The sequence below is a fragment of the Halorhodospira halophila genome, assembly GCF_016653405.1.
Taxonomy (GTDB): domain Bacteria; phylum Pseudomonadota; class Gammaproteobacteria; order Nitrococcales; family Halorhodospiraceae; genus Halorhodospira; species Halorhodospira halophila_A.
Genome location: NZ_NHSN01000005.1, coordinates 1 through 41,267, shown reverse-complemented (window position 1 = coordinate 41,267; position 41,267 = coordinate 1). Strand labels below are relative to the sequence as shown.

The 41,267-nt window shown below is 70.3% G+C and carries 42 protein-coding genes; 24 read left to right on the top strand and 18 right to left on the bottom strand.

Annotated features, from left to right (window positions below; translation table 11 throughout):
* From CCR79_RS01895 to CCR79_RS01880, 4 genes are all read right to left on the bottom strand, one after another.
* Positions 1-284, bottom strand: a 284-nt coding sequence (locus tag CCR79_RS01895; RefSeq protein WP_201168118.1) for a LysM peptidoglycan-binding domain-containing protein, incomplete at its 3' end; no start/stop codon positions are given.
* Positions 285-383: 99 nt separating this feature from the next.
* Positions 384-2,396 carry a CHASE2 domain-containing protein gene (locus tag CCR79_RS01890; protein ID WP_201168116.1) on the bottom strand — a complete coding sequence of 671 codons (2,013 nt, stop codon included), beginning with the start codon at positions 2,394-2,396 and terminating at the stop codon, positions 384-386.
* 2 nt (positions 2,397-2,398) lie between these two features.
* A complete protein-coding gene (locus CCR79_RS01885) occupies positions 2,399-4,015 on the bottom strand; it encodes an HD domain-containing phosphohydrolase (RefSeq protein WP_201168114.1) in 1,617 nt (538 codons plus the stop codon).
* 43 nt (positions 4,016-4,058) lie between these two features.
* On the bottom strand, positions 4,059-4,253 hold the full coding sequence (locus CCR79_RS01880; RefSeq protein WP_201168112.1) for a hypothetical protein: 195 nt from the start codon (positions 4,251-4,253) through the stop codon (positions 4,059-4,061).
* 162 nt (positions 4,254-4,415) lie between these two features.
* Here CCR79_RS01880 and CCR79_RS01875 point away from each other — a divergent pair, with 162 nt between their 5' ends.
* The 3 genes from CCR79_RS01875 to CCR79_RS01865 all read left to right on the top strand — a co-directional run bounded on the left by CCR79_RS01875 (position 4,416) and on the right by CCR79_RS01865 (position 6,815).
* On the top strand, positions 4,416-5,177 hold the full coding sequence (locus tag CCR79_RS01875; RefSeq protein ID WP_201168110.1) for a class I SAM-dependent methyltransferase: 762 nt from the start codon (positions 4,416-4,418) through the stop codon (positions 5,175-5,177).
* A 49-nt stretch (positions 5,178-5,226) separates the two neighbouring features.
* Positions 5,227-6,003: an MBL fold metallo-hydrolase gene (locus tag CCR79_RS01870; protein ID WP_201168109.1), complete on the top strand. Its 777-nt coding sequence runs from the start codon at positions 5,227-5,229 to the stop codon at positions 6,001-6,003.
* 71 nt (positions 6,004-6,074) lie between these two features.
* Positions 6,075-6,815 (top strand): outer membrane beta-barrel protein, encoded by a 741-nt coding sequence (locus CCR79_RS01865; RefSeq protein WP_201168108.1) that lies wholly within the window; start codon positions 6,075-6,077, stop codon positions 6,813-6,815.
* Here the strand turns inward: CCR79_RS01865 and CCR79_RS01860 are convergent.
* Genes CCR79_RS01860 through rsxA form a run of 8 tightly spaced genes read right to left on the bottom strand, consistent with a single transcriptional unit; the run spans position 6,812 to position 12,609 of the window.
* On the bottom strand, positions 6,812-7,249 hold the full coding sequence (locus CCR79_RS01860; protein WP_201168106.1) for a SoxR reducing system RseC family protein: 438 nt from the start codon (positions 7,247-7,249) through the stop codon (positions 6,812-6,814). The two genes, CCR79_RS01865 and CCR79_RS01860, sit on opposite strands and share 4 nt — an antisense overlap.
* Positions 7,246-7,542, bottom strand: coding sequence for an RnfH family protein (locus tag CCR79_RS01855; protein ID WP_201168104.1), 297 nt, complete (start codon positions 7,540-7,542; stop codon positions 7,246-7,248). Before CCR79_RS01855 ends, CCR79_RS01860 begins: the two co-directional genes overlap by 4 nt.
* Positions 7,539-8,234 carry an electron transport complex subunit E gene (locus tag CCR79_RS01850; protein ID WP_207190267.1) on the bottom strand — a complete coding sequence of 232 codons (696 nt, stop codon included), beginning with the start codon at positions 8,232-8,234 and terminating at the stop codon, positions 7,539-7,541. Before CCR79_RS01850 ends, CCR79_RS01855 begins: the two co-directional genes overlap by 4 nt.
* Positions 8,227-8,898: an RnfABCDGE type electron transport complex subunit G gene (locus CCR79_RS01845; RefSeq protein ID WP_201168102.1), complete on the bottom strand. Its 672-nt coding sequence runs from the start codon at positions 8,896-8,898 to the stop codon at positions 8,227-8,229. Before CCR79_RS01845 ends, CCR79_RS01850 begins: the two co-directional genes overlap by 8 nt.
* Positions 8,895-9,968, bottom strand: coding sequence for an RnfABCDGE type electron transport complex subunit D (locus CCR79_RS01840; RefSeq protein WP_201168099.1), 1,074 nt, complete (start codon positions 9,966-9,968; stop codon positions 8,895-8,897). Before CCR79_RS01840 ends, CCR79_RS01845 begins: the two co-directional genes overlap by 4 nt.
* The gene (rsxC, locus tag CCR79_RS01835) at positions 9,965-11,485 is read right to left on the bottom strand and encodes an electron transport complex subunit RsxC (RefSeq protein WP_201168097.1); all 1,521 of its coding nucleotides are present in this window, start codon (positions 11,483-11,485) and stop codon (positions 9,965-9,967) included. The genes CCR79_RS01840 and rsxC overlap by 4 nt, the downstream gene beginning before the upstream one ends.
* Positions 11,475-12,020: an RnfABCDGE type electron transport complex subunit B gene (locus CCR79_RS01830; RefSeq protein WP_201168096.1), complete on the bottom strand. Its 546-nt coding sequence runs from the start codon at positions 12,018-12,020 to the stop codon at positions 11,475-11,477. The genes rsxC and CCR79_RS01830 overlap by 11 nt, the downstream gene beginning before the upstream one ends.
* A gap of 4 nt (positions 12,021-12,024) precedes the next feature.
* Positions 12,025-12,609, bottom strand: coding sequence for an electron transport complex subunit RsxA (gene rsxA, locus CCR79_RS01825; RefSeq protein WP_201168095.1), 585 nt, complete (start codon positions 12,607-12,609; stop codon positions 12,025-12,027).
* Positions 12,610-13,125: 516 nt separating this feature from the next.
* On the opposite strand from rsxA, the gene nifA reads away from it, so the two are divergent.
* The 13 genes from nifA (at position 13,126) to CCR79_RS01760 (ending at position 25,669) form a co-directional block, all read left to right on the top strand.
* Positions 13,126-14,703 carry a nif-specific transcriptional activator NifA gene (gene nifA, locus CCR79_RS01820; RefSeq protein WP_201168092.1) on the top strand — a complete coding sequence of 526 codons (1,578 nt, stop codon included), beginning with the start codon at positions 13,126-13,128 and terminating at the stop codon, positions 14,701-14,703.
* 187 nt (positions 14,704-14,890) lie between these two features.
* Positions 14,891-15,946 (top strand): nitrogenase cofactor biosynthesis protein NifB, encoded by a 1,056-nt coding sequence (nifB, locus tag CCR79_RS01815; RefSeq protein ID WP_201168090.1) that lies wholly within the window; start codon positions 14,891-14,893, stop codon positions 15,944-15,946.
* A complete protein-coding gene (locus tag CCR79_RS01810) occupies positions 15,943-16,536 on the top strand; it encodes a nitrogen fixation protein NifQ (protein WP_201168087.1) in 594 nt (197 codons plus the stop codon). Before nifB ends, CCR79_RS01810 begins: the two co-directional genes overlap by 4 nt.
* On the top strand, positions 16,536-17,681 hold the full coding sequence (gene nifV, locus CCR79_RS01805; protein ID WP_201168084.1) for a homocitrate synthase: 1,146 nt from the start codon (positions 16,536-16,538) through the stop codon (positions 17,679-17,681). The genes CCR79_RS01810 and nifV overlap by 1 nt, the downstream gene beginning before the upstream one ends.
* 11 nt (positions 17,682-17,692) lie before the next feature.
* On the top strand, positions 17,693-18,028 hold the full coding sequence (gene nifW / locus CCR79_RS01800) for a nitrogenase-stabilizing/protective protein NifW (protein ID WP_201168080.1): 336 nt from the start codon (positions 17,693-17,695) through the stop codon (positions 18,026-18,028).
* Entirely contained in the window at positions 18,028-18,993 is a 966-nt protein-coding gene (locus tag CCR79_RS13865) for a nitrogen fixation protein NifZ (protein WP_201168077.1), read from the top strand. Before nifW ends, CCR79_RS13865 begins: the two co-directional genes overlap by 1 nt.
* Positions 18,971-19,858 carry an SIR2 family protein gene (locus tag CCR79_RS01790; RefSeq protein WP_201168074.1) on the top strand — a complete coding sequence of 296 codons (888 nt, stop codon included), beginning with the start codon at positions 18,971-18,973 and terminating at the stop codon, positions 19,856-19,858. The genes CCR79_RS13865 and CCR79_RS01790 overlap by 23 nt, the downstream gene beginning before the upstream one ends.
* Before the next feature lie 511 nt (positions 19,859-20,369).
* Entirely contained in the window at positions 20,370-21,245 is an 876-nt protein-coding gene (gene nifH, locus CCR79_RS01785; RefSeq protein WP_201168071.1) for a nitrogenase iron protein, read from the top strand.
* Between the two features lie 13 nt (positions 21,246-21,258).
* The gene (gene nifD / locus CCR79_RS01780) at positions 21,259-22,725 is read left to right on the top strand and encodes a nitrogenase molybdenum-iron protein alpha chain (protein WP_201168069.1); all 1,467 of its coding nucleotides are present in this window, start codon (positions 21,259-21,261) and stop codon (positions 22,723-22,725) included.
* 90 nt (positions 22,726-22,815) lie between these two features.
* Positions 22,816-24,387, top strand: coding sequence for a nitrogenase molybdenum-iron protein subunit beta (gene nifK, locus CCR79_RS01775; protein ID WP_201168066.1), 1,572 nt, complete (start codon positions 22,816-22,818; stop codon positions 24,385-24,387).
* 16 nt (positions 24,388-24,403) lie between these two features.
* Complete coding sequence (locus tag CCR79_RS01770) at positions 24,404-24,604, top strand: 4Fe-4S binding protein (RefSeq protein WP_201168064.1); 201 nt, start codon at positions 24,404-24,406, stop codon at positions 24,602-24,604.
* Positions 24,605-24,618: 14 nt separating this feature from the next.
* Positions 24,619-25,323 (top strand): dinitrogenase iron-molybdenum cofactor biosynthesis protein, encoded by a 705-nt coding sequence (locus CCR79_RS01765; protein WP_201168062.1) that lies wholly within the window; start codon positions 24,619-24,621, stop codon positions 25,321-25,323.
* Positions 25,324-25,384: 61 nt separating this feature from the next.
* Positions 25,385-25,669, top strand: coding sequence for a 2Fe-2S iron-sulfur cluster-binding protein (locus CCR79_RS01760; protein WP_201168061.1), 285 nt, complete (start codon positions 25,385-25,387; stop codon positions 25,667-25,669).
* A 73-nt stretch (positions 25,670-25,742) separates the two neighbouring features.
* Here CCR79_RS01760 and CCR79_RS01755 read toward each other — a convergent pair whose 3' ends face one another.
* Positions 25,743-26,108 (bottom strand): hypothetical protein, encoded by a 366-nt coding sequence (locus tag CCR79_RS01755; RefSeq protein ID WP_201168060.1) that lies wholly within the window; start codon positions 26,106-26,108, stop codon positions 25,743-25,745.
* A gap of 184 nt (positions 26,109-26,292) precedes the next feature.
* On the opposite strand from CCR79_RS01755, the gene CCR79_RS01750 reads away from it, so the two are divergent.
* Positions 26,293-27,177, top strand: coding sequence for a universal stress protein (locus CCR79_RS01750; RefSeq protein WP_201168059.1), 885 nt, complete (start codon positions 26,293-26,295; stop codon positions 27,175-27,177).
* A 58-nt stretch (positions 27,178-27,235) separates the two neighbouring features.
* Here the strand turns inward: CCR79_RS01750 and CCR79_RS01745 are convergent, their stop codons facing one another.
* From CCR79_RS01745 to nifE, 5 genes are all read right to left on the bottom strand, one after another.
* The gene (locus tag CCR79_RS01745; protein ID WP_201168058.1) at positions 27,236-28,099 is read right to left on the bottom strand and encodes a glycine betaine ABC transporter substrate-binding protein; all 864 of its coding nucleotides are present in this window, start codon (positions 28,097-28,099) and stop codon (positions 27,236-27,238) included.
* Positions 28,100-28,168: 69 nt separating this feature from the next.
* On the bottom strand, positions 28,169-28,678 hold the full coding sequence (locus CCR79_RS01740) for a NifX-associated nitrogen fixation protein (protein WP_201168057.1): 510 nt from the start codon (positions 28,676-28,678) through the stop codon (positions 28,169-28,171).
* 30 nt (positions 28,679-28,708) lie between these two features.
* Complete coding sequence (locus tag CCR79_RS01735; protein ID WP_201168056.1) at positions 28,709-29,194, bottom strand: NifB/NifX family molybdenum-iron cluster-binding protein; 486 nt, start codon at positions 29,192-29,194, stop codon at positions 28,709-28,711.
* A 9-nt stretch (positions 29,195-29,203) separates the two neighbouring features.
* Complete coding sequence (gene nifN / locus CCR79_RS01730) at positions 29,204-30,571, bottom strand: nitrogenase iron-molybdenum cofactor biosynthesis protein NifN (RefSeq protein ID WP_201168055.1); 1,368 nt, start codon at positions 30,569-30,571, stop codon at positions 29,204-29,206.
* Positions 30,568-31,965 carry a nitrogenase iron-molybdenum cofactor biosynthesis protein NifE gene (gene nifE / locus CCR79_RS01725; RefSeq protein ID WP_201168054.1) on the bottom strand — a complete coding sequence of 466 codons (1,398 nt, stop codon included), beginning with the start codon at positions 31,963-31,965 and terminating at the stop codon, positions 30,568-30,570. The genes nifN and nifE overlap by 4 nt, the downstream gene beginning before the upstream one ends.
* Before the next feature lie 238 nt (positions 31,966-32,203).
* Here nifE and dnaQ point away from each other — a divergent pair, with 238 nt between their 5' ends.
* The 7 genes from dnaQ to nadA are packed head-to-tail and all read left to right on the top strand — an operon-like array spanning position 32,204 to position 41,068.
* Positions 32,204-32,935: a DNA polymerase III subunit epsilon gene (gene dnaQ / locus CCR79_RS01720; protein ID WP_201168053.1), complete on the top strand. Its 732-nt coding sequence runs from the start codon at positions 32,204-32,206 to the stop codon at positions 32,933-32,935.
* The gene (locus tag CCR79_RS01715) at positions 32,932-33,669 is read left to right on the top strand and encodes an HAD family hydrolase (RefSeq protein WP_201168052.1); all 738 of its coding nucleotides are present in this window, start codon (positions 32,932-32,934) and stop codon (positions 33,667-33,669) included. The genes dnaQ and CCR79_RS01715 overlap by 4 nt, the downstream gene beginning before the upstream one ends.
* 15 nt (positions 33,670-33,684) lie before the next feature.
* Entirely contained in the window at positions 33,685-34,704 is a 1,020-nt protein-coding gene (locus CCR79_RS01710) for a YbgA family protein (protein WP_242510783.1), read from the top strand.
* Positions 34,705-34,755: 51 nt separating this feature from the next.
* A complete protein-coding gene (locus CCR79_RS01705) occupies positions 34,756-36,033 on the top strand; it encodes a biotin/lipoyl-binding protein (protein WP_201168050.1) in 1,278 nt (425 codons plus the stop codon).
* A gap of 3 nt (positions 36,034-36,036) precedes the next feature.
* On the top strand, positions 36,037-39,159 hold the full coding sequence (locus tag CCR79_RS01700) for an efflux RND transporter permease subunit (protein ID WP_201168049.1): 3,123 nt from the start codon (positions 36,037-36,039) through the stop codon (positions 39,157-39,159).
* Entirely contained in the window at positions 39,156-39,962 is an 807-nt protein-coding gene (locus tag CCR79_RS01695) for a competence/damage-inducible protein A (RefSeq protein ID WP_201168048.1), read from the top strand. The genes CCR79_RS01700 and CCR79_RS01695 overlap by 4 nt, the downstream gene beginning before the upstream one ends.
* A gap of 32 nt (positions 39,963-39,994) precedes the next feature.
* On the top strand, positions 39,995-41,068 hold the full coding sequence (gene nadA, locus CCR79_RS01690; protein WP_201168045.1) for a quinolinate synthase NadA: 1,074 nt from the start codon (positions 39,995-39,997) through the stop codon (positions 41,066-41,068).
* Positions 41,069-41,267 lie beyond the last annotated feature (199 nt).

Here is a 41,267-nt window from a genome sequence, read left to right as displayed (position 1 = left end):
CCCGGACTCGATTTCGATCCCCGTATCCGGGGGATCGGGCTCTGCCTGGACGAGGTTGGAACCGAACGGTCGCCGGAGCGGATACGGGCCGGATCCGCGATGGTCGGGTTGGCCTGCCAGATCCACGGGTAGAGCAGTGGGTTGCCGAGGTGTTCGGCGGCCAGGTCCCACAGGGTATCCCCGGACTCGATTTCGATCCCCGTATCCGGGGGATCGGGCTCTGCCTGGACGAGGTTGGAACCGAACAGAAGGGAGAGGGCGCAGAGCCCGGTGCGTTTGATCATGCCCAGCCATCCCGTCGCAGCATTGGAGGAAGGGGTTAACCTTGGCGCCCTTACGGTTAAGCTAAGCGAGCCGGACTGAAATTGGAAGAATAAAAAGTTTCAGGTTTTTGCAGGTGGTTGGGGCGCGTCAATTGGCTCGTAGAGGGTGACCGGCTCCTCGCGCCCCTTGACCTGCACCCGATCGACCTCACGGAACCGGTACACCGCCTCCAGCCCGGTGCGGGTGTGCTCGGTGACGAGTACGCCAACGCCGTATGTCTTGGTCTGCCCCTCCACCCGGGAGGCCAGGTTGACGGTGTCGCCCAGGGCCGTGTACGCCCGACGGTAGGCCGAGCCCATGTCGCCGACGGCCGCCGGCCCGGAGTTCAGGCCGACGCCGATCTCGATCGCCGGCAGCCCCTCGCGGGCCAGTTCCTCGCGCAGCCGGGTCGCCTCGCGCTGCATGGCCAGCGCCGCGGCGACCGCATTGCGGCGGTGCTCCGGGTCGTCGAGCGGGGCGCCCCAGAAGGCCATGATGAGATCCCCCACGTACTTGTCGATGGTCCCGCCGTGCTCGAAGATGACCCGGGTCATGGGCGTGAAGAAGCGGTTGAGCAGTTCGCGCAGCGCCGCGGCGTCGAGTTGTTCGGAGAGCGTGGTGAAGCCGCGGATGTCGGCGAAGAGCACCGTGATCTCCCGCGTCTCGCCCGTCTGGGTATAGGAGCCCGGGGCTTCGGCCATGCGGGCGACCAGTTCCGGCGGGACGTACTCGCCGAAGCGCTGGCGCAGCTGTTGACGACGCCGGTACTCGAAGAGGAACCCCCAGGAGAGGTTGCCGGCACCGATGAGCAGCACGGCAGCCAGCGGGGCGGTGGCGCCCAGGGCCAGGTCCCACTGGGCCCAGGCCCACAGGTTCGCGCCCAGGATTGCGGCCAGCAGGGCGGCGGTGACCGCCAGCGTGGCGAGCGGCCCGAGAAAGGGCAGCAGGCCGGCGGCGAGTAGCCCGGCTACCAGGGTGGCCAGCAGGTCGGCGCCCTCGACCCAGGCCGGCTCCCGGGGCAGGTCGTCGGTGAGGATGCCGGCGAGCAAGTTGGCGTGGATCTCGACGCCCGGAAAGGCTGCCTGCATCGGGGTGGCGCGCATGTCGTAGAGGCCCATGGCGCTGGTACCCACCAGGACGATGGCGCCCTCCAGGATTCCATCGTCCACATCGCCGGTCAGCAGGTCTGCGGCACTGATCGAGGGGAAGCTGCCCTGCGGACCGCGATAGGGGATCAGGGCCTGGCCCCGGGCATCCGTGGGCAGGCGGGCAGCGCCGAGCCCCACCGCCGCCACGGCGTTGTAGTCGCCGATACGCGTTGTCTCGACTCGCAGACTGTCCAGGAGCTGGTAGACCCGTGCCGTCTCCAGCGCGAGGCTCGGGTACGCCTTCTCGCCGTGGCCGAGCAGCAGTGGCGCCCGGCGCACCACACCGTCGCTGTCGGGGACAATGCTGAAGGCGCCGCCGCTTGTGGCGGCCTGCTGGAGGGCGGGGCGGTTGCCGGTGTAGGCGTCGAAGCGGTGGATGACCGTGGAGTCGCCAGTCGCCGGATCCAGCCCCGGTGCCGGATCGGGGAGCCTGCCGGTATGGCTGGTGGTCTCGTCGTGGTGCAGGAAGAAGCCGAGCACCGAGTCGCCGCGCTCCAGCTGCTCGGCCAGGCGGCGATCGCCGTCGAATCGCGGAGCGAGTTCACCGACGCGTTCACGCAGCGCCGGGTCGTCCACCCCGCGGGCCACCTGCTCCGCCGGATTGTGCTCGGGTTCGGCAAAGACGATGTCGAAGGCGACCACCACGGCCCCGGCGGCCCAAAGCGCCTCGAGCAGCTCGGCCACGGTGCTCCGCGGCCACGGCCAGCGGCCGACGCGCCCGAGGCTGCGCTCATCGATATCGACGATGACGATCTCGACCTCGTCGTGGGCGTCCAGCCCGGTGCGCTGCGACCAGATCAGTCGTTGGTCGTAGATCAGCTGCTCGGCGGCCTCCACCGTCGCGCGCACCGGCGGCCAGTCGCCGCGGGTGGCGGTCACCACCAGGGCCAGGAGCAGCACGCCGATCGTTAGCGGGGCGAGGCGGCTGCGCAGGGTGTGCGGCACGGCTACGGCCGGTAGCCGGGGATGGCGGCCTCGTCGACCTCGTCGATGGCCTCGGGGTGCATGAAGTGCCGGGCGTAGTCGCGGTAGACGCCCTCGCGGATGAACACGTCGAAGAGCTCCGGGTCGAAGTGGCCGTCCTGGGTCATGAAGCCCATGATGCGCACCGCCTCGCTGAGCTTTTTGCCTGGCTTGTAGGGGCGGTCGGCGGCGGTCAGGGCCTCGAAGACGTCGGCCAGCGCCATCATCCGGGCCCGTCGGCTCATCTGTGCCCCGGTGATGCCCTCGGGGTAACCGCCGCCATCCATGCGCTCGTGGTGCTGCGAGGCGATCTCCGGCACCCGCTGCAAATGGCGCGGGTAGGTCAGCTGATCGAGCATCTCGCGGCTGACGCGGACGTGGTCGCGCATCTGTTCCATCTCGGCGTCACTGAGCGTGCCGCGACGGATCTGCAGGTGTTCAATCTCCCCGGCGGTGAGCAGAGGCTGTCGATGGCCTGCGGCGTCCGTCCAGCTGTAGGCGTCGGCGATGGCCGCCACCCGCTCGCGCGCGGCGTCGTCCATGGCCTCGCCGCCGATGTTGGCACTGCGCAGGAAGGTCAGGTCGTCGTCCAGGCGCTGGCAGAGCGTCCGGTAATCGGTGTCCGCTTGGTTCGCCTCTTGGCTGCCGCCGCTCAGATGCCGGCGCAGCCGCGTGGCCTCCGCTTCCTGGCGGACGACGGCGGCTCGGGTGGCCACCTCCTCGATGGTGTCCGTCTGGCGTTCGAGCTTGGTCGCCTTGTTCACCACCGCCTCGGGGGTGGTGACCTTGCCGCAGTCGTGGAGCCAGGCGGCCAGGCGCAGCTCCTCGTGCTCCTCGGCACTGAGCCGGTAATCCGCCAATGGGCCCTGCGCGGTCCGGCAGGCGGCGTCGGCGATCATCAGCGTCAGCTGCGGGACGCGCTCGCAGTGGCGGCCGGTGGTCGGATTCTTGCGGTCGATGGCCCGCGCCAGGACTTCGGTGAACGATTCGAACAGCTGGCGCTGGGCATCGATCAGACCCTGCTTGGTCAGGGCGATGGCGGCCTGGGAGGCCAGCGATTCGGCAATGCGCGCATCGCGCGGCGAGAAGGGCACGGTCTGGCCGTCGCGCACGGCGTTGATGAGCTGCAGCACGCCGATCACGGTCTGCTCGTGGTCCCGCAGCGGTACGGTCAGGAACGACTGCGACCGGTAGCCGGTGCGTGCGTCCACCGCCCGGGTGCCGGAGAAGTCGAACCCCTGCGCGTCATAGGCGTCGTCGATGCGCACGGTTTGCCCGTGGACCGCGGCGTACGCCGCCACATTGCGGGTGTTCGGGGTGCCGTCTTCGAGGTACAGCGGCAGGGGCGAAAAGTCGATCGGGCGTCCCGATGTGCCGCCGAGGTGGAGTTCGAGGGTGTCGTTGTGGACGGTGTTGAAGTGAAGCTGCCCGTCGCGTACCCGGTAGACGGTTCCGGCGTCGGCTGAGGTGAGCGCCCGGGCACCGCTGAGGATGCGCTCGAGCAGTCGGTCGGTATCCTGTTCTGCAGACAGGGCTACACCGATTTCCAGGAGCTGCGCCAGGCGCTGCTCGGTCAGCGGCGGCTCGTACGCATCGCTCACGGCAACGCTCCGGCGCAGTCGATCCGGACGGCCCCGGTGCGCTCTATTTGATGATGCCTTTGTACTGGTAGATCAGGTAGCTGCATCCGGCACCCGCCAGAACCGAGACCACCAGCCAGTCCATCGAGATCAGCCGCGGATCGACGGCGATCGCGATGAACAGCATGTAGAGAACGGCGAAGGCCACACCGGTCAGGCCAACCAGCGCCAGCTTGCCACCGAGCGTGTCGAATTCCATCGTCCCTCCTGAGCATTCTGTCGGACTCTCCCTGTGGGAAAGGTACGCGCGCAGGCTCCTGAACACAATGGTCCGCGGTGTCGTGCCGGGCGGTGTCCGGCTTGACCCGCGGGGGCCTCAGCGGGAGGATACGCCGCAAATCAGCGAAAGGGAGAAGCCCGCATGAGCGACACCGGTGTCAAGACCGACGAAAAGAAACAGCACTTCGACGATATCTACATCGCCGACTCCCCGGTTCCTTTCAAGGAACAGATCCTCGACGCCCTCGATTACGTCTCCGATAACTTCAATCGCCAGACCTTCGATCGCCTGATCCTGCCCTGGGTCGAGAAGCAGACCGCCGGTGGCCAGCCGGTGAACTTCGTGGACCTGTGCGCCTGCTTCGGCAACACCACCATGGCCACCCTGTACGGCATGGACTTCGAGGCCATCCGCCACAACTGGCGCGATCGCGACGCCGCGCTGAACATCGAGGCCGAGCGCCGCTTCCCCGCGCGCGTCACCGGGATCGACATCTCCGGCAGTGCGCTCGCCTACGGCAAGCAGGCCGGTATCTACGACGAGACCATCGAGGCCGACCTTAACGCCCCGCCGGCCGAGACGCAGCAGGCCGTGGAGCGCACCATGGCCGAGGCCGATGTGGTCATCTCCACCGCCGCGCTGGTCTACTTGGAGCCGGAGGCCATCAAGAAGATCCTCGACGCCTTTGCCAGCAAGCAGGGGGAGGGGTACATGCTGGTCAACTTCCTCAATCCCTTCGCCCTGGAGAAGGCCGACGCCACCAAGCGCATGCTCCTCGAGCGCTTCGAGTTCGTCGGCAGCATGGCCTCGCGCCACCGGCGCATGTCGCAGCTCGAGCAGGAGAACTATCCTGGCGAGGAGTGGTCGCTGCTGGAGATCTGGGTCCTGCGCCGCAAAGGCTGAGTGACCCTCGGGTCGTCCCGGGCGGCGACCCGAAACCACCGGAGGGGCGATGGAGCTGCGCGCGCTGGGCACGAGTGGCGGAATCGGCCAGGGGCTGCGCACCACCGCCTTTCTGGTGGACGGCTGGCTGCTCGTCGACGCCGGCAGCGGCGTCGGCGACCTGACCGCCGCGGAGCTCGGCGGCATCCGCGATGTGCTGCTGACCCACGCCCATCTGGATCACACCGCCTACCTGGGGCTGATGGCCGACGCCCGTATCGGTGACGGCACCCCGCCCATCCGGGTCCATGCGCCGGCGCCGACACTCGACGTATTGCGCGAGCACCTGTTCAACGGCGTCCTATGGCCGGATTTCACCGCCATCCCCACCCCGCAGGAGCCGGTGCTTGTCTTCGAGCCGCTGCCCTCCGCTCAGGCTTTGATCCTCGGTGCGTTCCACATCACGCCGCTGCCGGCGCGGCACAGCGTCCCGGCTGTGGGCTATCGCATCGAGGATGGCAGCGGCAGCCTTGTCTTCAGCGGCGATACCGGTGCCTCGCCGGCGCTGCGTGAGCGGCTTGAAGAGCTGGGGATGCCGGATGCCCTGATCATCGAGTGCGCCTTCCCCGATGCTCTGGAGTCGCTGGCCCGCCAGGTGGGCCACTACACCCCGGCGCAGCTCGTTGAAGAACTACGGCATTGGCCCGCAGGCGTGCGGGTGTGGGTCACGCACCTCAAACCCGGTGCGGCGGCGCATATCGAGGAGGAGCTGCGCGAGCAGGCCGCTGCCGCCGGGGTGCACTGCGAACTGCTGCGTGGCGGCGACGTCCTGCAGATCGGCCGCTGAGGCAGGCGTTGAATCGCCGCGGACGAGCGGTTAGGTTCCGTACTCACCCCGACGCGTGGGCCGGTTCCCGGATGCGAGCAAGCGACAACCCGCAATCACGCCCGAGCCGGGCTCGGGCAGGCATCGCCTGGGCGCTGCTCCTCGTCCTCGGGGTGGCGCCGGCCGCCGCCGAGGAGCAACGACCGCAGAGCTACGTCCAGCTGGCCTTTGCCCAGGTCGTCTTCGACGGCTCGCTGAGCGTCCGCCCGGAGGGGGATCCGGACGCTGAGGCCATCGACTACCGCCGGGCCATCGGCGGCCACCTGCGCGCCTCCTGGCAGTCCGCCGCGGGCGGTTTTCTTTACTTCGACTATCTGGGCACGGATGCCTGCGTCGGCGACTGCCTGGGGGGCGGGGACGCCGAAGATACCCGCGCCGCCCTGGAGCACTACGCCTTCGGCCTGGGCTGGCATCGGAGCGACGTGGTGGCCGGAACGGACGTGTACGCTGCGGCCGCCCGCGAGCGGCGCAACCTCGAAAAGTGTGAGGAAGACGACGACGACGCCTGCCGGGAGGACCGCCGGGCCGGTGCCACCGTGGGGCTGGGTGTGCAGCGACCGCTCTCCAGGCGCTGGAGCGTGGACGCCCACTACGCCTACTACCTGGGCATGGACGACCCGGACGATCCCGAGGAGCGTCTGCTGCGCATCGGCAATGGTCGCCTGACCCTGAGCGCCCGTGTCGAGCTGGTGGAGGGACTCTTTGACGGCGTCTTCGAGTACGAGGAGTCGCGCAATCGCGGCGGGCGTGTCGGCGTCCGCCTGCGCTTCTAGGCGCTGCCGGGGCGGCGCAGGCTCAGTTGCCCGGTTGGGCTGCGGCGACGCTGCAGCAGACGCCGTGCGGCCAGTAGTCCAGCCACCAGACCCGCCGCCGCGCTGGCCACGGTGCCCGGGGTGCCGGCGCCGAGTCCGGCGTCGGCGAGCAGGGCGCCGCCGAGCAGGCCGGCCAGCGGCAGCAGGTAAACGGCCAGGGCGCCGCCGAGCAGGGCGCCGGTAGGCACCGAGACCACCACCGCCTCGCCGGCGTGGGCGCCGATGGCGTTGCGCACCCACACGCCCCGCGCCCCGCGGTGGCGGTCCAGCAGCTGCGCGCCGCAGGCCCCGCGCGCCTTGCAGGCGCCACAGGCCGCCGGCCGGTCGGCGTGGACCCGGGCCTGATCGCCGCGGGTCTCGATGACCACCGCCTCGCGCTCCAGGCAGCCGCTCATGAATCCGCCTCTTCGCCGGCCAGGGCCTCCGGGTCGGCGGTGATCGGCCGGTAGACCTCCACGCGGTCGCCGTTCTCGAGAACCCGATCAGCCTTGACCGGCTTGGCGAAGACGCCGAGCTTGAGCGCGCTCAGCTCCAGGTGCGGGAAGCGCTGCTGCAGGCCGCTCTGTGCCACGGCCTGCGCGGCGGTGGTCCCCGCCGGCACCTGCAGGCAGCGCCAGAAGTGCTCACTGCCCTCGACGTAGGCCACCGAGACCTGCAGGGGGTCGTTCTGCGCCTCGTGCTCGCTCATGTCGTCTGTGCCTCCCGGCGTCGATCCAGCAGCCGCTTGCCGGCCATCAGAAATCCTAACGCGATAAAGCCCCCCGGCGGCAGCACCATGAGCAGGAAGCCGGGGTAATCAGGGAAGACGGTGATCTCCAGGAAAGCGAAGGCATCCCCGAGCATCAGCCCGGCCTGGTCGAACAGGGTGCCGGCGCCGAGCAGCTCGCGCACGCCGCCGAGAACGACCAGGATGGCGGTGAAGCCCAGGCCCATCATCAGTCCGTCAAAGGCGGCCTCGGCGGGCGGATGGCGCGAGGCGAAGACTTCGGCCCGGGCCAGGATGGCGCAGTTGGTCACGATCAGCGGGATGAACAGCCCCAGCGCCTGGTAGAGGGGGTTGAGGTGGGCCTCCATGAACAGATCCACCACGGTGACCAGGGTGGCGATGAGCAGGATAAACACCGGGATGCGCACCGGGTCGGTGATCAGCCCGCGCAGGGTGGAGACCAGCACCGCTGCGAGCACCATCACGAACAGCGTGGCCAGACCCAACCCCAGACCGTTGGTGGCGGTAGAGGTCACCGCCAGCAGCGGGCAGAGGGCCAGCAGCTGAGCGAAGACCACGTTGTTGTCCCAAAGCCCCTCACGGGCGATGCGCCGCCAGCGGCCCTCGGGGGCGGGTGCTTCCCGGTCGGCGAGTCCGGCATCGGTGTCAGCCATCGTCGGTCTCCTCGGTTGCGCCATCGGCGGTCCGCTGGCGGCCGGCGCGGGGGTCGAGCAGCCGGTCCTGGTGGGCCTCGAAGGCGTGCAGGGCGGCGTGGACGGCCTCGACCACCGCCCGCGGGGTGATGGTCGCACCCGTGAACTGGTCGAACTCGCCGCCGTCCTTCTCCACGGCCCAAGCCTCTTCGGGGGGATCGCCGAGGGAGCGCCCCTCGAAGGCGTCGATCCAGTCGGAGCGTTCGGCCTCGATGTCGTCGCCGAGCCCCGGGGTCTCCCGGTGCTCGGTGACGCGTGCGGCCAGGATTTCGCCGTCGCGGTCGATGCCGACGATCACCCGGATGGTGCCGCCGTAGCCCTGGGCCTGACTCTCCAGCGCCACCGCCGTTACTGCATCGCCCTCCACGTGCTGCCAGCCGGTGTGTCGGCGGCCGTCGTGCTCGACGGTGACGGTGCGCTCCAGCGGGGCGTCGGCGGCGCTGTGTACCGGCGTGACCTGGGCGATGCGCTCGCCGAGCTGGCGCTCGCGGGCCGCCTCGATCGGCTCGCGGGTCTGCAGGTCGGCAATGACCAGCGCGGCGCTGCTGAGCAGGGCCACCATGCCGAGCAGGGTGACGTGGTAGGCGGTGCGCTGCTGGTAGCTGGGGCGCTCCGGCGTGCTCATGGGCCCTCCCGGTCCGTGCTCAGCGGCGCGCCCAGCCGGGTCCGGCCGTAGACCCGGGGGCGGATCCAGTGGTCGATCAGCGGGGTGAAGGCGTTCATCAGCAGCACCGCGAAGGCGGTGGCCTCCGGGTAGCCGCCGTAGGTGCGCACCACCCAGACGATCAGCGCACAGCCGGCGGCGAAGACCGCACGGCCGAGGGTGGTGGCCGGCGAGGTGGTCGGGTCGGTGGCGATGAAAAAGGCCGCCAGCAGGGTCGAACCGGCCAGGATATGGACGCCGGCATCGGCGTAGCGATCCGGGTCGATCAGGTGGAAGGCGCTGGCGAGCAGCGCCAGGGTGGCGAGCATGACCACCGGGATCTCCCAGGCGATCACCCGCCGGTAGATCAGGTAGAGCCCGCCCAGGGCGAGCAGCAGTGCCGAGCCCTCCGCCAGGCTGCCCGGCGCGTAGCCGAGCAGGGCCAGCGCCGGCTGGTAGGCTTCGGGCAGGGCGGTCTCGATGCTCTGCCCCTCGGTGACGGCGGTGCGCGCCGTGTCGAGGGTGGTGGCGCCGGTGACCGCGTCCCAGTCAGCAGCGCCGGCGAAGGTGATCCCGAGCGATTCCAGGAAGCCGGGGGCGGTTGCCGAGCCCAGGGGGGCCGGCTCCACCCAGCGGGTCATTTCCACCGGGAAGGCGATGAGCAGGGCAACGCGGGCGACCATGGCGGGATTGAAGAGGTTCTGCCCGGTGCCGCCGAAGACCCCCTTGCCCAGGATCACCGCCAGCAGTCCGCCGATCACACCGATCCACCACGGCGCCCAGGGCGGCAGGCTCATGGCCAGGATCCAGCCGGCGACCAGCGCGGAGCTGTCACCCACGCCGCTGCGTACCGGGCGTCCGGCCGCGCGCAGGCAGGCGGCCTCGGCGGCCACCACGGTGACCAGGGTGATCAGCAGCAGATTGAGGGCCGGCCAGCCGTAGAGCCACACCCCGAAGGCGGTGGCGGGTGCTGCGGCGAGCAGCACCTGGCGCATCAGGGTGGGCAGGCTCAGCGGGGCCCGGGTGTGGGGGCCGGCAACCAGCTCGCTCACGTCTGAGTCTCCTTCTCCTCGTTTTGCGGCTGCTCCTGGGCTGGACTTTCCGAATCGCCGCCGGCGGCCTTCTGCTGCGCCCGCTGGCGGCGGCGGGCCGCGGCGGCGGCCTTCTTGCGTTCCTGCTCGCGTCGCTGGCGCTCCGCCCGCTGCTCGGCCATGCGCCGCTGCAGTTCGCTGCGCTCCTTGGCGGCGGCTTGCTCGGCGCGCTGACCCCGGGCGTGGTGGAAGAGCTGGACCAGCGGCCGCGCCGAGGGACAGACGTAGGCGCAGGAACCGCAGGTCAGGCAGTCCATCAGGCCGCTGGCCGCGGCGCCGTCGACGTCGCCGGCGGCGGCGCGGTTGGCGATCTCGAAGGGCATCAGCCCCATCGGGCAGGCATCGACACAGCGCCCGCAACGGATGCAGGGGCGCCCTTCGGCCTCGCGGATCTCCGCGGCGGTCAGGGCGATGACGCCGTTGGTGCCCTTGGCCACGCCGGCCTCCAGCGGGGCCACCTGGCCCATCATCGGACCGCCGGCGAGCACCCGGGCCGGGTCCTCGCGCAGCCCGCCGGCCGCCTCGAGCAGGGCCTGCAGCGGCAGACCCAGGGGCACCTCGAAGTTCGTCGGCTCGGCCACGGCGCCGCCGCCGACGGTGATCGGACGGCTGATCAGCGGCCGGCCGTGGCGGGCGGCGCGGTGGACGGCGTAGGCGGTGCCGACGTTGTGCACCACCACGCCGATATCCGCCGCCCGCGCCCCGGCGGGCACCTCGCGGCCGGTCAGCGTGTAGATCAGGTGTTTTTCCGAGCCCTGGGGCCAGAGGCTCGGTACCGGCACCACGTCGGGGCCGCCCAGGGCGTCGGTGGCGCGGCGCAGGGCGTGGATGGCCTCCGGCTTGTTGTCCTCGACCCCGATGGCGGTGCGCTCGGCTCCCAGGGCGCGGGCCATCAGCTGGGCGCCGTCGATGATCCCGGCGGCGCGCTCGCGCATCAGGCGGTCGTCGCAGGTCAGGTACGGCTCGCACTCACCGCCGTTGAGGATCAGGGTGGCCACCGGCTGCCCGGCGCCGAGCTTGACCGCCGCCGGGAAGGCGGCGCCCCCCATGCCGACGATGCCCGCCTCGGCCACCCGGGTGGCGATGGCCGTAGGGTCGAGCTGCCCGGCCGGCGCGGTCATCGGGTCCGGCAGCTGCGGCGCCCAGCGCTCCTCGCCGTCGGGTTCGATGATCACGGTGGGGACGGTCAGCCCCGAGGGGTGCGGCGCCGGATGGCGGTCAATGGCCACCACCCGGCCCGAGGTGGGGGCGTGGACGGCGGCCGAGAGGCCGGCTTCCGGCGTGCCGATGCACTGCCCCTTGGCGACGTCCTGGCCCGGTGCGACCGCCGGCAGGGCGGGCGCGCCGATGTGCTGGGCCAGCGAGACGTAGAGCCGCTGCCCGGCCCGCAGGGGTTCCAGCGGGGCCTCTGCGGTGGATTGCTTGCGCGACTCGGTGCGTACGCCGCCGCGGATGATCTTTGGTTTGCTAAGCAGCACGGTCGCAGGCCTCCGTCGGTCGCGGCCAGCGCCAATTGGCCAGGGTGACCGGCTCCGGGACCATCTCCAGCGCGCCGGTGGCGCAGACGTCGATGCACGCCGTGCAGCCGGAACACGCCTCGGGCAATACCCCGTGGATCTGCTTGGGTGCGCCGATGACCGCATCGGTGGGGCAGGCCTTGATGCACTTCAGGCAGCCGGTGCACAGGTCCTCGCGGGTGACCCGCGCCACCCGGCGGACGCCGTCGTCGCCGTCTTCCAGGACCAGCGGCTGCCCGGTGATCCGGGCAATCTCCTCGGCCACGGCGCGACCGCCGGGCGGGCAGAAGTTCACCGGCAGCTCGCCGGCGGCCACGGCCCGGGCGCCGACGCTGCAGCCGGGCAGGCCGCACTGGCCGCAGTTGGTACCGGGCAGGACGCGCTCCACCTCCTCGGCGGTCTCGTCCGGCGGCGGCTTTAGATACTGCGCGGCCACGGCCAGCAGGAACCCGATCACCAGCGCCATCCCGGTCAGAACCAGCATCGCTGCATACATCGCCTCACCCTCCTTCGGGCAGTCCGGTCAGTCCCATGAACGCCAGCGACAGCAGCCCGGCGACCACGAAGCCGATGGGGGCACCGGCAAAGGCGGCCGGTACCGCCGCCGTGGCCAGCCGCTCGCGCAGGCCGGCGAACAGGACCAGAACCAGCGTGAAACCGAGCGCCGCTCCGACGCCGAAGACCAGGCTCTCGGCGAACGTGTGCGCTTCCTGGATGTTGAGCAGGGCCACGCCGAGCACGGCGCAGTTGGTGGTGATCAGCGGCAGGAAGACGCCCAGAACCTGGTGCAGGGCGGGGCTGACCCGGGCGACGGCCATCTCGGTGAACTGCACGGTCCCGGCGATGACGAGGATGAAGCTGAGGATGCGCAGGAACTCCAGGTCCAGGGGGATGAGCAGGGCGTGCTCGATCACCCACCCGGCCGCCGCCGCCAACGTGAGTACGAAGGTGGTGGCCAGGCCCATGCCCAGGGCGGTATCCAGTCGGTTCGACACACCCATGAACGGGCACAGCCCCAGGAACTGGGTCAGGACCACATTGTTCACTAGGGCGACGCCGAGCAGCAGTAGCAGGTATTCCGTCATCCTCTTTCCCTTTCCCGGCCCGTCGGCGGCGTTCGCTACGGGTCAAGCATCAGCCGTGCCAGCCGGTACCCTTTGAGCACCACGGTCCCGCAACCCCGCGTCATCCCGTCCGAACCTCGCCCATTTGCACCAAAGAGGTGCCGTTGCACCGATGTGGCACAGACGACAAAAGCATCACCTTCCGTGAACCACTGTGAGAAACGCGACAAACGGGGGTCGACGGTTCGCCGGCTGTCTGGAACGGGAGTTGCAACGGTTTTGGCTGGCCCAGATGGGGTCAGGGGCCCCAAGGCGTCTGACGAACGCGCCCTGCGGGTCTCCTGCGCTTCTCACCCCGGCAGGGCCGCGCGCAGAACACGCTTCGCTGTGGCTGCGCGCTGATCGGCGCGAACCCGTAAAGGTTCGCGCCGAACCCCTGCCGGGGCTGCGATGCTCGGCGCGTTCAATGACGCCTTGGGGCCCCCTGACCCCATCTGGGCCAGCCAAAACCGATGCACCTAGCGGAGGGGAGTATTCATGGAGAACCCCACGTCCGTCGGCCCCCGAGAACGCGCCCGGGCCGAACTGGTCGAGGCCCAGCTCGAGGCGCTGTACCAGGTCAGCCGGGTGCTCTCGCGCAGTCTCGACCTGCGCGAGAGCCTTCAGGCCGTCCTGGAGGTGCTCCACGAGCACGCCGATATGCACTCCGGGATGGTCGCCCTGCGCGACCCCGTCCGCCGCGAGACCATCGTGCGCGCGCTGTATGGGCAGAGCCCCGCCAATGAGGTCGCCTACCGGCCGGGCGAGGGGATCGTTGGCGAGATCCTCAATCACGCCGAGCCGCTGATCGTGCGGCGCATCTCCGAGGAGCCGCGCTTCCTCGATCGGCTCGGCCTCTACGATCCGGATCTGCCGTTCATCGGTGTACCCATCAACGGCCCCGGCGAGCAGGACCCGCCGGTGGGCGTACTCGCCGCCCAGCCCGCCGCCGACGAGGGCGCGCTGCTGGCCGAGCGCTCTCGGTTCATGCAGATGGTCGCCAACCTGGTCGCACAGACGGTCCGCCTGGCCACCGAGGTTGACCGTGAGCAGGCGGCCATCGTCGATGAGCGCGACCGCCTGCGCCGGGAGGTGCAGGAGAGCTACGGCTTCGAGAACGTCATCGGCCGGACCCCGGCTATCCGCCGGGTCTTCGAGCAGGTGCGTCGGGTGGCGCAGTGGAGCACTACGGTGCTGCTGCGCGGTGAGTCCGGCACCGGCAAGGAGCTGTTGGCCAACGCCATCCACTACAACTCGCCCCGGGCCGACGCGCCCTTTGTCAAGCTCAACTGCGCGGCGCTGCCCGACAGCCTGCTCGAGAGCGAGCTCTTCGGCCACGAGAAAGGCGCCTTCACCGGCGCTGTGCAGAGCCGGGTGGGGCGCTTCGAGCAGGCCGACGGCGGCACCATCTTCCTCGATGAGATGGGCGAGATCTCCCCGGCCTTCCAGGCGAAGCTGCTGCGGGTCCTGCAGGAGGGGGAGTTCGAGCGGGTGGGCAGCACCCGGACCCGGCGGGTGGACGTGCGCGTGCTCGCCGCCACCAACCGCGATCTGGAGGCGGCGGTGGCCGCCGGGGAGTTCCGCGAGGACCTCTACTACCGGCTCAACGTGATGACCATCACCATGCCGGCGCTGCGCGAGCGCCTCGAGGACATCCCGGAGCTGGTCCGGTTCCTCGTCGGGCGCATCGCCAGCAACCAGGAGCGGGCGCTGGAGATCTCCGACGACGCCATCCGCACGCTGATGCGCTACCACTGGCCGGGCAATGTTCGCGAACTGGAGAACGCCCTGGAGCGGGCGGCGATCATGAGCGAGGACGGCCGCATCGACCAGGAGGCCGTGATCCTGGCTGGGATCCCCGAGGACGGCTCGCCGGCCGTCGAGGGCGGGGTGCTGCCCGCCGGGCCGGCGGCCCCGGACCCGAACGACCCGAACCTGGACGAGCGCGAGCGGGTCATCGCCGCGCTGGAGCGCACCGGTTGGGTGCAGGCCAAGGCGGCGCGGTTGCTGGGCATGACGCCGCGGCAGATCGCCTACCGGATCAAGACCCTCGACATCCCGGTCAAGAGCCTATGAGCCGTTGCTGGCGGCGTGGCGGACGCGACACGCGGCTGTGTGGGGTTTGCGACACGCGCGGCGAATGCCGCGGCGGGAGGCACGGCGAGACGGGCGGTTGGCCGCTCCCGTGATCCGGCACGAGGTTTGCAGAAGAGCGGGCAGGCCCGACCGGAGCGCGGCTCCGGTCCCGACGGAGGGAGAGACAATGGACGCATCCGGCTCCACCACCTGCGACCCCGCCGCCGGCTGCCCCGGCGTCGGTGGCGAGGGGGCGCCCGGCGACGGGCTCGAGCACCTGCCCGAGGCGCTGCGCGCCAAGGTCCGGGACCACCCCTGCTACTCCGAGCGTGCCCACCACCACTTCGCGCGGCTGCACGTGGCCGTTGCCCCGGGGTGCAACCTCTCGTGCAACTACTGCAATCGCAAGTACGACTGCGCCAACGAGTCCCGCCCCGGCGTGGTTTCCGAGGTGCTCACTCCGGAGGAGGCCGCGGCCAAGACCCTGGCGGTGGCCCATGAAATCCCGCAGCTGTCGGTGGTGGGCATCGCCGGACCGGGCGACGCCCTGGCCAACCCGCGCCGCACCTTCGAGACCTTCGAGCGCATCCGCGAGGTGGCTCCCCAGCTGCGCCTGTGCCTGTCCACCAACGGCCTGGCGCTGCCCGACTACGTGGACGATCTGGTGGCCCTCGAGGTGGAGCACGTCACGGTGACGGTCAACGCCATCGACCCGGAGATCGGCGCGCGCATCCACCCCTCGATCCTCTTTGAGCACCGGCGCCGGCGTGGCCTGGAAGCCGCCCGGATCCTCGTGCAGCGCCAGCTCGCCGGCATCGAGGCGCTGGCCGCCCGCGGCGTGCTGGTCAAGGTCAACTCGGTGGCCATCCCCGGGATCAACCATCAGCATCTACCTGTCGTTTCCCGGGCGGTCCGCCAGCGCGGGGCGTTCCTGCACAACGTCATGCCCCTGATCTCCGACCCCAGCCACGGCACCTACTTCGGCGAAATCGGCCAGCGCGGCCCGAGCGACGCCGAGCTGCTCGGCCTGCGGGCCGCCTGCGCCAGTGATATCGCCGTGATGAGCCACTGCCAGCAGTGCCGTGCCGATGCCGCCGGGCTGATCGGCGAGGACCGCGGGGCGGAGTTCAGCCGGGCCCGGGTAGCGGGCCGGTCGCTGGATCCGGAGGCCGTGCGCCGACGCCAGCAGGCCACCTGGCAGGAGTTGGAGGAGCAGCTGCGGGAAGAGGAGGGTACGCCATGAACCGCACCCATTCGCTGCCGCCCGAGCCCGATGGGCGGGTCTTTGCCCCCTACACCTGCGGCGGGCTGTTGGCCGAGGCCACCGGCCTGCCCAATGATCGCGCGCTGGGCCGGCTGGTGGCCGCCTGGCTCAGCGGCGAGAGCGTCCTGCCGGCGTGGATGGGTCTGGAGCCGGGCGAGTACGTGGCCATGATGGGCCGCCACTTTCCCAGTGTGGGCGCGGTGACCCCGTTCCCCGAGCCGACGACGCTCTCGCAACCGCTGGCCGACGAGCAGGCGGATGTCGCCGACCTGCTGCTTCGCTACCGCCGCGGCGCCGATCGCTCGGAGCGCTGGCTGGCGCGCATCGTCGCCGCCGGCTGTCTGGGCCGGGATCATCTCTGGCAGGACCTGGGGTTGCGCTCCCGTGGGGAGCTCACGGCGTTGATGGAAGACGCCTTCCCCGCGCTCTGTGCGTTGAACGACCGCGACATGAAGTGGAAGAAGTTCCTGTACAAGCGGTTGTGTGAAGAGACCGGAATCTATACGTGCCGGGCGCCGTCCTGCGACGCCTGCAGCGATTTCGCCGAGTGCTTCGGGCCGGAGGAGTGATGGGCGCGGTGGTGATCGACGATACGACCTTGCGCGACGGCGAACAGTCCGCCGGCGTGGCCTTCACCCGCGCGGAGAAGTGTGCCATCGCCGCGGCGCTCGACGGGATCGGCGTGCCCGAGCTGGAGGTGGGCATCCCGGCCATGGGGCCCGAGGAGCGGGCCGACATCCGGGCCCTGGTGTCCGCCGGGCTGTCGGCGCGGTTGCTGGTTTGGGCGCGCATGCGCGAGGCGGACCTGCGGGCGTGTGTCGGGCTGGGGGTCTGGGGGGTGGACGGCTCTATCCCGGTCTCGGATCAGCAGATTGCGCACAAGCTCGGCCGCGACCGCCGCTGGGTGCTGGGTCGGATCGATGCATGGGTGCGGCGGGCGCGGGCCGAAGGGCTGGCGGTGAGTGTCGGCGGCGAGGACGCCACCCGCGCCGATCCCGATTTCCTCGTCGAGGTCGCGCACTGTGCGGAGGCGGCCGGGGCGCGCCGGCTGCGCATCGCGGATACGGTCGGCATCGCCGAGCCGTTCGCGGTCCACCAGCTCTTCCAGCGCCTGCGCGCGGTCACCGGCCTGGAGCTGGAGATGCACGCCCACGACGACTTCGGTCTGGCCACGGCCAACACCCTGGCCGCCGTCCGCGGCGGCGCCACCCACGTCAACACCACCGTCTGCGGGCTGGGCGAGCGTGCCGGCAACGCCGCGCTCGAGGAGGTGACCCTGGCGCTTCATCGGCTCTGTGACCGGACCACCGGGGTCGACGCCGCCGGCCTGACCGGTGTCGCGGCACTGGTGGAGGCCGCCTCGGGCCGGCCGGTGCCCTGGGGCAAGAGCGTGGTCGGCGCCGGTGTCTTTAGCCACGAGGCCGGGATCCACGTGGACGGGCTGCTCAAGGACGCCCGCAATTACCAGGGTCTGGATCCGGACGAGGTCGGGCGGTGCCACGAGCTCGTCCTCGGCAAGCACTCCGGCACCCGCGGGGTCCAGGCGGCGTGCCGCGAGGCCGGGGTGAGCCTGGACCGCGAGCAGGCCCGGGCGCTGCTGCCGCTGATCCGCCGCTGGAGTGTCACTCACAAGCGTGCCCCCAGTGCCGCGGAGCTGCGTGCGCTGGTGGCGCAAGGGGCGGCCGCGGCCGCCGAGGATGCCGTCGAGGTGTAGAGGAGGTTGCCATGAAGTGGTTGGAGCCACTGGAACCGGAAAACGAGGAGGGCCTGGAGGGCGCGGAGGCGTGGTTCGAGGGCCTCGGCGTGGCCTACGATCCACAGCTGCTGCGGGTCTACCGCTTGCATATCCTGCAGCGCTTCCACGACTACGCCAGCGCCGAGCCGCCGGCGACACCCGATGAGGCCGAGGGGCAGGCCCGGGCACTGCTGCAACGCGCCCACGACGACTTCGTCGGCTCCGACGCCCGCAGCCAGGCCGCGCTGCGCATCCACCGGCAGGTGGCCCGGGGGGCGAGCGGCGAGGTCCCGGTGGCTCGAATCGGCCGTGGAGGATTCGGCTGATGCTGCCGCGGTTCCGGATCGGCGCGGCGGTGCGGGTGGCGCGCAACATCCGCAACGACGGCACCTACCCCGGCGTGGCCCGCGGTGAGCTGCTCGTCCCCCGGGGGAGCGTGGGTTACGTCCGTGATGTGGGGACCTTCCTGCAGGATCAGATCGTCTACAGCGTCTTCTTTCTGGATCAGGACCGCATGGTCGGCTGTCGCGAGGAGGAGCTCATGGATGCAGCCAGCCACTGGGTGGAGACCCGCTTCGAGTTTCGCGACCGTGTCACGCCCACGCGGCGGCTCGCCGTCCATGGCGAGGTGGTGGCCGAGCCGGGTGCGGTGGGCGAGATCATCCGCGTCCTGCGCGATGCACGCACCGGGCCGGCCTACCAGGTCCGCTTCCCGGGGCGTACGCTGCAGGTTCCGGAGCACGCCCTGGCGCCGCTGGCCGCCGAGGTGCCGGAGGTCACCGACGAGGACGTGGAGCGCTTCTACCGCGAGCATCCGGAGCGCTTCCAGCGGGACGAGACGCGCACCGTGCGCCATCTTCTGATCACCATCAACGACGAGTTCCCGGAGAATACCCGGCAGCGGGCCTGGGCGCGGGCGGAGAAGCTGGCCGGGAAGCTGGCGGACGACCCGCGGGGCTTTGCCGCCGCCGCCGAGCGCCACTCCGAGTGCCCCAGCGCCCTGCACGGCGGGCTGGTGGGCCGGGTGGCGCGGGGGCAGCTGCATGAGGAGCTGGACGCGGCCCTGTTCGAGATGGCCGCCGGCGAGGTGCGCGGCCCGGTGGAAACGGCGATGGGTCTGCACGTGCTCCTCTGCGAGACCGTGCACCCGCCCGACGTTGCCCCGCTGGATGACGAGCTGCGCGAGCGGATCCGCGGGGCCCTGCAGGAAAAGCGGGCCCGCCAGGTCCAACGGGATCGGGCGCGGGCCGGCCAGGGAGGGGAGAACCATGAGCCATCCGGGACTGGATGACGAGCGTATCCGCCGCTGGACCCACGGCTTCGCCGACGGCAGCGTCGTCCCGGTGCTCGGGCCGGGCGCGCTGGACGGGGCGTGTCACCCGGAGACCGGCGATGCCATGCCGGCAGACAACGAGCGGCTGATCCTCGCGCTGAATCAGGGCAAGCCGATGTCGCCGGTGCTGATGCACGAGTTCTCGCGGGCGGCGATGAAGGTCGAGCAGGATCACGGACGCCCCTATCTGGAGCGTTTTCTGCGGACCTGCTTCGGCGAGGTCCCCTGGACCCGGGCGCCGGTGATCGACTGGCTGGCGCAGCAGCGGCCGGCCTGGGTGGTGGATCTCAACCGGGATACCCAGCTCCAGGACGCCTGGGCCGGCACCCCGCACCTGCTGGTTCAGGGCGTCGCACGGGTCACTGGCGGGCGACGCTATCGGGTCTTCCGGCACGACAGCATCGGCTACCACGAGCTCCACGACGAGGCGGCCGAGTCGCCGCCGTCGCCGGCGGGTCCGATCCTGTTCAAGCCCCTGGGGTCGCCCCGGCCCGAGCCGAGCTTCGTTGCCTCGGACGCCGATTTTGTGGACTACCTCACCGAACTGATGGGCGGCTTTGCCCTGCCGCGGTTCCTCAAGGAGCGGCGGCGGGGCGTGCGCTACCTGAGTCTCGGGGTTCGCTTCACCCGGGATACCGAGCGCATGCTCTTCACCGAGATCACCCAGGAGGCCGGCGAGCCCAAGGGCTGGGCGTTGTTGCCCGCCACGGCCGGCAAGGAGCGGCGCTATCTCGCCCGACACGGCGTGACCGTGATCGAGGCCTGCGCCCGCGATCTGGCGGCGCGGGCCGTCGGCGTCGCCTCGTCACCCCAACGCGCCTGAGCGTCGCTCGTCCCGTCGGAGGGGGTGGCATCCGGATTGCGTTCGATCAATAATGACGACCGGTGCCACACAACCTGTCGATGAGGAGCAGGGGCGATGCGACGCAAGTGAATCCCCGGCCAGCCGGATGAGCCCTACCAGGTCCTCGCCTTCAGCGACCGCGGTCACACCGCCGTCTTCAGCGAGCACTGAAGCATCTCTCCTGTCGGTCGGGGAGCGGTTCTTCCCCTTGTCCGCTCCCCGACAACCCCCCGCCGATCATGTCGGACTTGCCACGGGCCTGCGGGCCGTCCCGGATCGTCGGGCCGGGCCCCCGGGGGTGTTCGCCCTTTCTTTGCTGATCGTTCTTGGTCTTCCTATAAGTCTTTTGGATCAACGGGTTGCGTAAACGCGGCGGGTCACCTTCGGCGCAGCGGGTCCGTCGTTGCCCCCTGCTGGCACGCCGGTTGCAAAACCCGGGTGCGAGCCGCTGAGGCGGCCGACGTAACCATCGGTCAGGAGGGATTAACCCATGAGACAGGCAGCAATCTACGGCAAGGGCGGCATCGGCAAGTCCACCACCACGCAGAACCTGGTGGCGGCGCTCGCCGAGAAAGGCAAGAAGGTGATGATCGTCGGCTGCGATCCGAAGGCCGACTCCACCCGCCTGATGCTCCATGCCAAGGCGCAGAACACGGTCATGCACCTGGCCGCCGAGGCGGGCAGCGTCGAAGACCTTGAGCTCGAGGACGTCCTGCAGGTCGGCTACGGCGACACCAAGTGCGTCGAGTCCGGTGGCCCGGAGCCGGGGGTCGGCTGCGCCGGCCGCGGCGTGATCACCGCCATCAACTTCCTCGAGGAGGAGGGCGCCTACGAGGACGACCTGGACTTCGTCTTCTACGACGTCCTTGGCGACGTGGTCTGCGGCGGCTTCGCCATGCCCATCCGCGAGAACAAGGCCCAGGAGATCTACATCGTCGTCTCCGGCGAGATGATGGCCATGTACGCGGCGAACAACATCGCCAAGGGCATCGTGAAGTACGCCAGCTCCGGCGGCGTGCGCATGGCCGGGCTGATCTGCAACTCCCGCAACACCGACCGCGAGGACGAGCTCATCGAGAACCTCGCCAGCCGGCTGGGTACCCAGATGATCGGCTTCATCCCGCGGGACAACATGGTCCAGCACGCCGAGATCCGGCGTATGACGGTCATCGAGTACAACCCGGAGTGCAAGCAGGCCGACGTCTACCGCGAACTGGCGGACAACGTCATCAACAACACCCAAATGGTCGTGCCCACGCCGCTGGGCATGGATGACCTCGAGGACCTGCTCATGGAGTTCGGCATCCTCGAGGAGGAGGACGAGTCCATCGTGGGGCAGAAGGCCGACGAGACCGCCTCGGCGTAAAGGGGGAGAGCCAATGAGCAGCATGACGCAGGACGAGGCCCAGGCGCTGATCGAGGAGGTCCTCGAGGTCTATCCCGAGGCTACCCGCGAGGAGCGCGCCAAGCACCTGGCCGCCGTCGGGGCCGACCAGCAGCCGAGCAAGTGCGTGACCTCCAACCGCAAGTCGGTGCCCGGGGTCATGACCCAGCGCGGCTGCGCCTACGCCGGCTCCAAGGGCGTGGTCTGGGGGCCGATCAAGGACATGGTGCACATCTCCCACGGCCCGGTGGGCTGCGGCCAGCTCTCGCGGGCCGGCCGTCGCAATTACTACACCGGCCACACCGGCGTGGATACCTTCGGCACCATCAACTTCACCTCCGACTTCCAGGAGCGGGACATCGTCTTCGGCGGTGACCCGAAGCTCGAGAAGATCATCGACGAAGTCGAGATGCTCTTCCCGCTCAACAAGGGCATCACCGTGCAGTCGGAGTGCCCCGTCGGGTTGATCGGCGACGACATCGACTCGGTGGGCCGTCAGGCCACCGAGCGCCTCGGTAAGCCGGTTATCCCGGTGCGCTGTGAGGGCTTCCGCGGGGTCTCGCAGTCCCTCGGCCACCACATCGCCAACGACACCATCCGCGACCACGTCCTGGAGAACCGCGACGGCGACGGCCACCAGGCCGGGCCCTACGACGTGGCCATCGTCGGTGACTACAACATCGGCGGCGATTGCTGGGCCTCGCGCATCCTGCTCGAGGAGATGGGCCTGAACGTGGTTGCCCAGTGGTCCGGCGACGGCACCCTGGCCGAGATGGAGAACACGCCCAAGGTGCAGCTCAACCTCCTGCACTGCTACCGCTCCATGAACTACATCTGCGAGCACATGGAGAAGACCCACGGCATCCCGTGGATGGAGTTCAACTTCTTCGGTCCGACGCGCATCGCCCAGAGCCTGCGCGAGATCGCTGCCCGGTTCGACGAGACCATCCAGGCCAACGCCGAGGCCGTCATCGCCAAGTACCAGCCGATGATGGACGCGGTGATCGCCAAGTACCGGCCGCGGCTGGAGGGCAAGAAGGTGATGCTCTACGTCGGCGGTCTGCGCTCGCGCCACGTCATCGGCGCCTACGAGGACCTGGGCATGGAGGTGCTCGGCACCGGCTACGAGTTCGCCCACGACGACGACTACGACCGCACCTACCCCGAGCTCAAGGAGGGGACGCTGGTCTACGACGACGCCAACGCCTTCGAGCTGGAGCGCTTCATCGAGCGGGTCCAGCCGGACCTGGTGGCCGCCGGGATCAAGGAGAAGTACGTGTTCCAGAAGATGGGTCTGCCGTTTAGGCAGATGCACTCCTGGGACTACTCCGGGCCGTATCACGGCTACGACGGCTTCGCGATCTTTGCCCGGGATATGGACATGACCCTCAACAACCCGGTCTGGGACCGCATGACCCCGCCGTGGAAGGCCACCGGCGAGCCGGCCTCCAAGGCGGCCTGACCATCTCAGCCAGGGGCGGGCCGCTCAGCCGGCCCGCCCGAACAGGGCAAGGCGCCGTGCCCGCAGCGCGGCGCAGCTGGAGGAAGCGCAATGAACGAAGACACCGAAGCCATCAAGCCGTGCTACCCGCTGTTCCGGGATGACGACTACCAACAGGTCCTCAGCCGCAAGCGCCGGGAGCAGGAGGAGGGCGTCGACGCGGCGAAGATCGACGAGACCTTCGAGTGGACCACCACCGAGGAGTACCAGCAGCTGAACTTCTCGCGCGAGGCGCTGACCGTCGATCCGGGTAAGGTCTGTCAGCCCCTCGGGGCGGTGCTCTGCTCGCTGGGGTTCGAGAAGACGCTGCCCTACGTCCACGGTTCCCAGGGGTGTGTGGCCTACTTCCGGACCTACTTCAACCGCCACTTCAAGGAGCCGGTGGCCTGTGTCTCCGACTCCATGACCGAGGATGCCGCGGTCTTTGGCGGGCACAAGAACATGAACCAGGGGCTGCAGAACGCCTACCAGATCTACCAGCCCGAGGTGATCGCCGTCTCCACCACCTGCATGGCCGAGGTCATCGGCGACGACCTCAACGCCTTCATCGGCAACGCCAAGGACGAGGGGTATCTGCCGCAGGAAGTGCCCACGCCTTTTGCGCACACGCCGAGCTTCGTCGGCAGCCACGTCACCGGCTGGGACGGCATGTTCGAGGGCATTGCCCGCTACTTCACCATCAACGAGATGGAGGACAAGCAGCCGGGCAGCAACGGCAAGGTCAACCTGGTGCCTGGCTTCGAGACCTACCTGGGCAGCTACCGCTGGCTCAAGCGCGCCCTGGGCGAGATGGGCGTGGAGGCCTCGCTGCTCTGCGATCCCACCGAGGTGCTCGACACCCCGGCCGACGGTGAATACCGGATGTACGCCGGTGGGACGCCGATTGACGAGGTCCGTGACGCCCCCAATGCGCTGGACACCCTGCTGCTCCAGCCGTGGATGCTGACCAAGACCAAGAAGTACATCAAGCAGACCTGGAAGCACGATTGCCCCGAGGTTCAGGTGCCCATCGGCCTCGAGGGAACCGACAACTTCCTGATGAAGGTCTCGCAGATCACCGGCAAGCCGATCCCCGAGTCCCTGGAGCTCGAGCGCGGGCGGCTGGTGGATATGATGACCGACTCCCACCAGTGGCTGCACGGCAAGCGCTTCGCCCTGTGGGGGGATCCGGACTTCGTCATGGGCATGACCCGGTTCCTCACCGAACTCGGCGCCGAGCCGCGCCACGTGCTCTGCCACAACGCCAATAAGCGCTGGGGCAAGGCCATGCGCGCCATGCTCGAGCAGACCCCGTACGGCGAGAGCGCCCAGGTCTACGTCGGCAAGGATCTCTGGCACATGCGCTCGCTGTGCTTCACCGACAAGCCGGATTTCATGATCGGCAACTCCTACGGGAAGTTCATCCAGCGCGACACCCTCTACAAGGGCAAGGAGTTCGAGGTGCCGCTGATCCGCCTCGGCTTCCCGATCTTCGACCGGCATCACCTGCACCGCAACAGCATCTGGGGCTACGAGGGGGCGATGTACATCCTCACCACCATCGTCAACGAGGTGCTCGCCCGGCTCGACGAGGAGACCCGTCACATGGGGGTCACCGACTTCAACTACGACCTGGTCCGGTGATCGAGGAGGAAAGAGCATGGCCATGAAGATCGATCCGGAACTGTGCACCAGCTGCGGCGACTGCGAGCCGGAGTGCCCGGAGGCGGCCATCAAGCGCAACAAGATGGGCCTCTACGAGATCATCGCGGACCGCTGCACCGAGTGCGAGGGGCATTTCGAGATGCCCCGCTGCGAGGAGGTCTGCGAGGTGGACGAGTGCATCGTCCCCGCCGACTGAAGGGAGGAGACGGCATGCAGGATGCGTCACTGCAACCGGAACTGGCCCTGCGCATCGGGCTGGCGGCGCGCGAGCTCCCGGAGCTCGACGTATCGCAGCTGGTGCGGGTGCTGACCGGGCTGCTCGGGGCACCGTTGAGCGCCGAGAAGCTCGCCGGGGTGACCCCCCGGGGGCTGCGCGACGCCGGCGGGGCCCACCACCTGGAGGCCGTTCAGCAGGCCCCGGCGGAGCGGCTGGAGGCCGCCTGCCGGGCCCTGCACGGCGAAGAGGCGGCACCAGAGCCGGTCCCCGAGCCGGAGACGGGTCCGTCGCCAGAGGGGACCATCCGGGTCGCCTGCGCCTCGAACAGCGGCGGTGAGCTGGATGGTCACTTCGGCGCCTGCGCCCGGTTCCTCATCTACGAAGTCGGTGCCGCCGGCTGCCGGCTTGCCGAGGTCCGGCCGGTGGCCGAGGCGGTCACTGGCAGCGGCACCCGGCGCGACGACCGCATCGCGGCCCGGGTGGCGCTGATCGCCGACTGCCACGTGCTGTACTGCTGCTCGATCGGCGGCCCGGCGGCGGCCAAGGTGGTCAACGCCGGGGTCTTTCCCATGAGGCGCGACGCCGGGGGAGCGGCCGCGGCGCACATGGACGAGCTTCGCGCCGCCCTGGCCGAGCGCCCGCCGCCGTGGCTGGCCCGGCTGATGGCCGGAGAAGGTGCGGCGCGGGTCGCGCCGTGAGGCCGGTTACCGGACGGGGCCAGCAATAGAATCCAACCATAAGCCACAAGGAGTTCACGGGATGCCAAGAGCCCAGGTAACGTTCAAGGATATCGATCTGACCGTCAGCGCGCCGGCGGGAACCCGGATCATCGAGCTGTCCGAGAAGGTCGGCTCGGGGATTGTCTACGGCTGCCGCGAGGGGGACTGCGGCACCTGTCTGTGCAAGGTGCTCGACGGAGAAGAGAACCTGAGCGCGCCCTCGGAGGTGGAGCAGAAGCTGCTACGCGAGCACTTTGCGGGCAAGCAGCAGCGCATCGCCTGCCAGGCGCAGATCCTCGGGGATGTCACGCTGAAACCGGCCTGATCCGCGCAGGGCGGGTCGGATACCCCGCGGGGCGGCGGCAGGGGGGGACGCCGTCCCGCGGGGTCGTTGACATTCAGCGCTGCTGCTTGAGGTGGAAGGCCCGCCCGCCGAGGGCGATCAGGTAGAAGGGCATGAGCACGGTGCCCACGGCTACCACCATGGCGATGAAGCCGAGGAAGCTTAGCCCCTCGCCCACCGTCGCCATCATCCACAGGCCGAGGATCAGCAGAAGGGCTGCGGGCAGGGCCTGCCCGGCCGGCGGCAGCTTGGCGGCGATGCCGGGGATGACGAAAATGAACAGGGCCAGGGCCATGATCGCCATCAGGATCCCGCCGAACCAGTAGGCGCCGGCCGAGGCCGCGACGGCGCCGGGCACGCCGGTGGCCACCGCCACCAGGAAGGTGACGAGCTCGAGGCGCGTGTGTTCCTTCTGAAGCATGGGTAAAGGCTCCTCTCGGATACCGGGTTCCGCGGGAGCTGCGGCGTGTTGCCCCGCTGTGGCTCCCGCACTCGCGTGTCATGGTGCCACAATCTAAGGATGAGACCGGTGCGCGGGCAAGCGCCGAGGCCCGCTGCACCGGACCTTTGGCCGGATTCTGCCGGATGCGATCGAGGGAGCCGTCATGAGCATGCAGAAAATCGTCTTCGCCAGCGACCTGTCGGAACGCGCCGGGCGGGCCGGGCGCCGCGCCGTACAGTTGGCCGAGGCCTGGGACGCCACGCTGGAGGCGGTCCACGTCATCGAAAGCGACGCGCCGGGGCTGCGCGCGCTCAGCGGCTCGCCGGATCGGGAAGGGGTGTTCCAGGCCGCCGCCGAGCAGCAGCTCCAGTCCGGGACCCCGGGCCACCGCGCGCAGCCCCGGGTCCTGATCGGGGATGTGATCGGCGAGGTGGTCTACGCCGCGGACGAGGGCGGCGCCGACCTGCTGGTCGTCGGTGCCCACGGCCGGCAGTACGTGCGCGACTGGATCCTGGGCACCACCGCCGAGCAGCTGGTTTGCCACGCACGGACGCCGACGCTGGTGGTCCGGCGCGACTCCGATGCGCCGTATCGGCGCGTTGCTGTGGGCGTCGATTTCTCGGATTGCTCGCGGGCGGCGCTTCAGTACGCGCGGCGCTGTTTCCCGGCGGCCGAGCTGCACCTGCTCTATGTGGTGGATACCGCCGAGCTGGATCGCATGCGCGCTGCCGGCATCGGCGATAGCTACATCCAGGAGCAGCAGACGCGCTGGATGGACGAGGCGCGGGCCGACCTGGAATCGTTCGCCCGGGACGAGGGGCTGGGCGCCGACGAGGTGCACCTGGAGGTGCACGCCGGCTATCCGGCCACGATCCTGCTCGAGGCCCTGGGCGGGCTGGGCGCCGATGTGGTGGTGATGGGCAACCACGGGCGTGGCCGCTGGGCGAACATGCTGCTCGGCAGCGTTGCCGCACGGCTGCTGCGGGAGGTGTCCACGGATCTGCTGCTGGTCCGCGACGACGCCCCCGGGTTCGAGGACGGGGACTGAGCGCTGCTCCGGAGCCCTGCCGGAGGGATCCGGCAGGGGCAGGGTCGGTGGGGCGGGTTTACTGCTCGGTGGCGCAGGCGGCCCAGGCGCTGATGAGCTCGGTCTCCTGCTCGAAGAAGCGGTCGACGGCGGCCTCGGTGGACTCGTCCCGACCGATGAACAGGTAGTCGTTGAGCATCTCCAGGTCGTAGTCCATGCAGCCGATGAAGGCGGCGATCTGCGGATGGTCCTCGTCGAAGCCGAGGCGGGCGAGGGCGTGGATGGTCTCCGCGCCGCCAAGCGCGCCCCTCGGATCGTCGAGGAACGCCAGCTGGTAGGCGCCGAACTTCCAGTGCGGGCTCCAGCCGGTGACCACGATGGGCTCGTCGCGGCGCGCGGCCCGGTCCAGCGAGGCCGTCATGCCGGCGTCGCTGGCCTCGATCAGCGTATAATCCAGCCCGTAGGTCTCGATGGCCTCGTGGGACAGGCGCATCAGCCCGGCGCCCGGGTCGATGCCCTGGATGGTCCCGTCGAGCGCGTCCTGCCAGCGCTCCTCATTGAGCTGATCGATGCTGGTCAGTCCGTCCTCGTACAGCCAGCGCGGCACCACCCAGCCCAGGCGGGCGTCGCCGTAGAGCACGCCCAGGTCGAGCAGGTCGTCACTGTAGCGCTCGATGTAGTCCTCGTGGGTGATCGGCTGCCACGACATCAGCATCAAGTCCAGGTCGCCGCGGGCGATGCCGGTGTACTGCGGCGCGATGTCGGTCTGGACCAGTTCGACGTCGACGTCGTAGCGCTCCTCGAGCAGCCGTTCGGCGATCCGGGTGACGAACTCCGCGTCGGCCCAGGCCGTCCAGCCGATGCGGATCTCCTGGCCGGCGGTGGCCGCCAGCGGGGCAATGAGCAGCGCAGCACCGGCGGTGCGCAACCATGAATGAGCCATCGGGCTATCCTCCATTACGGGGTCGAACCCCCCAGCGGAGTATAGTCCGTCGGTCCGGCCGCGCGGGATTCAGGCTCGGGCCACCTCCGGGAAGCGCTCGATCAGGGCCACCGCCCCGTCGACCAGGCGCTCGCCGCGGCTGACCAGCTTCTCGGTGCTGGCGAAGCCGAAGCGGTGGACGTCGCGCAGCGGCTTGTCGACGACCACCAGCTTGCCGGCAAGCACGAAGGCGCGGCCGAAGCCTTCGTGGCTGAGGTTGATCACCGGCACCGCCATCACCCCGCTGCGCGCCTCGATCCGCGCGGACACGGCGTTGTAGAAGGTGCGCACCCGGTTGACCGTTTCGCCGTCGGGGTCGGCGACCACGGGGATGGCGCGCTTGCGCTCGGGGGTGAGGATGAACGGATCGATGACCGCCGCATCGCTGTAGTGTTCCCACGCCCCGAAGGTGTCCGTGGCACGGACCTGGCGGAGCAGCTCACGGATGAACGGTGTCTCGAGGGCGGGATCCTGATCGTCCAGGACCTGCGCGGTGGCGGTGGTTTCGGGTTGCTCGTCCTGCGGGTTCCAGGTCCACATGGGGGTTCCTCCCTGGTTGGCTGCAGCTGGTCAGTCGGCCCACCAGCCGGTGGCCTCCATGGCGTCGAAACGGGCCTCGCCGGCCGGTTCGCCGCGCAGGGCCCGGCTCAGCCAGGCCGGCGGGCGCTCGCGCAACTGCGCGATCAGGGTGCCCAGCACGGTGTCGATGGCGGTGCCGTGGGAGACCTTGCGCGGCTGGCACCCCTGTGTGAGCAGCCGTCGCACGGCCGGGGCGCCGATGGCGTTGCAGTAGAGCGCGGCGCAGCCCTCGACGACCTGCAGGCGCGGTGCCAGGCGGTCGCAGTCCGGCGCCGCGTCGGCCGGCTCCTCGATGTCGGCCACCTCCAGCAGCCGGGTGCCCGAACACCCCACCTGGTAGATGGCGAAGCCGCTGGCCAGCCCGAAGTGCTGGTCCACGGTGTGCCGGTCGGCGGTGGCGAAGGCGATGCGCACCGAGCCCTGGTGGGCGGGTTCCAGCCCCTCCCCGTCGGCGATCCTTAAGTGACGGACAGTCATCACGGCTCCTCAGGCGATATCGGCGCTGCGGTAGATCGAGCGGTAGGGGCGCACGTCGCCGTGCACCTCGCGATGCTCGAGGAGGGTGTTGGCCAGCTCGAAGAGGGTGTCGCGGCTGCCGCGGTAGCCCACCCGGGGGCGGGTGTGCAGCCCGACCCGCTCCCAGATGGGGTAGCCGCACTGCACGATGGGCACCCCCAGCCGGCCGGCGGTGGCGGCGGCGTGGCCGCTGCCGAGGATCAGCTCCACGCCGTCCTCGCGGCCGTGGTGCTCCAGCGCCTCCAGGTCGCCGATATGCACCCGGCGCGCCGGTATGGCGTCGAGCACCGGCGAGCGCTCCGGGGCCACGGCGGTGGTCACCTCGGCGCCGGCGTCGTGGAGCAGGGTGGTCAGCCCGGCGAGCAGGTCCGCCTCGGTGGCCACGCCCACCGGCGTGGTGCCGAGCACCGAGTGGGTGTCGAGCAGGGCGTCCTGCAGCTGCCGACGCTGGCGCTGGATGCGTGGTGGCGGGGCGGTGCGGTCGGCGATGGCGCACAGGACCATAACCAGTCGGTCCGTGGCGTGCAGGCCCATCAGGTGCTCGAAGCGGTAGTCGGGGACCCCGGTGCGCTCGCGCAGCCGGTCCGCCGCGCGGTTCAGCGAGGCGCCCACGACCACCGTGGCGGCGGCGTCGCCGCAGCCACGCAGCGCCTCCAGCGGCGTCCCGTCGGTGGTGATCGGGCTGAAATCGTCGTCGTCCAGGTGGCCGTCCATGGAGGCCCCCAGGTCGGGGATGGCCACCGGCTCCAGGCCGAAGGCCTCGAGCAACTCGCACAGCGCCTCGGCATCCCCGGGCGAGACGGCGTCGGAGAGCAGCAGGTTGACCCGCCGCGGTGCCCGGCCGGGGCGGGTGCCCTCGGCGGGGACCAGGTGTTCGATGACCGCCTCCACCGTGGCCGCGTAGCCACTGGCCAAGCTGCCGACGAAATCCGGCGTGTTCACCGGCACCACGGCGGTGGTGGCGTGCTCCGGGTGCTCGCTGCGGAAGGTGCGCACCAGTCGTTCGATGTCCGTACCCTCGGCCTCCGAGAGCCCGGTGGTCAGCAGCGTGATCAGCGCCGGCGCGGACTTGCTGCACAGGGTATCCAGGGCGCCGAGGACGTTATCGTCGGCGCCGAGCACCGCGCTGATCGGGTCGATGGCCGTGGTCTGCAACGGGATCGGCTCGTTGAAGTGGCGCACGAAGTAGACCTTGCCGAAGGCCGTGCAGCCCTGGGCGCCGTGGAGCAGCGGCACGGCGCCGCGGAAGCCGAGGGTGGCGAGGGTGCCACCCACCGGTTGGCTGGCCTTCAGCGGGTTGACGCTCAGCGGGCTGGTGGATCGTTCGATGCGGGTCATGGCCCGGTCCTCCCTTCCTGCCGTTCCCAGGGCGCCGGTTCACGCACCTGGGGCCAGATGGGGCTCTCGATGCTGCGGCACAGCTGGCGGGCCAGCTCCACCATGCCGGTGTAGCCGGCGTAGGCGTGGGGGCGCTCCTGGTTGATGTCCAGAAACGGGATGCGCGCCTTCAGCGCGGTGTACATGTTCCGTCCGCCGGCGATGAGCACGTCGGCCTCGTGGGCGCGGACGGTGTCGATCAGCGTCCGCGGCGCGCCGCTATCGAGCATCTGCGCCTGCTCGCCCATCAGCTCGCGGATACGCGCCTTGTCCGCCTCGGTGGATTTGCGCGTTCCGGTGGCGACCACCTCCATGCCCAGATCCTGCAGCGCCGAGACCACCGACCAGCTCTTCACGCCGCCGGTATAGAGCAGGGCGCGGCGCCCGCGCAGGCGCTCGCGGTAGGGCTCCAGCGCGGCATCGGCGCGGGCCTCCTCGCGGGCGATGACCTGCTCGGTGCGCTCGGTCAGTGCCGGGTCGTCGATCAGCCGGGCGAAGCCGCGCAGGGCGGCGGAGGTGTCGGCGACGCCGTAGAAGCTGCCCTCGAAATACGGGATGCCGTAGCGCTCCTCCAGGGTGCGCGCCACATTCAGCAAAGCCTTGGAGCAGACCAGCATGTTGGCCTCGGCCCGGTGGAGGGTCTGCAGCTCGTGGTAGCGGGCGTCGCCGGATAGGCTGCCGAGCAGGCGCAGGCCGAGCTCGTCGAGCAGCGGCAGGACGTTCCAGAATTCGCCGGCGATGTTGAACTCGCCGATCAGGCCTACGTCGTGGATCTGGCGGTCCGCCGGTTGGTCCTCTGCCGGCACCGGTTCCGGCTCGCGGGTGCCGACGATGTGCCGGACCACCGCCTCGCCAGCGATGCGGTTGCCCAGGTTTTTGCTGCCGTAGAATCCGGCGCAGTCCACCGGGATGACTGGCGTGCCCCAGCGGCGCTCGGCGCTGCCGCACACCGCCTCGAGGTCGTCGCCGGTGAGTGCCGGTACGCAGGTGTTGTAGACGAACACCGCCGCCGGGGCGTGTTCGTCCACGGCCTGCTTGATGGCGTGGAACAGCCGCGCCTCGCCCCGGCCCATGATCACGTCCTGCTCGCTGAGGTCGGTGGTCATGCCGATGCGCCACAGGGTGGGCCCGGTGGAGCGGGTGCCGCGGTTATCCCAGGAACTGCCGGCGCAGCCGATGGGGCCGTGGACGATGTGGGCGGCGTCGGCCACCGGCAGCAGGGTGATCTGGGCGCCGTCGAAGGCGCAGCCGCCGGCGGCGGCCCCGGGGGTGGGACGTGCGCAGCCGGACTTCGACCCCTGGTTGTGGGCGCAGCCCGGCTCGTCGAGCAGAGCGGCGATCTCCTGGTTGCGCATGGGCGGGCAGCTCCGGTCGTGGGTGGCTTGCCCGCAGTGCAGCAAGGCGCGTGCCACGCCCGGTCCGCGGTCGCCGCCGCCCTGTGCCGGGCGGTGACCGGGCGGCGAGCGGCGCGCGCGTGTCGCAAATCCGACGGGCGGGCGTTATCGTGTGCCCTTTCGCACAACCTGCGTTGACCCGGGATAGGGCGCACCGCAGACTATTTGGAATCGTTGCAAAGTACCCGGGACCCGAGCCATGCGGCAGATCCTGCTCGACACCGAGACCACTGGCATGGACCCCGCCGAGGGGCACCGCATCATCGAGATCGGCTGCGTGGAACTCGAGCGCCGGCGGCTGACCGGCAACAACTTCCACGAGTACCTCAATCCCGATCGGGCGGTGGACGAGGGCGCGGAGAACGTTCACGGCCTGTCGAACCGCTTCCTGGCGGACAAGCCGCGTTTCGCCGACATCGCCCGGCGCTTCGTCGACTATGTCCGGGATGCCGAGCTGATCATCCACAACGCCCCCTTCGACGTCGGCTTCATCGACGCCGAGTTGGCCCGTCTGGGGCCGGCGTGGGGGCAACTCGAGGACTACTGCACCGTCACCGATTCGCTGCAGCTGGCGCGGCGCATGCATCCGGGGCAGCGCTGCAGCCTCGACGCGCTGTGCAAGCGCTACGGCGTGGACGGCTCGCGGCGCGAACTCCACGGCGCGCTGCTCGACTCCGAGCTGCTCGCCGAGGTCTACCTGGCCATGACCGGTGGCCAGGGCAAGCTCTCCCTGGACGGCGAGGGCCTGGAGCCGGGCGGCGCCGAGCCGATCCAGCGGCTGTCCCCGGAGCGGCCGCGACTGCGCGTCCCGGAATCGGGCGAGCTGGAGCGCGAGGCCCACGAGCAGTTGCTCCAGCGGATCGAGGCGACCTGCGGTGGCCCGGCGCTGTGGCGCCGGGCGGGCGGCGGCGAAGAGGCGGCCGGCTCATGATCCGGGCACCGCTGCGGGCGCTGACCTTCGATCTCGACGACACCCTGTGGTCCGTCGAGGACGTGCTCGCGGCGGCCGAGCAGACCCTGCACGACTACCTGCGCGAAGCCTACCCGGTGGTGGCCGAGCGCTTCGATCCCGATCGCATGCGCCAGCTCCGCCGCGAACTCGCCGCCGCGCGGCCTGAGCTGACGCGTAACGCGACCACCCTGCGCCGTGCCACCATGGCCGAGATCGCCCGCTGCTGCGGGATCGATGGGACGGCCGCGGAGCGCTTTGTGGAGCAGACCTTTGCCGTCTTTCTCGAGGCGCGGCAGGCCCGGGTGGCCCCGTTCCCCGAGGTGTTGCCGGCGCTGCGCGAGCTCTCGGCGCGCTTTCGGATCGGCGTGATCACCAACGGCAACGCCGATGTCTACCGTACGGCGCTGGGGCCCTGCGTCGACTTCGTGGTGCGCGGCGTGGATATTGACATCCCCAAGCCGGAGCCGGCGATCTTCGCCCTGGCCTGTGAGCGTGCCGGGGTACCGCCGGGGGAGGTCCTGCACGTCGGTGATGATCCGCACACCGACGCCGCCGGCGCCCTGGCCGCGGGTATGCAGGCGGCGCTGATGTGCCGTCACGGCCCGCCGGAGCCGCCGGACGGCGTGCCCGACTGCCTCATGGTCCCGGACATGGAGGCGCTGCGCCGTGCCATCGAGCGCAGTGTGGGTGCGGGGCCGGCACAGGACGTTTAGAATGCTGTACAAAAGATGTACAAACCCAGGGAGATCATGAGTCGGGAGAGTGAGCAGAACCGGGAGGATGGTGCCCAAGAGCCAGAGCCACGCATACCGGTCGGCGTGAGCAGCTGCCTGCTCGGCGAGGAGGTGCGCTACGACGGCGGCCACAAGCGCAATCCCTTCGTGACCGAGGCGCTCTCGCGCTACTTCCGCTACGTGCCCGTCTGCCCCGAGGTGGCCATCGGGCTGCCCACCCCGCGGCCGCCCATCCGCCTGGAGCAGGCCGAGGACGAGCGGGTGCGGGTGAGTGGTGTGCGTGACCGGCAGACCGACGTCACCGAGGCCATGGAGGCCTACGGCCGCGAGAAGGGGCGTGAGCTGCACTGGCTCAGCGGCTATATCCTCAAGTCCAAGTCGCCGAGTTGCGGCATGGAGCGGGTCAAGGTGTATAAGCCCGACGGCCATCCGGCCGGGTTCTCAAGCCGTGGCGCCTACGCGCGGACACTGATGGAGACGAATCCGCTGCTGCCGGTCGAGGAGGAGGGCCGGCTCAATGATCCGGCCCTGCGCGAGGGCTTTGTCTGTCGGGTCTTCTGCTACTACCGTTGGCAGCGCCTGGTCGAGGCGGGTCTGACGCGCAAGGCCCTGGTGGACTTCCACGCCGAGCACAAGCTGTTGCTCATGGCCCACGACGACCAGCGCATGCGCGCGCTCGGGCGGTTGGTCTCGACGCTGGGCGAGCGGCCGCTGGAGGCCGTGGCCGAGGCCTACATCGAGGCGTTCATGGCGGCGCTGGCCCGGCCGGCCACCCGGGGGCGGCACGCCAACGTGCTCTATCACCTGCTCGGCTACCTCAAGCGGGAGCTGGATCCGGCGGACAAGCAGGAGGTCGTGGACGTCATCGAGCAGTACCGCACCGGCATGGTGCCGCTGATCGTGCCGGTGACGCTGCTGCGCCACCACTTCCGCCACTGGCCGGATCCCTACGTGGAGCGGCAGTTCTATCTCTACTGGAGCCCGCCGGAACTGGCGCTGCTCAATCAGGTCTGACCGGGCGGCCGGGGTCGCTCCACGACATTCGAGACGAAAAGGAAGGGCTGCGTGCCGTTACGTTCGTTGCTGCGCAAGGGTTGGGGGGTCGCTGCGCCCGTGGTGGTGCTGCTGGCGGCCGTGCTGGTGCTGGCGGCGCTGGTCTGGACCCGCCCCGATCCGCCTGCCGAGGAGCCCACCGAACCCTCGTGGGTGGTCGCCACCGAGCGCGCCGAGCCCGGCGTCCACCAGCCGCTGCTGCGCCTGTTCGGCTATATCGAGTCGCCCTCGGATGTCACCGTCAAGTCCGCGGTGGAGGCCGACGTCGCCGAGGTCCGGGCGCGCGACGGCCGCGTGGTGGAGGCCGGCGAGCTGCTGGTGCGCCTGGACGACGGTGAACTGCGTGACACCCTGCGCCAGCGTCAGGCCGATCTCGACGAGCAGGAGGCCGCACTGCGCCAGGAGCGCCGCGCGGTTGCGGCGGACCGCGAGGATCTCGAGGCCGAGAAGGCGCTGCTGGCCATCGATGAGCGGCGGGTGGCGCGGCTCGAGGAGCTCGTGGCCGACAACGCCGCCTCGCCCTCGGAACTCGACGACGCCGAGGAGGCCCGGGAGCGGCAGCGCCAGGCGGTGATCCGGGCGCAACAGGCGGTGGACGACGCCGAGGAGCGCTTGGCCGTGGCCGAGGCGCGGCGCGACAGTGCGGAGGCGGCCCGCGACCAGGCCCGGCGCGACGTGCGCCGCACCGAGGTGCGTGCCCCCTTCGACGGCCGGGTCAGGGCGGTGGCCGTGGGCCGGGGCGATCGAGTGAGCCCGGGCAGCGAACTCGTCGGCCTCTACGACACCGGCGAGCTGGAGGTCCGGGTGCAGATCCCCACCACGCGCATCGGGGCCCTCTATCGGGCCCGCGCCGCTGACACCGGGGTGTACGGTGAGGCCCTGGTGGACGGCCGCGGGCTCGCCCTGGAGCTGGACCGGCTGGCCGGGCACACCCCCCGGGAGCGCGGCGGGGTCGAGGCGATCTTCGCCGTCGAGGAGCGCCACGACGAGGTCGCCCTGGATCGCTTTGCCGAGGTGATGCTGGAGCTGCCCCCGGAGCCGGGCACGCTGGTGGTGCCCTACGAGGCGCTCTACGGCACCGAGCGGCTCTACGTCATCGAGGAGGACGAGGAGGCCAAGCGCCTACGCGGCATCGAGGTGCAGCGCCTGGGCGAGGCGCGGCGCCCCGACGGGGGCCGGGGGGCGCTGGTTCGCGCCCCGGAGATCGATGCCGGCACGCAGATCGTTACCACCCAGATCCCGCAGGCCACGGATGGGCTGCGCGTGCGCGTCGAAGCGGAGAGCCGCTAGGCGATGGTCGAGCAGCGGCGAGACGCGCTGCGCTGGTTGGCGGAGCACCCGGTAGCGGCCAACCTGGTGCTGGCGCTGATGTTCATCAGCGGCTTCTACGCCGTCAGCCAGCTCAACACCCAGTTCTTCCCCAGCTTCGAGCTCGACGTGGTCACCGTGCAGGTGCAGTGGCCGGGCTCCACCGCCGAGGACGTCGCCGACTCGGTCACCACCCCCCTGGAGGACGCCGTGCGCGACGTCCAGGGGCTGCGTGAGATGCAGTCGCGCTCGGCGGACGGCGTCAGCAACATCAGCCTCGAGTTCTTCCAGGGCACCGACATGGCCGACACGGTGGAGGACGTCAAGGACCGCGTCGCCGCCGTGCGCAACCTCCCGGAGGAGGCCGAGGAGCCGACCATCCGGCGCATCACCCAGTTCGACCCGGTGGCCCGCGTGGTGCTCAGCGGCGATGCCCCGCCATCGAGCATGCGCGCCTGGGCGCGTGAGCTCGAGGACGACCTGCTGCGCCGCGGGGTGGCCAATGTCGAGGTCACCGGCATGCCGGATCTGGAGACGGCCATCGAGGTCGAGCAGCACGTGCTGCTCGACTCCGGGCTGACCTTCGGCGACCTGGGGGCTGCCATCGACGCCGAGAGCACCGATCTGCCCGGCGGCGAGGCCGGCGAGGCGGATATCGCCCGGCAGCTGCGCAGCCTCGAGCAGCGCCGCGGCGTGCAGGAGTTCCGCGATCTGCAGATCACCGACGGCGATGGCCAGCCGCTGCTGCTCAGCGACCTGGCGCAGATCGAGCGCCGTGCCCGGGACGGCCAGGTGGACTTCCGCCTGGGCGAGGACACCGCCATCGAACTCTACGTCCAGCGCGCCGAGGGCGAGGACGCCCTGGGGGCGGCGGCCATCCTCGAGGCCTGGTACGACGATGTCACGCCGACCCTGCCCGAGGGGCTCGAGCTCACCGTCTACGACGAATTCTGGGAGCTGATCAGCGAACGCATCGGCCTGCTGGTCAGCAACGGCCTGGCCGGGCTGCTGCTGGTGGTGGCCATCCTCTTCACCTTCCTCACCGCCCGGGTGGCGTTCTGGGTGACGGTGGGCATCCCCGCCGCCTTCCTCACCGCGCTGGTGGTGCTCTGGGGCGTGGGCGGCAGCATCAACATGATGAGCCTCTTCGCGCTGATCATGACCCTGGGGATCATCGTCGACGACGCCATCGTGGTCGGAGAGCGCGGCGTGGCCCGCTTCCAGCGCGGCGAATCGCCGGGGGAGGCCGCCGCCGGCGGCGCGCGGGACATGCTCGCCCCGGTGATGGCCTCTTCGCTGACCACGGTGGCGGCGTTCATCCCGTTGATGGCGATCAGCGGGGTGATGGGCAATATCCTCTTCGACATCCCGTTGGTGGTGATCTGCGTGATCATCGCCTCACTGATCGAGGCCTTCATCGTCCTGCCCGGGCACCTGCGCCGCTCCTTCGAGGGCGATCAGCGCGGGCGCGAGCCGAGCCGCTTCCGGCGCTGGGTGGACAGCGGCTTCCACGGTTTCCGCGAGGGGGCTTACCGGCGCGGCATCACCCGGGCGGTGGAGTGGCGCTGGACCACGGTCTCGTCGGCGGTGGCGCTGCTGGTGGCGGCGGTGGGACTGGTGGTTGGTGGTCGGATCGAGTTCACCTTCTTCCCCGAGCCCGAGGGGACGGTGCTGCACGCCAACGTCGGCTTCGCGCCGGGCACGCCGCCGGAGCGGGTGGAGGCCTTCCTGGCCGACATGGAGCGCCAGCTCCACGCCGCCGACGAGGCGCTCTCCGAGCAGCGGCTGGTGCGCACCCACACCGTGCGCTACGGCGAGATGCAGGCCCGCGACGCCCAGGACGCCAACCGTGGCGATCATTACGGCAGCATCGCCGTGGAGCTGATCTCGCCGGAGGATCGTGACGTCCGCAACACCGATCTGATGAACGCCTGGGAGGAGCGCATCACCGAGCGTCCCGGTCTGGAGCGGCTGGTCATCCGAGAGCGCAGCGCCGGCCCGCCCGGCGAGGACATCGACGTCCGCCTGACCCAGGGGGATCCGGGCACCCTGCGGGCGGCCGCCGACGAGCTGCGCCAGGTGCTGCACCGCTATCCGGGGCTGGGCAGCATCGACGACGACCTGCCCTACGGTCAGGAGCAGTGGGTGTACCGTCTCACCGCCGAAGGCCGGGCCCTGGGGCTGACCACCGAGGCGGTCAGCCGGCAGGTGCGCGATGCCTTCGCCGGCGAGCTGGCCCAGGTCTACCACCAGGGCCGTGACGAGGTGGAGGTGCGCCTGCGCCAGCCGCTGGCCGAGCGCCGCGATCTCTCGGCGGTGACCGATCTGCAGATCCGCCTGCCCGACGGGGATCTGGTACCGCTGGAGAGCGTGGCCACCATCGAGTCGCGCCGTGGTTTCGAGGTGGTGCGCCACCACAACGGCGAGCTGGCCGTGAGTGTGACCGGCGACGTGGACGACCGGGTGGCCAACACCGGGCAGATCCGCGCCGATCTGCGCGAGAATGTCCTGCCGGAACTCACCGAGCGTTACGGCGTGGCCGCCGAGTTCGGCGGGCAGGCGGACTTCCAGGACGAGACCCTGGCCGATATGCAGCGCGGGCTGTTCTTCGCCCTGGGGCTGATCTACCTGATCCTGGCGTGGGTCTTCGCCTCCTACGGCTGGCCGCTGCTGGTGATGTCGGTGATCCCCTTCGGGCTGGTCGGGGCGCTGGTCGGCCACTGGGTCATGGGGCTCGACCTGACCCTGCTCTCGCTCTTCGGCCTCTTCGGCCTGACCGGCATCACCGTGAACAACGCCATCATCCTGACGCTGTTCTACAAGCAGATCCGCAATGACGGCACACCGGTGGTCGAGGCCCTGGCCGAGGCCTCCTGCCAGCGCCTGCGGGCGATGATCCTCACCTCGCTGACCACCATCGGCGGGCTGTTGCCGCTGCTCGCCGAGCAGTCGGTACAGGCGCAGTTCCTCATCCCCATGGCGGCGGCCATCGCCTTCGGTCTGGCCGGGGCCACGGGTATCGTGCTGTTCCTGATGCCGGCGCTGCTGCGCATCTATGAAGACGCGGTTGCCGGGGTGACGCGGTGGCGGTACGGTACAACGCCATGACCGAGCATGCGGACCATACGCCCCGGTTCGGGGCCCTGATCATCGGCGACGAGCTGCTCACCGGCCGGCGCCGTGATCGGCACATGGAGGCGGTGATCGAGCGGCTCGACGCCCGCGGGCTGGAGCTCGCCTGGGCACGGCTGATCGGTGACGACCCGCAGTTGCTGACCCGCACCCTGGGCGAGACCTTCGCCGGGGGCGACATCGTCTTCAGCTTCGGCGGCATCGGCGCCACTCCCGACGACCGCACCCGGCAGTGCTGCGCCGAGGCGGTGGGACGGCCGTTGGAGCGCCACCCCGAGGCCGAGGCGGCCATGCGCGAGCAGTTCGGTGCCGAGACCACCGAGCAGCGCCTGCGCATGGTGGAGTTTCCCGCCGGCGCCTGGATGATCCCCAACCCGGTCAACCGGGTGGCGGGCTTCTCCTGGGGCGACCACCACTTCGTCCCCGGCTTCCCGCGCATGGCCTGGCCCATGGTGGAGTGGGTGCTGGACACCCACTACGCCCACCTGCAGGCGCCGGGGCGCACGCTGCAGCGCGCGGTGCGTGTCCCCGGGGCGCGCGAGGGGGCGATGATCCCGCTCCTTGAGCGCTTCACCGCCGCGTACCCGGATCTGCGCATCTCCTGCCTGCCGGGTGGCGGCCGCGAGCGCGGCTTCGAGGTCGAGCTCGGTGTGCGCGGGCCGGCGCCGCGGGCCACCGAGGCGCTGGAGGCGCTCACCCGCGAACTCGAGGCCGCTGGCTACGGCTGGGAGCCGGTAGCCGACGCAACTCCCGGCGCTGGCAACGGTCCAACCCCATAATCCCCTGCGTTACCCATCGAGGTCCTGAGCCCATGTCGGATCCCTCCGTCATCGAGCCGTCCACCCGCTATTTCCGTCCCGAGGCGTTCACCGCCGACGAGACGCTCAGCGCCGATGAGCGCGAGGCGCTGCGCGAGCGCATCCGCGCGCTCCTGCGCGAGCGCGATGCGGTGCTCGTCGCCCACTACTACACCGACGCCGAGCTGCAGCGGCTGGCCGACGAGACCGGCGGCTGTGTCGCCGACTCGCTGGAGATGGCCCGCTTCGGCGCCGAACATCCGGCCTCCATGCTGGCCGTCGCCGGCGTGCGCTTCATGGGCGAGACGGCCAAGATCCTCACCCCGGACAAGCGGGTGATCATGCCGGATCTCGAGGCCACCTGCTCGCTGGATGTCGGCTGTCCGGCCGACGAGTTTGCGGCGTTCTGTGATCAGCACCCGGATCGCACGGTGGTGGTCTACGCCAACACCTCCGCGGCGGTGAAGGCCCGCGCCGACTGGGTGGTGACCTCGAGCATCGCCGTGGACGTGGTGGCCCACCTGCACGAGCGCGGCGAGAAGATCCTCTGGGCGCCGGACAAGTACTTGGGGGACTACGTGCAGCGCCAGACCGGTGCGGACATGCTGCTCTGGGATGGCAGCTGCATCGTCCACGAGGAGTTCCGCGGCCTGGAGCTGGCCGATATGCGCCAGGCGCACCCCGGGGCCCGGGTGCTGGTCCACCCGGAGTCGCCGGCGGCGGTGGTCGAGCAGGCCGACGTGGTCGGCTCCACCTCGCAGCTGATCCGTGCCGTGGCCGAGATGGAGGCCGACACCTTCATCGTTGCCACCGACGCCGGCATCTTCCACAAGATGCACGAGGCTGCCCCGGACAAGACGCTCATCGAGGCGCCCACCGCCGGGCGCAGCGCCACCTGCCGCTCCTGCGCTCACTGCCCGTGGATGGCCATGAACGGGCTGCGCAGCCTGGCGGCGGCGCTCGAGGCCGGTGAGCCGCAGGTCACCGTGGATCCCGGGGTGGCAGCCGGGGCGCGGCGCTCGCTCAACCGTATGCTCGATTTCGCCGCCGAGCGGGCCCGGCAGGTCCTCGGCACCGGCGACGCCTGACCGGCACGCCCGGCGCGGTGGCTACCCCGCGGCGGCGTCCGCCGCGCGGCGCTCGGCGATGCGCCGCTGCAGCGCTTCGTGGCGGATCTCGTCCACCGGAAAGTCCCACATCAGCCCCATGGCCGCGAGCTTGAGCGCCGCCGGGGCGATCCCCGCGACGAGCAGCAGGGTGCTGACCTCGCCCGTGCCCGGGGCGGGG

Excerpts from the sequence above, each read along its gene's own strand:
- nifV (WP_201168084.1), top strand. The coding sequence starts at position 16,536 with ATGGGCGCGGTGGTGATCGACGATACGACCTTGCGCGACGGCGAACAG.
- CCR79_RS01755 (WP_201168060.1), bottom strand. The coding sequence starts at position 26,108 with ATGCTTCAGAAGGAACACACGCGCCTCGAGCTCGTCACCTTCCTGGTG.
- CCR79_RS01765 (WP_201168062.1), top strand. The coding sequence starts at position 24,619 with ATGCAGGATGCGTCACTGCAACCGGAACTGGCCCTGCGCATCGGGCTG.
- CCR79_RS01790 (WP_201168074.1), top strand. The coding sequence starts at position 18,971 with ATGAGCCATCCGGGACTGGATGACGAGCGTATCCGCCGCTGGACCCAC.
- CCR79_RS01875 (WP_201168110.1), top strand. The coding sequence starts at position 4,416 with ATGAGCGACACCGGTGTCAAGACCGACGAAAAGAAACAGCACTTCGAC.
- rsxA (WP_201168095.1), bottom strand. The coding sequence starts at position 12,609 with ATGACGGAATACCTGCTACTGCTGCTCGGCGTCGCCCTAGTGAACAAT.
- CCR79_RS01850 (WP_207190267.1), bottom strand. The coding sequence starts at position 8,234 with ATGGCTGACACCGATGCCGGACTCGCCGACCGGGAAGCACCCGCCCCC.
- nifE (WP_201168054.1), bottom strand. The coding sequence starts at position 31,965 with ATGCGCAACCAGGAGATCGCCGCTCTGCTCGACGAGCCGGGCTGCGCC.
- CCR79_RS01870 (WP_201168109.1), top strand. The coding sequence starts at position 5,227 with ATGGAGCTGCGCGCGCTGGGCACGAGTGGCGGAATCGGCCAGGGGCTG.
- CCR79_RS01865 (WP_201168108.1), top strand. The coding sequence starts at position 6,075 with ATGCGAGCAAGCGACAACCCGCAATCACGCCCGAGCCGGGCTCGGGCA.
- CCR79_RS01855 (WP_201168104.1), bottom strand. The coding sequence starts at position 7,542 with ATGAGCGAGCACGAGGCGCAGAACGACCCCCTGCAGGTCTCGGTGGCC.
- CCR79_RS01845 (WP_201168102.1), bottom strand. The coding sequence starts at position 8,898 with ATGAGCACGCCGGAGCGCCCCAGCTACCAGCAGCGCACCGCCTACCAC.
- CCR79_RS01745 (WP_201168058.1), bottom strand. The coding sequence starts at position 28,099 with ATGGCTCATTCATGGTTGCGCACCGCCGGTGCTGCGCTGCTCATTGCC.
- CCR79_RS01770 (WP_201168064.1), top strand. The coding sequence starts at position 24,404 with ATGGCCATGAAGATCGATCCGGAACTGTGCACCAGCTGCGGCGACTGC.
- CCR79_RS13865 (WP_201168077.1), top strand. The coding sequence starts at position 18,028 with ATGCTGCCGCGGTTCCGGATCGGCGCGGCGGTGCGGGTGGCGCGCAAC.
- nifD (WP_201168069.1), top strand. The coding sequence starts at position 21,259 with ATGAGCAGCATGACGCAGGACGAGGCCCAGGCGCTGATCGAGGAGGTC.
- nifA (WP_201168092.1), top strand. The coding sequence starts at position 13,126 with ATGGAGAACCCCACGTCCGTCGGCCCCCGAGAACGCGCCCGGGCCGAA.
- CCR79_RS01695 (WP_201168048.1), top strand. The coding sequence starts at position 39,156 with ATGACCGAGCATGCGGACCATACGCCCCGGTTCGGGGCCCTGATCATC.
- CCR79_RS01860 (WP_201168106.1), bottom strand. The coding sequence starts at position 7,249 with ATGAGCGGCTGCCTGGAGCGCGAGGCGGTGGTCATCGAGACCCGCGGC.
- CCR79_RS01700 (WP_201168049.1), top strand. The coding sequence starts at position 36,037 with ATGGTCGAGCAGCGGCGAGACGCGCTGCGCTGGTTGGCGGAGCACCCG.
- nifN (WP_201168055.1), bottom strand. The coding sequence starts at position 30,571 with ATGACCCGCATCGAACGATCCACCAGCCCGCTGAGCGTCAACCCGCTG.
- CCR79_RS01735 (WP_201168056.1), bottom strand. The coding sequence starts at position 29,194 with ATGACTGTCCGTCACTTAAGGATCGCCGACGGGGAGGGGCTGGAACCC.
- CCR79_RS01760 (WP_201168061.1), top strand. The coding sequence starts at position 25,385 with ATGCCAAGAGCCCAGGTAACGTTCAAGGATATCGATCTGACCGTCAGC.
- CCR79_RS01710 (WP_242510783.1), top strand. The coding sequence starts at position 33,685 with ATGTACAAACCCAGGGAGATCATGAGTCGGGAGAGTGAGCAGAACCGG.
- nifW (WP_201168080.1), top strand. The coding sequence starts at position 17,693 with ATGAAGTGGTTGGAGCCACTGGAACCGGAAAACGAGGAGGGCCTGGAG.
- nifK (WP_201168066.1), top strand. The coding sequence starts at position 22,816 with ATGAACGAAGACACCGAAGCCATCAAGCCGTGCTACCCGCTGTTCCGG.
- CCR79_RS01810 (WP_201168087.1), top strand. The coding sequence starts at position 15,943 with ATGAACCGCACCCATTCGCTGCCGCCCGAGCCCGATGGGCGGGTCTTT.
- CCR79_RS01740 (WP_201168057.1), bottom strand. The coding sequence starts at position 28,678 with ATGTGGACCTGGAACCCGCAGGACGAGCAACCCGAAACCACCGCCACC.
- nifB (WP_201168090.1), top strand. The coding sequence starts at position 14,891 with ATGGACGCATCCGGCTCCACCACCTGCGACCCCGCCGCCGGCTGCCCC.
- dnaQ (WP_201168053.1), top strand. The coding sequence starts at position 32,204 with ATGCGGCAGATCCTGCTCGACACCGAGACCACTGGCATGGACCCCGCC.
- CCR79_RS01880 (WP_201168112.1), bottom strand. The coding sequence starts at position 4,253 with ATGGAATTCGACACGCTCGGTGGCAAGCTGGCGCTGGTTGGCCTGACC.
- nifH (WP_201168071.1), top strand. The coding sequence starts at position 20,370 with ATGAGACAGGCAGCAATCTACGGCAAGGGCGGCATCGGCAAGTCCACC.
- nadA (WP_201168045.1), top strand. The coding sequence starts at position 39,995 with ATGTCGGATCCCTCCGTCATCGAGCCGTCCACCCGCTATTTCCGTCCC.
- CCR79_RS01830 (WP_201168096.1), bottom strand. The coding sequence starts at position 12,020 with ATGTATGCAGCGATGCTGGTTCTGACCGGGATGGCGCTGGTGATCGGG.
- CCR79_RS01750 (WP_201168059.1), top strand. The coding sequence starts at position 26,293 with ATGAGCATGCAGAAAATCGTCTTCGCCAGCGACCTGTCGGAACGCGCC.
- CCR79_RS01715 (WP_201168052.1), top strand. The coding sequence starts at position 32,932 with ATGATCCGGGCACCGCTGCGGGCGCTGACCTTCGATCTCGACGACACC.